Annotated in this window: 54 protein-coding genes and 1 pseudogene (1 of these 55 running past the window's edge); 45 read left to right on the forward strand and 10 right to left on the reverse strand. The window is 67.8% G+C overall.

From position 1 onward, the window contains the following. Positions 1-5: 5 nt before the first annotated feature. The 13 genes from ABE463_RS14780 (at position 6) to ABE463_RS14840 (ending at position 13,654) form a co-directional block, all read left to right on the forward strand. On the forward strand, positions 6-605 hold the full coding sequence (locus ABE463_RS14780; RefSeq protein ID WP_346468681.1) for a 4'-phosphopantetheinyl transferase superfamily protein: 600 nt from the start codon (positions 6-8) through the stop codon (positions 603-605). A gap of 50 nt (positions 606-655) precedes the next feature. Beyond that, positions 656-1,294, forward strand: coding sequence for a 16S rRNA (guanine(527)-N(7))-methyltransferase RsmG (gene rsmG, locus ABE463_RS14785; protein ID WP_346468682.1), 639 nt, complete (start codon positions 656-658; stop codon positions 1,292-1,294). A gap of 201 nt (positions 1,295-1,495) precedes the next feature. After that, complete coding sequence (locus ABE463_RS14790; RefSeq protein ID WP_019185613.1) at positions 1,496-2,293, forward strand: ParA family protein; 798 nt, start codon at positions 1,496-1,498, stop codon at positions 2,291-2,293. Further along, complete coding sequence (locus ABE463_RS14795; protein ID WP_259261933.1) at positions 2,293-3,216, forward strand: ParB/RepB/Spo0J family partition protein; 924 nt, start codon at positions 2,293-2,295, stop codon at positions 3,214-3,216. Before ABE463_RS14790 ends, ABE463_RS14795 begins: the two co-directional genes overlap by 1 nt. A 35-nt stretch (positions 3,217-3,251) precedes the next feature. Beyond that, entirely contained in the window at positions 3,252-3,560 is a 309-nt protein-coding gene (locus tag ABE463_RS14800; protein ID WP_019185615.1) for a helix-hairpin-helix domain-containing protein, read from the forward strand. A gap of 86 nt (positions 3,561-3,646) precedes the next feature. Beyond that, positions 3,647-4,612: an SDR family NAD(P)-dependent oxidoreductase gene (locus tag ABE463_RS14805; protein WP_259261935.1), complete on the forward strand. Its 966-nt coding sequence runs from the start codon at positions 3,647-3,649 to the stop codon at positions 4,610-4,612. A gap of 87 nt (positions 4,613-4,699) precedes the next feature. After that, positions 4,700-5,422: a glycosyltransferase family 2 protein gene (locus tag ABE463_RS14810; RefSeq protein WP_346468683.1), complete on the forward strand. Its 723-nt coding sequence runs from the start codon at positions 4,700-4,702 to the stop codon at positions 5,420-5,422. Next, positions 5,422-5,763 carry a lipid-A-disaccharide synthase N-terminal domain-containing protein gene (locus tag ABE463_RS14815; RefSeq protein WP_121040949.1) on the forward strand — a complete coding sequence of 114 codons (342 nt, stop codon included), beginning with the start codon at positions 5,422-5,424 and terminating at the stop codon, positions 5,761-5,763. The genes ABE463_RS14810 and ABE463_RS14815 overlap by 1 nt, the downstream gene beginning before the upstream one ends. An 84-nt stretch (positions 5,764-5,847) precedes the next feature. Continuing rightward, the gene (locus ABE463_RS14820; RefSeq protein ID WP_346468684.1) at positions 5,848-7,635 is read left to right on the forward strand and encodes a DUF885 family protein; all 1,788 of its coding nucleotides are present in this window, start codon (positions 5,848-5,850) and stop codon (positions 7,633-7,635) included. A 99-nt stretch (positions 7,636-7,734) separates the two neighbouring features. Continuing rightward, positions 7,735-8,115 carry a DUF2946 family protein gene (locus ABE463_RS14825; protein ID WP_346468685.1) on the forward strand — a complete coding sequence of 127 codons (381 nt, stop codon included), beginning with the start codon at positions 7,735-7,737 and terminating at the stop codon, positions 8,113-8,115. Positions 8,116-8,169: 54 nt separating this feature from the next. After that, the gene (locus ABE463_RS14830) at positions 8,170-9,450 is read left to right on the forward strand and encodes a TolC family protein (protein ID WP_346468686.1); all 1,281 of its coding nucleotides are present in this window, start codon (positions 8,170-8,172) and stop codon (positions 9,448-9,450) included. After that, entirely contained in the window at positions 9,447-10,436 is a 990-nt protein-coding gene (locus tag ABE463_RS14835) for an efflux RND transporter periplasmic adaptor subunit (RefSeq protein ID WP_346468687.1), read from the forward strand. The genes ABE463_RS14830 and ABE463_RS14835 overlap by 4 nt, the downstream gene beginning before the upstream one ends. Positions 10,437-10,471: 35 nt before the next feature. Then, positions 10,472-13,654 (forward strand): CusA/CzcA family heavy metal efflux RND transporter, encoded by a 3,183-nt coding sequence (locus ABE463_RS14840; RefSeq protein ID WP_346468688.1) that lies wholly within the window; start codon positions 10,472-10,474, stop codon positions 13,652-13,654. An 84-nt stretch (positions 13,655-13,738) separates the two neighbouring features. Here the strand turns inward: ABE463_RS14840 and ABE463_RS14845 are convergent, their stop codons facing one another. Beyond that, a complete protein-coding gene (locus ABE463_RS14845; protein ID WP_346468689.1) occupies positions 13,739-14,953 on the reverse strand; it encodes a glycosyltransferase in 1,215 nt (404 codons plus the stop codon). 280 nt (positions 14,954-15,233) lie between these two features. Between ABE463_RS14845 and ABE463_RS14850 the strand changes: the two genes are divergently transcribed. The 11 genes from ABE463_RS14850 to ABE463_RS14900 all read left to right on the forward strand — a co-directional run bounded on the left by ABE463_RS14850 (position 15,234) and on the right by ABE463_RS14900 (position 26,314). Continuing rightward, on the forward strand, positions 15,234-15,719 hold the full coding sequence (locus ABE463_RS14850) for a hypothetical protein (RefSeq protein ID WP_346468690.1): 486 nt from the start codon (positions 15,234-15,236) through the stop codon (positions 15,717-15,719). Then, a complete protein-coding gene (locus tag ABE463_RS14855; RefSeq protein ID WP_346468691.1) occupies positions 15,716-17,431 on the forward strand; it encodes a hypothetical protein in 1,716 nt (571 codons plus the stop codon). Before ABE463_RS14850 ends, ABE463_RS14855 begins: the two co-directional genes overlap by 4 nt. 9 nt (positions 17,432-17,440) lie before the next feature. Next, complete coding sequence (locus ABE463_RS14860) at positions 17,441-17,662, forward strand: hypothetical protein (protein ID WP_152152078.1); 222 nt, start codon at positions 17,441-17,443, stop codon at positions 17,660-17,662. Beyond that, complete coding sequence (locus ABE463_RS14865) at positions 17,659-18,207, forward strand: hypothetical protein (protein ID WP_259261945.1); 549 nt, start codon at positions 17,659-17,661, stop codon at positions 18,205-18,207. The genes ABE463_RS14860 and ABE463_RS14865 overlap by 4 nt, the downstream gene beginning before the upstream one ends. A gap of 4 nt (positions 18,208-18,211) precedes the next feature. After that, positions 18,212-19,768, forward strand: a complete 1,557-nt coding sequence (locus ABE463_RS14870; protein ID WP_346468692.1) for an AAA family ATPase — start codon at positions 18,212-18,214, stop codon at positions 19,766-19,768. 227 nt (positions 19,769-19,995) lie between these two features. After that, positions 19,996-20,232, forward strand: a complete 237-nt coding sequence (gene rpmB / locus ABE463_RS14875) for a 50S ribosomal protein L28 (RefSeq protein ID WP_019185625.1) — start codon at positions 19,996-19,998, stop codon at positions 20,230-20,232. A gap of 10 nt (positions 20,233-20,242) precedes the next feature. Next, positions 20,243-20,410, forward strand: a complete 168-nt coding sequence (rpmG, locus tag ABE463_RS14880; RefSeq protein ID WP_172407465.1) for a 50S ribosomal protein L33 — start codon at positions 20,243-20,245, stop codon at positions 20,408-20,410. A 153-nt stretch (positions 20,411-20,563) separates the two neighbouring features. Then, a complete protein-coding gene (cls, locus tag ABE463_RS14885; RefSeq protein WP_346468693.1) occupies positions 20,564-21,982 on the forward strand; it encodes a cardiolipin synthase in 1,419 nt (472 codons plus the stop codon). A gap of 36 nt (positions 21,983-22,018) precedes the next feature. Further along, positions 22,019-23,410: an FAD/NAD(P)-binding protein gene (locus tag ABE463_RS14890; RefSeq protein WP_346468716.1), complete on the forward strand. Its 1,392-nt coding sequence runs from the start codon at positions 22,019-22,021 to the stop codon at positions 23,408-23,410. Between the two features lie 63 nt (positions 23,411-23,473). Further along, a complete protein-coding gene (gene uvrD, locus ABE463_RS14895) occupies positions 23,474-25,663 on the forward strand; it encodes a DNA helicase II (protein ID WP_346468694.1) in 2,190 nt (729 codons plus the stop codon). Positions 25,664-25,759: 96 nt separating this feature from the next. Then, positions 25,760-26,314 (forward strand): hypothetical protein, encoded by a 555-nt coding sequence (locus ABE463_RS14900; protein ID WP_259261947.1) that lies wholly within the window; start codon positions 25,760-25,762, stop codon positions 26,312-26,314. Here ABE463_RS14900 and ABE463_RS14905 read toward each other — a convergent pair. Further along, a pseudogene (locus ABE463_RS14905) lies at positions 26,315-27,046 on the reverse strand (ThuA domain-containing protein). It lies immediately after the preceding gene. A gap of 223 nt (positions 27,047-27,269) precedes the next feature. On the opposite strand from ABE463_RS14905, the gene ABE463_RS14910 reads away from it, so the two are divergent. From ABE463_RS14910 to ABE463_RS14920, 3 genes are all read left to right on the forward strand, one after another. Further along, positions 27,270-27,527: a hypothetical protein gene (locus ABE463_RS14910; protein WP_259261949.1), complete on the forward strand. Its 258-nt coding sequence runs from the start codon at positions 27,270-27,272 to the stop codon at positions 27,525-27,527. 49 nt (positions 27,528-27,576) lie between these two features. Further along, the gene (locus tag ABE463_RS14915) at positions 27,577-28,146 is read left to right on the forward strand and encodes a sugar O-acetyltransferase (protein ID WP_346468695.1); all 570 of its coding nucleotides are present in this window, start codon (positions 27,577-27,579) and stop codon (positions 28,144-28,146) included. Between the two features lie 75 nt (positions 28,147-28,221). Then, positions 28,222-28,668 carry a universal stress protein gene (locus ABE463_RS14920; RefSeq protein WP_121040915.1) on the forward strand — a complete coding sequence of 149 codons (447 nt, stop codon included), beginning with the start codon at positions 28,222-28,224 and terminating at the stop codon, positions 28,666-28,668. Positions 28,669-28,709: 41 nt separating this feature from the next. On the opposite strand, the gene ABE463_RS14925 is transcribed toward ABE463_RS14920, so the two are convergent. Then, positions 28,710-28,949: a hypothetical protein gene (locus ABE463_RS14925; protein ID WP_259261951.1), complete on the reverse strand. Its 240-nt coding sequence runs from the start codon at positions 28,947-28,949 to the stop codon at positions 28,710-28,712. Between the two features lie 50 nt (positions 28,950-28,999). Further along, positions 29,000-29,281: a DUF2782 domain-containing protein gene (locus tag ABE463_RS14930; protein ID WP_123729819.1), complete on the reverse strand. Its 282-nt coding sequence runs from the start codon at positions 29,279-29,281 to the stop codon at positions 29,000-29,002. A 97-nt stretch (positions 29,282-29,378) separates the two neighbouring features. Here ABE463_RS14930 and polA point away from each other — a divergent pair, with 97 nt between their 5' ends. Both polA and ABE463_RS14940 read left to right on the forward strand, forming a co-directional pair. Next, positions 29,379-32,150, forward strand: a complete 2,772-nt coding sequence (gene polA, locus ABE463_RS14935; protein WP_346468696.1) for a DNA polymerase I — start codon at positions 29,379-29,381, stop codon at positions 32,148-32,150. A gap of 357 nt (positions 32,151-32,507) precedes the next feature. Continuing rightward, entirely contained in the window at positions 32,508-32,981 is a 474-nt protein-coding gene (locus ABE463_RS14940) for a YetF domain-containing protein (protein WP_123729821.1), read from the forward strand. A gap of 58 nt (positions 32,982-33,039) precedes the next feature. Here ABE463_RS14940 and hemF read toward each other — a convergent pair whose 3' ends face one another. The 5 genes from hemF to ABE463_RS14965 are packed head-to-tail and all read right to left on the reverse strand — an operon-like array spanning position 33,040 to position 39,119. Next, on the reverse strand, positions 33,040-33,936 hold the full coding sequence (hemF, locus tag ABE463_RS14945; RefSeq protein ID WP_259261953.1) for an oxygen-dependent coproporphyrinogen oxidase: 897 nt from the start codon (positions 33,934-33,936) through the stop codon (positions 33,040-33,042). A 52-nt stretch (positions 33,937-33,988) separates the two neighbouring features. After that, positions 33,989-35,623: a hypothetical protein gene (locus ABE463_RS14950; protein ID WP_259261954.1), complete on the reverse strand. Its 1,635-nt coding sequence runs from the start codon at positions 35,621-35,623 to the stop codon at positions 33,989-33,991. A 51-nt stretch (positions 35,624-35,674) separates the two neighbouring features. After that, positions 35,675-36,274, reverse strand: coding sequence for a hypothetical protein (locus ABE463_RS14955; protein ID WP_259261955.1), 600 nt, complete (start codon positions 36,272-36,274; stop codon positions 35,675-35,677). Between the two features lie 30 nt (positions 36,275-36,304). Next, entirely contained in the window at positions 36,305-36,745 is a 441-nt protein-coding gene (locus ABE463_RS14960; RefSeq protein ID WP_346468697.1) for an NUDIX domain-containing protein, read from the reverse strand. Between the two features lie 7 nt (positions 36,746-36,752). Then, the gene (locus ABE463_RS14965; RefSeq protein ID WP_346468698.1) at positions 36,753-39,119 is read right to left on the reverse strand and encodes a S9 family peptidase; all 2,367 of its coding nucleotides are present in this window, start codon (positions 39,117-39,119) and stop codon (positions 36,753-36,755) included. 295 nt (positions 39,120-39,414) lie between these two features. Here ABE463_RS14965 and ABE463_RS14970 point away from each other — a divergent pair, with 295 nt between their 5' ends. From ABE463_RS14970 to cydB, 3 genes are all read left to right on the forward strand, one after another. After that, positions 39,415-40,038: a hypothetical protein gene (locus ABE463_RS14970; protein WP_346468699.1), complete on the forward strand. Its 624-nt coding sequence runs from the start codon at positions 39,415-39,417 to the stop codon at positions 40,036-40,038. A 132-nt stretch (positions 40,039-40,170) separates the two neighbouring features. Then, positions 40,171-41,568 (forward strand): cytochrome ubiquinol oxidase subunit I, encoded by a 1,398-nt coding sequence (locus ABE463_RS14975; RefSeq protein WP_346468700.1) that lies wholly within the window; start codon positions 40,171-40,173, stop codon positions 41,566-41,568. A 1-nt stretch (position 41,569) separates the two neighbouring features. Beyond that, entirely contained in the window at positions 41,570-42,583 is a 1,014-nt protein-coding gene (gene cydB / locus ABE463_RS14980; protein ID WP_179459714.1) for a cytochrome d ubiquinol oxidase subunit II, read from the forward strand. Positions 42,584-43,011: 428 nt separating this feature from the next. Here cydB and ABE463_RS14985 read toward each other — a convergent pair whose 3' ends face one another. Beyond that, entirely contained in the window at positions 43,012-44,034 is a 1,023-nt protein-coding gene (locus ABE463_RS14985; protein ID WP_346468701.1) for a pteridine-dependent deoxygenase, read from the reverse strand. 180 nt (positions 44,035-44,214) lie between these two features. Here ABE463_RS14985 and ABE463_RS14990 point away from each other — a divergent pair, with 180 nt between their 5' ends. The 13 genes in view from ABE463_RS14990 to ABE463_RS15050 are tightly spaced (at most 42 nt apart) and all read left to right on the forward strand, a layout consistent with a single transcriptional unit that may run on beyond the window. Next, on the forward strand, positions 44,215-44,949 hold the full coding sequence (locus ABE463_RS14990) for a beta-ketoacyl synthase chain length factor (RefSeq protein WP_346468702.1): 735 nt from the start codon (positions 44,215-44,217) through the stop codon (positions 44,947-44,949). Next, positions 44,942-45,745: a lysophospholipid acyltransferase family protein gene (locus ABE463_RS14995; protein WP_259261963.1), complete on the forward strand. Its 804-nt coding sequence runs from the start codon at positions 44,942-44,944 to the stop codon at positions 45,743-45,745. Before ABE463_RS14990 ends, ABE463_RS14995 begins: the two co-directional genes overlap by 8 nt. Next, on the forward strand, positions 45,732-45,992 hold the full coding sequence (locus ABE463_RS15000; RefSeq protein WP_019185497.1) for a phosphopantetheine-binding protein: 261 nt from the start codon (positions 45,732-45,734) through the stop codon (positions 45,990-45,992). The genes ABE463_RS14995 and ABE463_RS15000 overlap by 14 nt, the downstream gene beginning before the upstream one ends. A gap of 20 nt (positions 45,993-46,012) precedes the next feature. Next, positions 46,013-46,270 (forward strand): acyl carrier protein, encoded by a 258-nt coding sequence (locus ABE463_RS15005; RefSeq protein ID WP_019185496.1) that lies wholly within the window; start codon positions 46,013-46,015, stop codon positions 46,268-46,270. A gap of 22 nt (positions 46,271-46,292) precedes the next feature. Then, positions 46,293-46,844 (forward strand): hypothetical protein, encoded by a 552-nt coding sequence (locus ABE463_RS15010; protein ID WP_088433443.1) that lies wholly within the window; start codon positions 46,293-46,295, stop codon positions 46,842-46,844. After that, a complete protein-coding gene (locus tag ABE463_RS15015) occupies positions 46,837-48,522 on the forward strand; it encodes an AMP-binding protein (RefSeq protein WP_346468703.1) in 1,686 nt (561 codons plus the stop codon). The genes ABE463_RS15010 and ABE463_RS15015 overlap by 8 nt, the downstream gene beginning before the upstream one ends. Beyond that, a complete protein-coding gene (locus ABE463_RS15020; RefSeq protein WP_346468704.1) occupies positions 48,515-49,300 on the forward strand; it encodes a glycosyltransferase family 2 protein in 786 nt (261 codons plus the stop codon). Before ABE463_RS15015 ends, ABE463_RS15020 begins: the two co-directional genes overlap by 8 nt. Beyond that, complete coding sequence (locus tag ABE463_RS15025; RefSeq protein WP_346468705.1) at positions 49,297-50,244, forward strand: acyltransferase; 948 nt, start codon at positions 49,297-49,299, stop codon at positions 50,242-50,244. Before ABE463_RS15020 ends, ABE463_RS15025 begins: the two co-directional genes overlap by 4 nt. Next, the gene (locus tag ABE463_RS15030; RefSeq protein WP_123729834.1) at positions 50,234-51,790 is read left to right on the forward strand and encodes an aromatic amino acid ammonia-lyase; all 1,557 of its coding nucleotides are present in this window, start codon (positions 50,234-50,236) and stop codon (positions 51,788-51,790) included. Before ABE463_RS15025 ends, ABE463_RS15030 begins: the two co-directional genes overlap by 11 nt. After that, positions 51,777-52,199, forward strand: a complete 423-nt coding sequence (locus ABE463_RS15035; RefSeq protein WP_282262260.1) for a thioesterase family protein — start codon at positions 51,777-51,779, stop codon at positions 52,197-52,199. Before ABE463_RS15030 ends, ABE463_RS15035 begins: the two co-directional genes overlap by 14 nt. After that, positions 52,196-52,816 carry an outer membrane lipoprotein carrier protein LolA gene (locus tag ABE463_RS15040; protein ID WP_346468706.1) on the forward strand — a complete coding sequence of 207 codons (621 nt, stop codon included), beginning with the start codon at positions 52,196-52,198 and terminating at the stop codon, positions 52,814-52,816. Before ABE463_RS15035 ends, ABE463_RS15040 begins: the two co-directional genes overlap by 4 nt. Beyond that, positions 52,809-55,154 carry an MMPL family transporter gene (locus tag ABE463_RS15045; protein WP_346468707.1) on the forward strand — a complete coding sequence of 782 codons (2,346 nt, stop codon included), beginning with the start codon at positions 52,809-52,811 and terminating at the stop codon, positions 55,152-55,154. Before ABE463_RS15040 ends, ABE463_RS15045 begins: the two co-directional genes overlap by 8 nt. 42 nt (positions 55,155-55,196) lie before the next feature. Beyond that, on the forward strand, positions 55,197-56,338 hold the 5' portion of the coding sequence (locus tag ABE463_RS15050; RefSeq protein WP_123729838.1) for an NAD(P)/FAD-dependent oxidoreductase. 100 nt of this gene lie beyond the right edge of the window; 1,142 of the gene's 1,242 nt are visible here — the first part of the coding sequence; it begins with the start codon at positions 55,197-55,199; the stop codon falls past the right edge of the window.

Below are 56,338 nucleotides of genomic sequence, written 5' to 3' on the forward strand. Positions count from 1 at the left end.
GTGGCATGACCCTGCCAGCGACGCTGGACGGCCCTTGGCGCTTCGGCCCGGTCACGGTCTGGCGCCTGCCGCATGTGCCGGGCACCCGGGGCGAGCCCCAGGCCCGGGTGCTGCTGGCCGAGCAGCTGGGCGGGGCGCCGGATGAGCTGCCGCTGCAGCGCGACCCGCGCGGCCGGCCAGAGCTGCATGGCCCGTTGGCGCATATCGGCACCGGCTGGAGCCACAGCCACGGGCAGCTGCTGGTCGCCCTCGGTGAAGGCGTCCGCCTCGGCGTGGACCTGGAGCCGCTGCGCCCGCGCCCACGGATGCTGGACATCGTGCAGCGCTTCTTCCACCCGGCCGAGATCGCCTGGCTGGAATCGCTGGACGAGAACGCCCGCAACCATTGGTTCTTCCGCGTGTGGTGTGCCAAGGAAGCGCTGTTGAAGGCGCAGGGGCAGGGCATCTCCTTCGGTCTGCACCGGCTGCAGCTCGCGCCCGGCATCGACGGTGGCCTGCACCTGGCCTGGTGCGACCCGGAGCTGGGACCGGCCGAGCGCTGGCACCTGCATGAGTGGCAGGCAGCCGACGAATTCCGGGCCGCGCTGGCCTGGCATGCCATGTGAGATGGGGCGCCGACCCGCGGTCGGCGCTACCGACCTGCGATAATGGTGCCATGACAGAACACACCCTCCCCGCTGGCGTGGCCGACGCGCTTGAGCGCGGCCTGGCCGCCATGCAGCTGGATGCCGCGCTGGCACCGCCGCTGCTGACCTACCTGACCCTGCTCGATCGCTGGAACCGTACGTACAACCTGACGGCCATCCGCGATCCGCTGGAGATGGTGACCCGCCACCTGCTCGATTCGCTGGCGATGCAGCCGTTCCTGGAGACCGGCACCCTGGCCGATCTGGGCACCGGCCCCGGGCTGCCGGGCATTCCGCTGGCGATCGCGCGCCCGCAGCTGCAGGTGACCCTGGTCGAGAGCAACGGCAAGAAAGCCCGCTTCATGCGCGAGGCCGTGCGCCAGCTGGGCCTGGGCAACGCCCGCGTAGCCGAGTCGCGTGCCGAGGCGCTGGCCGAACCGTCCGCCTACGACCATCTGACCGCCCGCGCGATGGATACCCTGGCCGGGATCATCCGGGTCGGTGGGCATCTGCTGCGCCCGGGCGGCCGCCTGCTGGCGATGAAAGGCGTGTACCCGCACGACGAGATCGCGCAGCTGCCGGCCGGGTGGGCGGTGGAGAAGGTGGTGCCGCTGAGCGTCCCCGGGTTGACCGGCGAGCGCCATCTGGTGGTGGTTACCGGCCCGTGAGCCGGTGACCTCGGCGAGCGCAGCGCCCGCCCCAGCAGCGTTCCGATCCCCTCCTGCGGTGGCCTCACGTGGCGCCGTCGGCGTGCCCGTGGGCGTCGCTGCGGCATTGCGGCGCGTGCCTGCCGCGCATCTCACAGTGCATGACACGCCCCATATACGCATAATGACCAGTCCCACTCCCTGCCGATGAGGCTCACCCGCATGGCCCGCATCATCGCCATCGCCAACCAGAAAGGTGGCGTCGGCAAGACCACGACCGCCGTCAATCTGGCCGCCTCCCTGGCTGCTGCACCCAAGCGCGTGCTTCTTGTCGACCTCGATTCCCAAGGCAATGCGACCATGGGCAGCGGCGTGGACAAGCGCGAAGTCGCCGCCTCCACCTGTGATCTGCTGCTGGGCGAAAGCACCGCGGCCGAGGTCCGGGTCAAGACCCCGGAAGGTTTCGACCTGCTCCCGGGCAACATCGACCTGACCGCCGCCGAGATCCAGCTGATGGACCAGAGCGAGCGCGAGCAGCGCCTCAAGCGCGCGCTGGCGCCGATCCGCGACGAATACGACTACATCCTGATCGACTGCCCGCCGGCGCTGTCGCTGCTGACGCTCAACGCGCTGGCCGCCGCCGATTCGGTGATCGTGCCGATGCAGTGCGAGTACTACGCGCTGGAAGGCCTGAGCGCGTTGGTGGAAACCATCGAAGCGCTGCGTGCCAACCTCAATCCCGCGCTGGAGATCGAGGGTGTGCTGCGGACCATGTTCGATGTGCGCAACAACCTGGCCAATGCCGTGTCGGCCGAGCTGACCGAGCACTTCGGCGAGCAGGTGTTCCGCACCATCGTGCCGCGCAACGTGCGCCTGGCCGAGGCGCCCAGCCATGGCCAGAGCATCGTCGGGTACGACCGTGCCTCGCGCGGTGGCGTTGCCTATCTCGGCCTGGCTGGCGAGATCATCCGTCGCAACAACCAACGCAAGAAGGCCGACAAGGCCATGGAGACCGCCTGATGAGCACCAAGCCTGCCCTCGGCAAGAAACGCGGCCTCGGCCGTGGCCTCGACGCGCTGTTGGGGCCCAAGGGGGCAGTGACACAGGTGCAGGCAGCCGCCGTGGTCGAACCGCAGCCGGGCGAACGCCTGCGCAAGCTGCCGGTCGGTCACCTGCAGCCGGGCAAGTACCAGCCGCGCCGCGACATGGACGAGACCAAGCTCGCCGAGCTGGCCGAGTCGATCAAGTCGCAGGGCGTGATCCAGCCGATCCTGGTCCGCCAGCTGGGCCCGGACAGCTTCGAGATCGTGGCCGGCGAACGCCGCTGGCGTGCCTCGCAGCTGGCCGGTCTGGATGAAGTGCCGGTGGTGGTGCGCGAGCTGGAAGACCGCACCGTCATCGCGATGGCGCTGATCGAGAACATCCAGCGCGAAGACCTCAACCCGCTCGAAGAAGCCGAAGCGCTGCAGCGGCTGATCAGCGAGTTCGCCCTGACCCATGCCGAAGCCGCGCAGGCCGTCGGCCGCTCGCGTGCGGCGGTGTCCAATCTGCTGCGTCTGCTGGAGCTGCCGATCGCCATCCGCCTGCTGCTGGAAACCCGGCGGCTGGAAATGGGTCATGCCCGCGCGCTGCTCACCTTGGCGCCGGAACTGGCCAGCAAGCTGGCCCAGGAAGCGGCCGATCAGGGCTGGTCGGTGCGCGAAGTGGAACACCGTGCGCAGCAGTTCGCGGCCGGCAAGGTGCCCGGCGCGCTGCGCAAGAAGCCCGCTGCCGCGGCGCCGCAGGCGGATATCGCCTCGCTGGAGACCGAACTGTCCGAGTCGCTGGGTACCCGCGTGGCGATCGCCCACGGCCGTGGCGGCAAGGGCAAGCTGATCATCCATTACACCGACCTGGACACGCTGGATGGCGTGCTCGACCGACTTCGCGCACAGAAGGGCTGAGTCCCCCGCAGGCGTCAGAGGATTTCCCCCAACCAATGAACCCCACCAAGGTCGACCGCAACCATCTGTTGCGTCTGACCGACCTGCCGAATGTCGGGCCGGCCTGTGAGAAAGATCTCCGTCTGATCGGCATCCGCGTGCCAGCGCATCTGCGCGGTCGCGATGCCTACGACATGTACGCGCAGCTGTGTCTGCGCACCGGGGTGATGCACGACCCCTGTGTGATCGATGTATTTCTGTCGGTGCTGCGTTTCATGCAGGGCGAGGCGCCGCGGCCGTGGTGGGATTTCAGCAAGGAACGCAAGGCCACCCTGGCCAAGGAAGCGCCGCTCAGCCTCTGGTGAGGCAGGCCACCGGGACGCGCGGATCGCCACGCGGGCGTCCCGGGCACGCACTGTATTGATACGTGGCTGCATGACGGACAGACCCCATGACGATTCTCGTGACCGGCGCGGCCGGTTTCATCGGCGCCAACACCTGCAAGGCCCTGCTTGAGCGCGGTGAGCGCGTCGTCGGCCTGGACAACTACAACGACTACTACGACCCGCAGATCAAGCGCGATCGCGTGGCCGCGCTGTGCCCGGACGCCGACATCCGCGTGCTCGATCTGACCGACCGCGACGGCCTGGCCGCACTGTTCGATGAGGTCCAACCGACCCGGGTCATCCACCTGGCCGCACAGGCCGGCGTGCGTTACTCGCTGGAGAACCCGCATGCCTACGTCGACAGCAACCTGACCGGCTTCGTCAACATGCTGGAGCTGTGCCGCCATCGCGGCGTGGCCCATCTGGTGTATGCCTCCAGCAGTTCGGTATACGGCGATTCGGCGACCCCGCCGTTCTCCGAAGACCAGCGTATCGACAAGCCGCGCTCGCTGTATGCCGCGACCAAGGCCGCCAACGAGCTGATGGCCTACACCTACGCACAGCTGTTCGGCCTGCACGCCACCGGCCTGCGTTTCTTCACCGTGTACGGCCCGTGGGGCCGCCCGGACATGGCACCGCTGCTGTTCTCGCGCGCGGTGCTGGCCGGCCGCCCCATCGACGTGTTCAACGACGGCAAGATGCAGCGCGACTTCACACATGTCTCCGACATCGTCGATGGCATCCTCGGGGCGCTGGCGCATCCGTCCCGCGAGACGGTCCCGCACCGGGTGTTCAACCTCGGCAACCACACGCCGATCGAGCTGGAACATTTCATCGGGGTCATCGAGGCGGCGGCCGGACGCCCGGCGCAGAAGGTCTACAAGCCGATGCAGCCCGGCGACATGGTCCGCACCATGGCCGATACCACCCGCGCGCATGACGCTTTCGGCTATGCGCCGGCGATGCCGATCGAGCGCGGTCTGCCGCCCGTGGTGGCCTGGTGCCGCGAGTATTTCGGCGATCACGCCTGACACACACACGCCGATTCATCTTCGGATAACCTCGGGCGCGGAGAATGCGCGCTCTTTTTCGATCCTGGCCATTCGCAGAGCCCGACCATGAGCCAACCCCAGTTGTCGGTCGTCGTCCCGGTCTTCAATGAACGCGACAACGTCACGCCCCTGATCAACGAGATCACCACCGCACTGCGTGGGCAGATCGATTTCGAAATCGTCTATATCGACGACCACTCGCGCGACGACACCCTGGCGGTGCTGCAGGCCCTGAAGGCCGTCACGCCGGAGCTGCGGGTGCTGCACCACGTGACCCAGAGCGGGCAGAGCACCGCGGTACGCAACGGCGTCAAGCACGCGCGTGCGCCGTGGATCGCCACCCTGGACGGCGACGGCCAGAACGACCCGGCCGACATCCCCAAGCTGCTCGCTGCACGGGCCGCCGCCGCCACCGAGGTCAAGCTGTTCGCCGGGTGGCGGGTGAATCGCCAGGATTCGGGCAGCAAGCGCTGGGCCAGCAAGTGGGCCAATGCGATCCGCGCCCGCATGCTGCGCGATGACACGCCCGATACCGGTTGCGGCATCAAGCTGTTCGAGCGCGCCGCGTTCCTGGATCTGCCGTACTTCGACCACATGCACCGCTACCTGCCGGCGCTGATGCAGCGGGCCGGCTGGCAGACCACCAGCGTGCCGGTCAATCACCGTCACCGCACCGCCGGGGTCTCCAAGTACAACAACCTCGGCCGCGCCCTGGTCGGCATCCGCGACCTGCGCGGGGTGGCCTGGTTGATCACGCGCAGCAAGCGCACCGCCGTGGAAGAACGCTGATGGAACTGCATTGGCTCGATCAGCCGCTCACCTGGTTGTACTGGACCGGCCTGCATGTGACCGGCTGGAAGCTCATCGGCTACACCGGCGCGCTGATGTTCGGCGGCCGCTGGCTGGTCCAGTTCGTGGCTTCGCGCCGCGCCGGCAAGCCGGTGATCCCGCGCCTGTTCTGGTACATGAGCGTGGTCGGCAGCCTGATGACGCTGAGCTACTTCCTGTTCTCGGCCAAGCAGGACTCGGTGGGCGTGCTGCAGAACCTGTTCCCGGCCTTCACCGCGTTGTACAGCCTGAAGCTGGATATCGCGCACCGTGGGTGGAAGCGGGACAAGGCGACGCACTAGGGTCGCGCAGGACTTTTGATCCATGCACCGCGCGCCAGCTTGGTGCCATGATCGGGGTTTGCCGTCCCTCGGGAACCCCTGACCGTGAAATCACCGCTCGTTGCTGCGTTGCTGCTCGCCCTGGCCCTTCCCGCCGGCGCCGCCCTGGCTGCGCCCCCGGCTGCCCCGGCCGCCGCCCCGGCCAGCCTGGCTGCCGAAAGCCCTGCCGATGCGCAGTTCCGCGCGATCTACGAGAAAGAATGGGCCTGGCGCGAAGCCGGGGGTGGTGAAGCCAGCGAAGACGGCGACGGCCCGGCCAACGCCACCCGCATGCCCGATGTCGGCGCGGCCGCGCAGCAGGGCCGGTTGAAGGTCTGGGACGACGTCCTGGCCCAGCTGGACAAGGTCGACCCCAAGGCACTCTCGGCCGAGAACCGCATCAACTACGCGATCTACCGCGACCAGGTGTTCAACCTGGCCGCCGAGGTACGCCTGCGCGCCTACGAAATGCCGTTCAACGCGGACTCCTCGTTCTGGTCGAACCTGTCCTTCATGGCCCGGCGCGAGATGAAGACCGTGCAGGACTACCGCAACTACATCGCGCGCCTGAACGATGTGCCGCGCTACTTCGACCAGCAGACCGAGAACATGCGTGCCGGCCTCAAGCGCGGCTTCAGCGTGCCGCGTGCGGTGCTCGATGGGCGCGAGGTCTCGATTGCCACCGTGTCCGAGCTGAAGGACCCGACCCAGTCGCCGCTGTACGCACCGTTCAAGAAGCTGCCGGCCAGCATCCCGGCCGCCGAGCAGGCACAGCTGCAGGAACAGGCCCGCCAAGCCATCGGCGGCAGCGTGGTGCCGGCGTTCGCCAAGCTGCGCACCTTCTTCGTCAGCGAGTACGTCCCGCAGGCGCGCACCACCCTGGCCGCTGAGGCGATGCCGGGCGGCAAGGCGTACTACAAGCAGCAGATCCACGAGTACACCACGCTGGACCTGACCCCGCAGCAGATCCACGAGATCGGCCTGAAGGAAGTCGCGCGCATCCAGGCCGAGATGAACGGCATCATCCAGCAGGTCGAGTTCAAGGGCAGCTTCGCCGAGTTCCTGACCTTCCTGCGTACCGATCCGCAGTTCTACGCCAAGACCCCGGACGAGCTGTTGCACCGGGCGGCATGGATCTCCAAGCGCGTGGATGGCGTGATCGGCAAGTACATGACGCTGCCGCGTGCGCGCTTCACCATCGTGCCGGTGCCGCCGGACATCGCCCCGTTCTGGACCGCCGGCCGCGGTGGCATGGGCACCTACTGGCTCAACACCTACAACCTGCCGGCGCGGCCGCTGTACAACCTGCCCGCGCTGACCCTGCACGAGTCCGATCCGGGCCATGCCCTGCAGGGCGCGCTGGCGGCAGAGCAGGGCGAGCAGCCCGCATTCCGTCGCAACAACTACATCTCCGCCTACGGCGAAGGCTGGGGTCTGTACTGCGAGAAGCTCGGCGTGGAGATGGGCATCTACGAAACCCCGTACGAGGATTTCGGCCGCCTCACCTACGAGATGTGGCGTGCCGCGCGCCTGGTGATCGATACCGGCGTGCACCACAAGGGCTGGACCCGCGAGCAGGCGCTGTCCTACCTGCGCGACCACACCGCGCTGAGCGAGCATGAAGTGACCACCGAAGTGGACCGCTACATCTCCTGGCCGGGCCAGGCGCTGAGCTACAAGCTCGGCGAGATCGCGATCGTGCGCCTGCGCGCGCAGGCCGAGCAGGAGCTGGGCGACCGTTTCGACGTCAAGGCCTTCCACGACGCCGTGCTCAGCCAAGGCTCGGTGCCGCTGCCGGTGCTGGAGGAACAGATCCAGGCCTTCATCGCCCAGCGCAAGGCCGCCGCCAGCTGAGGTGCGCCGGGCCGGCCATCGCGCCGGCCCCGGCCAACGTGAACCAAGCGGCTGGGCTGCGATTGTGTAACGGCTTCACGCCCGGCTACCCTGCGGGCCATGTTGCGCCGTGCCCGCCCGCGTCCGTCCCTGCTGCTCCGCCTGCTGATGCTGGTGGTGGTGGGTGTGGGCGTATTTGGCAGTTCGCTGGCCTCGGCCCTGGCCGACATCCACCTGACCGTGCACGCAGACAGCAGCGACGTGCATGGCAGCCTGGATGACGCCGCCGCCGATGTACCAGTTGACGACGACGGCAAGGAAGACTGGCTGCATGCCCTGGTGCATTGCGGTCACTGTCATGGCCACGGCGGCGTGCTGCCGATGGCCGCGATGGCCTGGAGCCTGCCGGCGGCCCCCAGCCACGGCGTGCCTGCCGGGTTGATCGCGCAGCTGCGCACGCAGCCGCCCGAGAACCTGCTGCGTCCTCCGATAGCGATCTGATGCCCTGCGGCCGCGCGCCGCCGTTTGCCATCTGATCGCTTTCTGGAGACTCCCATGTGGATGCGTCTGGCAGCTTTGGCTGCCATTGCGTTCGTGCCGTGCGTGTACGCACAGGGCACGACACCTGCTGCACCGTTGACCCTCGACGACGCCATCGCGCGCGTCGCCCAGTACCACCCCGACCTGCGCCTGGCGCAGGCCCAGCGCCAGGTGTGGGAAGCCCGCCGTGACGCGGCCGGCCTGTCGCCCCCTTTGACGGTGGGCGTGGAGCTGGAGAACGCACTCGGCAGCGGGGACGCTCGTGGCTTCGATGCCGCCGAAGTCACCGTTACCCTGGCCGGCGTGCTGGAACGCGGTGGCAAGCTGGATGCCCGCCGTGCCGTGGCCCAAGCGAACCTGGACAGCCTGGCCCCGCAGCGCGAAACCGCACGGCTGGATCTGATGGCCGAGGTCGCCCGCCGCTATCTGGCGGTGACCGACGCGCGTCAGCAGCTGCGCATCGCCGAGACCGATATCGAGCAGCGCAGGCGCGCCGTCGCCGCCGCACGGCTGCGTCTGCAGGCCGGTGCCTCACCGAAATCGGTGCTGCTGACCGCGCAGGCGATGCTGGCCCAGGCCGAACTGGACCGTGATCGCGCCCGGCAGATGGATCAGTCCGCACGTGCGGCGCTGTCGGCGTTGTGGCGCCAGCGCGAGCCGGGTTTCGACGTGGTCACCGGCGACCCGATGCAGCTGCCCGCGCTGCAGGACTTCGCCGTGCTCGCCGATGAGTTGCAGCGCACCCCGGAACTGGCGGTGCTGGCCGGTGAGCGCCGTATCCGCGAAGCGCAGGTGCAGCTGGCCCGCACCCAGGCACGGCCCGATATCAGCTGGCAGGTGGGCGTGCGCAACAGCCGCGATACCCGCGACACCTCCCTGGTCGCCGGTTTCAGCCTGCCGTTGGGCAGTGTGCGCCGTGCCGACCCGGAGATCCGCGCCGCCGAGGCCGAACTGGCGCTCAACAGTGTGGAACGCGACGCGCGCGCGCTGCAGCTGTACGCCACGCTCGCCGAAGCGCATGGCCGCTACCTGACCTCGCGGCTGGAAGTCACCCGCATGGCGCGCGACGTACTGCCGCAGCTGCAGCGTGCCGAGAACGCCGCCGAGAAGGCATGGCGCGCCGGCGCGATCAGTTACATGGAATGGGCGCAGCTGCAGGCGATGCGGATCGACGCACGCCAGCGCCAGCTGGACGCGGCCATCGCCGCACAGACCGCCCTGATCGAAATCCAGCGCTTGACCGGCCAGAGCATGGTCGCCGCTACCGACACCGTGTCCACGGAGGACCGCCGATGACCCTTTTCCAGACCCGTACCGCGCTGGCCGGCAGCCTGTTGATCGCGCTGATGGCGCTCACCGGCTGTGGCAGCAGTGCACCCGCTGCAGCGCCGGACAAGGCCGCCGGCACGGATGCCGGCCATGGCGAGGCCGGGCATGACGATGATCATGACGACCACGACGCCCCGGAAAGCACCACCATCGCCGCGGCCATGGCCGAACAGGCCGGCATCCGCGTCGCACCGGTCGTGGCCGGCACCATCGCCGACGAACACGACGTGCAGGGCTTGCTGACCCCGGTCGATGGCCGCGTCGCCCAGGTGATGGCGCGCTTTCCCGGACCGATCCGTTCGCTGCGCGCCAACGTGGGCGACCGCGTGCGTGCCGGCCAGGTGCTGGCCAGCATCGAGAGCAACCTCAGCCTCACCACCTACACCGTGACCGCACCGATCAGCGGCGTGGTGCTTGCGCGCCAGGCGCAGGTGGGCGGGGTGGCGGGCGAGGGCACGTCATTGTTCGAGATCGGTGATCTGTCCACGCTGTGGGTGGATCTGCATATCTTCGGCAACGATACCCAGCACATCACTGCCGGCGTGCCGGTCACGGTGTCACGCATGACCGACGGCGTCAGCCAGACCACCACGCTGGAGCGCGTGCTGCCCGGCACCGCCACCGCCAGCCAGAGCACGGTCGCGCGCGCCACGCTGCGCAACGAGGACGGCCAATGGCGGCCCGGTGCCGCGGTCAAGGCGCGCATCGTGGTGGCCACCACGCCGGCCGCGCAGGTGGTGCCGCTGAGCGCGTTGCAGACGATGGACGGCAGGGACGTGGTGTTCGTGCGCGAAGGCGACACCTACACCGCGCGTGCGGTGACCCTGGGTGCGCGCGATGCGGGCAAGGTGGAAGTACTCAGTGGCCTGACCGTCGGCGAAGACGTCGTGGTCGAGCAGAGCTACGTGGTCAAGGCCGACATCGGCAAGGCAGGGGCATCGCATGAACATTGATGCGTTGCCGCGCCCCGCACACGGAGGGCGCCACCATGCTTGAGCGCATCCTCCGCGCCGCCATTGCCCATCGCTGGTTGATGATGGCCCTGACGTTGGTGCTGATCGTCATCGGCAGCTGGAGCTTCACCCGGCTGCCGATCGACGCCACGCCGGACATCACCAATGTCCAGGTGCAGATCAATACCGCGGCCCCCGGCTACTCGCCGCTGGAGACCGAACAGCGCATCACCTATCCGGTGGAAACAGTGATGGCCGGCCTGCCGGCGATGGAGCAGGCACGCTCGCTGTCGCGCTACGGGCTCTCGCAGGTGACCGTGGTCTTCAAGGACGGCACCGACATCTACTTCGCCCGCCAGCAGGTCGCCGAACGCCTGCAGCAGGTCAAATCGCAGATCCCCGACGGGCTGGATCCGCAGCTGGGACCGATCTCGACCGGCCTCGGCGAGATCTTCATGTACACCATCGATGCCGATCCCAAGGCGCGCAAGGCCGATGGCACGGCGTACACCGCCACCGACCTGCGCACCCTGCAGGACTGGGTGATCCGGCCGCAGCTGCGCAACGTGCCCGGCGTGACCGAGGTCAACACCATCGGTGGCTTCCAGCGCCAGGTGCACATCACGCCGGATCCGGCACGGCTGCGCGCGCTGGGCTTTACCTTGGAGGACGTGGCGCAGGCGGTGGAGGCCAACAACCAGAACGTCGGCGCCGGCTACATCGAACGCAACGGCCAGCAGTTCCTGGTCCGCATTCCCGGTCAGGTCGCCAACCTGGAGGAGATCGGCAACATTGTGCTGGCCCGCCGTGAAGGCGTGCCGATCCACGTGCATGACGTCGCCCAGGTGCAGGACGGACCGGAACTGCGCAGTGGTGCGGCCACCCAGAACGGCCATGAAGTGGTGATGGGTACGGTGGTCATGCTGATCGGGGCCAACAGCCGAGACGTGGCCCAGGCTGCGGCGGCGCGTCTGCAGCAGGCGCAGGCCAGTCTGCCGGAGGGCGTCACCGTCACCGCCAGCTACGACCGCACCGCGCTGGTCGACCGCACCATCGCAACGGTCGCCAAGAACCTGATCGAAGGCGCCCTGCTGGTGATCGTGGTGCTGTTCCTGCTGCTCGGCAACTTCCGCGCGGCGTTGATCACCGCGGCGGTGATTCCGCTGGCGATGCTGTTCACGCTGACCGGCATGGCCCGTGGCGGCGTGTCGGCGAACCTGATGAGCCTGGGCGCGCTGGACTTCGGCCTGATCGTCGACGGGGCGGTGATCATCATCGAGAACTGCCTGCGCCGCTTCGGCGAACGTCAGCATGCGCTCGGCCGCGACATGACCCGCGAAGAACGCTTCGCCGAAACCGCCAGCGCCACCGCCGAGGTGATCCGCCCGAGCCTGTTCGGGCTGGGCATCATCACCGCGGTGTACCTGCCGATCTTCGCGCTCACTGGCGTGGAAGGAAAAATGTTCCACCCGATGGCGATCACCGTGGTGCTGGCCCTGACCGGTGCGATGGTGCTGGCGTTGACCTTCGTGCCCGCCGCGATCGCGCTGTTCCTCGGTGGCCGTGTGCAGGAGAAGGAGAACCGCCTGATGGCCTGGGTGCGTCGGCGCTACGAGCCGATGCTGGGCTTCGCGCTGCGTCGCGGCCGCTGGATGGTCGGTGGTGCGCTGGTGCTGGTGATCGGCTGCGGCCTGCTGGCCGCGCGGTTGGGCAGCGAGTTCGTGCCGAACCTGGACGAAGGCGATGTCGCCATGCACGCCATGCGCATCCCCGGGACCAGCCTGACCCAGTCCATCGAGATGCAGAAGCAGATCGAGAACCGGCTGGTGCAGTTCGCCGAGGTGGACAAGGTGTTCTCCAAGATCGGCACGCCGGAAGTCGCGTCCGATCCGATGCCGCCGTCGGTCGCCGATACCTTCATCATGATGAAACCGCGCAAGGCCTGGCCGGATCCACGCAAGTCGCGCGCGGCACTGCTGGCCGAGCTGGAGGAGGCGGTCGAGCAGCTGCCCGGCAACAACTACGAGTTCACCCAGCCGATCCAGATGCGCACCAACGAGCTGATCTCCGGCGTCCGTGCCGACGTGGCGGTGATGCTGTTCGGCGATGACCTGGAGACGCTGCTGTCGGTCGGCAAGCGCATCGCGGCGGTGGTCGGCACGGTGCCGGGCGCGGCGGATGTGCGGGTGGAGGAGACCAGTGGCCTGCCGTTGCTGACCGTTACCCCCAACCGCACCGCGTTGGCCGGGTATGGCTTGAATCCCGGCCAGGTGCAGTCGACCGTAGCCACTGCGGTCGGCGGGCAGGTGGCAGGGCAGTTGTTCGAGGGTGACCGCCGCTTCGACATCGTGGTACGCCTGCCTGAAGCACTGCGCCAGGACCCGGCCGCACTGGCGGATCTGCCGGTGTCGCTGGAGACGGCGCTGGCCGATGACGCCGACGAGTCCAGCCGCACCGGCAGCTGGACCAGCGGCAGTGCACGCACCGTGCCGCTGCGTGAGCTGGCGACGCTGAGCAACAGCGAAGGGCCGAACCAGATCAACCGCGAAAACGGCAAGCGCCGGATCGTGGTCACCGCCAACGTGCGTGACCGCGACCTCGGCGGGTTTGTCGGCGAGCTGCAGCAGGCGATCGGGCGCGATGTGCAGGTGCCCAACGGCTACTGGATCGAGTACGGCGGCAGCTTCGAGCAGCTGATCTCGGCCAGCCAGCGCCTGTCGATCGTGGTGCCGGTGACGCTGGCGATCATCTTCGCGCTGCTGTTCTGGGCATTCGGCTCGGTCAAGGATGCGGCCATCGTGTTCAGTGGCGTGCCGCTGGCGCTCACTGGCGGCGTGCTTGCGTTGGCCCTGCGCGGCATTCCGTTGTCGATCTCGGCCGGCGTCGGCTTCATCGCGCTGTCCGGCGTGGCGGTGCTCAACGGCCTGGTGATGATCAGCTTCGTGCGCAGCCTGCGCGAGCACGGCATGCCGTTGCCGCAGGCGGTACGCGACGGTGCCTTGGGCCGTCTGCGCCCGGTGCTGATGACCGCGCTGGTGGCCTCGCTCGGCTTCGTGCCGATGGCGTTCAATGTTGGTGCGGGCTCGGAGGTGCAGCGTCCGCTGGCGACCGTGGTGATCGGTGGTATCGTCTCGTCCACGCTGCTGACGTTGTTGGTGTTGCCGGTGCTGTATCGGTGGCTGCATCGCAAGGACGCCGCCGTACCGGTTACGGGGTAGCACCGGGTTGTGGGGTAACACCCGACCGTTGGTCGGGTAAACCCGCAGGCGGCACGGCAACCGCCGTGCCCACCATGGCCGCGGTCATCGAGGTGACAGATACGCCTCGATCGCCGCGACGCCAACGGCCACGCCATCTTCGACCGTCATCGCCCGGCCAAGCGCGACGGCACGCGAGCGCGTGTCGGCCCGCTCGGCAACGGCAATGGCACTGGCCAGCCGGACGGCATCCAACCGCTTCGGCGACAGCGCCGCCGGTGCCACGCCCAGCCGGTGCAGCCGATCCGCCCAGAAGAACTGGTCGGCGGCGAACGGCATCACCAGCGAGGGCACCCCGGCCCGGCACGCCGAATGCGTGGTGCCGCTGCCACCGTGATGGATGATCAGCGCGCAACGCGGGAACAAGGCCTCATGCGGGGTCGGCCCGATCACGAACACATTGGGCGGCAGGGGAGCGCTGGGCAACCCGGCCCAGCCGGGGAACAGCAGCACCCGCCGCGGCGCCAAGGCCGCCAGCAGCGCGGGTAGCACCTGCTCGCGATCAAAGCCGGTCATGCTGCCGAAGCCGAGGTAGACCGGGGCGGGGCCGGCCTCCAGGAAGGCCTGCAGATCCGGCGGCGGCTGCCAGCCCCGCTCGGGCGCGCGCCACTGGCCGCAGATCTGGTGGTTGTCCGGCCAGTCCGGCGGCGGTGGCAGCAGACGGGGCGAGATGCCGTACAGCATCGGCAGATCCCGCCAGGGGGAGGCGCGCCTCGGCATTCCCAGTGCCTGGCGCGCCGCGTTGATCGGGCGGCGGAAGGTGCGCCATACCGCCTGGTTGACCAGGGTGTAGCTGAGCCGGTTGAGCCCCCCCGGCAGGCGCAGGCGTGGCAGGAACGGGGAGGGGAAGCTGGTGGTCGGCGTCAGCGGGATCATCCCGGTGCCGATCACCGGCAGCCCGTGGTGCTCGGCCACGGTCAGTCCCACGAAAGCGGCCAGCCCGCCGGTCAGCACGGCATCGCACCCGGCGGCAGCGGCATCGGCCTGGCGCATCCAGCCGGGCACGTGCCGTTGCGCCATCCGCGCCAGACCCCGTGAAGCGGCGAGCCGGGCGTTGCCGCGCGAGACCAATGCCACCACCTCGTCATGGATGTCGCCTTCCAGCGCGGCATGCGGGACGCCCAGTTCGCGCGCGGTCTCCAGCGTGCCGCGCTCGGCCAGCAGCCGCACCTCATGGCCTGCGGCGATCAATCCATGGCAGAGCATCACCAGCGGGCGGGTGTCGCCTTCGGTGCCGTAGGTCAGGGCGAGCAGCTTCATGAAAGGCGCTTCGGGAAGACGGCACGACAGGTCATTGCGAGGATCTTCATGCGGGGCTGTCCTTCTCAGGTGTCCAGCCTAGCGCAGGCGCCGGTGACGGCCGCATCGCGGACATTGCCTGGCCCACGCGTGCGATGTGGCCCGCCACGAAGTGCCGAAAGCGACAGGTCGCCTGGCGATGGCCGGATCGCTCGCCTCTGCATCGCATTGGAACGGCACGGCATCTCTGCTACTTTCCGCCTCGGAACGACCGCGCTCGCGGTGTCGCAGGAAGCAGGGAATGGCTCGCAATCTGTTGTTCGGCAAGGAGGCCGCTACCGCGGGCCTGTCTGTCGCCACGCGCTCTCAGGCACGCACCACCACGCTGGGCGCGGCCTCGCTCGACAGCCGGCTCCGGCAGAAACGATCGCCCGCGTACGTGCAGGCCATGACCCGGGTCGATGTTGGCGGCCACGTGCACGGTCGCGACGCATTGGCGGCGCTGAAGCAGCTGGTCGCCGCGGAGCTCGGCGAGATAGCCCTCGAGGATCGCCTGCTCGGCATCGTCAGCCGTTGCATGCTCGGTCACCCCTATGAGGTCCATACGCTGGACATGACCGGGCAGATCATCGAGCACTTCAAGATCGGCCACACCCTGCCGCTAACGCTCGAACGGGCACGCACGCTGGCCCTGCATCCGTCCTACGCCTTCATCGAGGTGTACGCGAACCGGATGGTCACCGTCAGCGACTCCGGCCAGACCGCCGTCATCGAAGGAACGACATGAGCACACAACGCATCATCCATATGGCGGATCTGTCCGCCATCAACAGCAGCCTGCGCTCGCTAGGGCGGGACCTGGACGCACTGCACACCCAAGCCCACGCGATCCAGAGCGATGTAGGTGCCACCCGCAGCGAACTGGCGCGCCTGGAAAAGGCATTCATGGATTTCGTGGCAGCGGACCTGAAAGCCAAGGAACTGTCGCTGGCCGAAACCCGTCAGGTCAAGATCCGCCAGGAGCTGGAGAACCGGTTCGGCCACTACGCCGAGGTACGTCGGCAGACCACCGGCATCCTGCAGGCGGCCGACATCAGTCTGGTCCGGCAGGACACCATCCGTGCCGCCAGCGAGAATCTCATGCTGGCGGCGCCCGGTTACTGGCTGGCCCCGGCACTGGTGGCGCTGGCCGCGTGGCTCAACGACCAGCAGGATCTGGCGCAGCGTGCGCTGGCCGAGGCCATCCGTCGTGATGACGAGAAAACCAGCCTGCTGTTCTCTCTTGTCAGCCGCCGCGCGGGTCGTCTGTCGGCCGCCCAGCAATGGATGGACCGTTATCTGGGCATGCAGAACCCGGTGGAACTGGACCGCCAGACGGTGGTGCTGATCGACGCGATCGCGGGGGGTGTGTTCGGCGTGGATACCGCCCGCATCTGTGTGGCCCGCACCAATGAATGGATCGAAGAGCTGGCCCAGCGGGCCGGCTTCGTGGAGGCCCAGCGCAGCCAGTGGATCGATGCACTGCGCTCCAAGACCCCCAATGGTGACGATAGCGCCCGCTACCCGCACCTGCAGCGGTTCAGTCCAACCTGGCCGTCCCTGCAGGACTCGCTCAATGCCACGGCGACCCACGCGGCTGTCACCCGGCATTTCCAGAGTGTGTTCAGCGGCGATGTACGTGCGACGGCCGGTCTGGCCGCCGATGTCGACGCCCTGCTGACCAAGCTGGTCTCGCACTTCGATGCCGAAGAGCTGCCGCTGCGGCGCGATGAAGCCCTGTGCAAGCTGATCATCGATGAAAACGGTGACCGCCCCGCGGCCGACCGTCGCTTCCAGCTGCAGGACCCGGCACTGGAGCACCGCATCAGCTTCACCCAGTTGCTCACCAACGCCGCGATGCATCCGGAAACCTCGCAGGCCTCGCGCGCCACCCAGCGCTTTGCGACCGCCCAGTCGCGCAGCTGGATTCTGGAGGCTCACCACGATCTCACTGCCAGCATCCGCCAGGCGATTCCGACCGACGTGGAGGTCACCCTGGATGCATGGCAGGGCAGCACCCGCGATGGCAGCAACCAGGTTGAATTGGAGACCTCGCTCAATGCGCACGTTGACACCGGGCTGGCCCAGGCGCTGGCGGGCGTGAAGCTGCGCTTCCAGCATTGGGCTGTCCTGGTGCTGGGTGTCCTGCTGCTGGTGATGACCATTGGCAACGTCATCGGCATGGTGATCGCCGCGCTGATGCTGCTGTGGGTGGGCATGGCCTACAAGAATCTGGAAAAGACCCGCGAAACGGTCCGCGCCGACTTCACGCGGCAGCGCGAGCAACTGCAGAACGCGCTCAAGGCCTGCATGGCCGAAGTCGTGGAGGTGCGGCGTGACCTCGCCGCACGCGATGCCCAGTCTGCCGAGTTGACCGCGCTGCTGGAGTCGATCACGCCCGAGCAGTTCACCTTTGGCGGTCATGACAATACCCGCCGCATCCTTGCTGCCACCGCCTGAGGCCCGACCATGACCCGTTCCCTGCTCGATGCTTCCGCCGTGCCGCCTCCGTTGCCGGCCCAGGACGCCCTCCCGCCGCCGCTGAACGATGTCGCGGCGGCTACCCCGGTTGTTTCCGCCGCGCCGCTGGTCAATATTGCGGCCCCGGATGCGCTCGCCGGCGCCCTGCCTGGCTGGGACCTGCTGCCGAAGACCGGTTTCGTACGCCGCAAACGCGCCTCGCACGGATGACACTGCCGGTTCCGCGGACCTATGCCGAATGGAGCCAGGTCCTGGATGCCTTCAGCGAAGGAGGCCGCGAAGCCGAGGCGCTCGCGGCCATGGCGGCTGGGCGCCTGGACTGGACCCCCGGCGTGGCGCAGTTGTTCACCGACCGGGTGACCACGCTGCTTGACCTGCGGCTGAAGCACTGCAGCGCTCGCCTGCAGCGCGATCTGGGTGATCGCGCCGATGAAGTGACCCTGGTGCGCGCGCTGCTGGATGCGCGTCGGCACTTCAGTGTGCTGCATCAGCTGGCCTCGCTGGCAACGCTGCCTGAATCGCTGCGTGCGTTCCTGCGCGACGAACTGGTCCGCATCACTGCCAGGATGCAGGCCGACCTGGAAGCCAACGCACGCACGCTGCGCTGCGACCGCACCCTGCGTGCGGTGCGCTACAACAGCCTGTGCCACTACCGGCCGGCCGCGCTGGATGCCGCCGCGCCGCCGCCACTCCCGTCTGCTTCACCTGCCGACGTCCCCGCCGTAGCGGGTCGCCGGCGAACCTTGATGATCTGAATCCATGAGCGATACCCGCGAGTTCCATGCCACGCTGACCCGCTACCTGAAAGCGCGCGTGCCCTTCATCTCCATCCGCAGCACCGAGCGCGCGCGGGTGCTGGATATCCTGCGTGACGTGGCCGGTGCGCTGAGTGCGCCGTTCTACGTGCACACCCTCTCGCAGGGAACGCGCGAGCTGGCCACCGGGCGGATCGTCAACGAAGACCGCTCGGTCATCGGCGCGGTCGACTTCGCCAGCCAGCAGATGGCGCAACGGCAGAACCTCAGTTTCGTGTTGACTGAAGTGTCCGACCTGGAGGACGACACGCCCTCGGCGCGGCAGTTGATCGATGTGGCGATGCTGGCGGCCGACCACGGTGGTTCGCTGGTGGTGGTCACCAGCAAGCCAGTATTCGGCCAGCTGCAGCGGCTGGGCATGTCGCTGGTGTTGTCGCCGCCCACCGAAGACGAGATGGCGGCGATCATCCACGAACAGATCGATCCGTACCGCAGCCAGTTCCAGATCGAGTGGGACGACGCCGACATCCGCCAGGCGGCGGCCATCCTGGCCGGCATCTCGCGGCTGGAGGCGGAGAACATCATCGCCACGCTGCTGGTCAACGGGCGTATCGACAAGAATGATCTGGTCGAACTGATGCATGCCAAGGACCGGATCTTCGCCGACATTTCCGGCATCGAGCGTGTGCCGGTGCGCGGGGGCGATCTGAGTGTGGGTGGCCTTGGTGGCCTCAAGAGCTGGCTGGCACGCGAACGGCCGCTGCTGACCGCCGATCTGCGCGAGCGCGGCATCCGCCCGCCGCGAGGCGTGCTGCTGGTCGGCGTACCGGGCTGCGGCAAATCGCTGTCGGCCAAGGCCATTGCCCAGGACTGGCAGTTGCCGCTGTACCGCCTGGACCTCTCCACCATCCACGGCCAGTACCTTGGCCAGAGCGAAGGCCGCCTCAAGGAAGCGCTTGCCACGGCGGATCACGTGGCGCCCTGCGTGCTGTGGATCGACGAGATCGAAAAGGGCCTGGCCGGCGCCACCGGGGGCGGCGACGGCGGCACCTCGACCCGTCTGGTCGGCCAGTTCCTGTACTGGCTGCAGGAAGCACGTACCCGCGTGTTCGTGGTGGCAACTGCAAATGATGTGTCCAAGCTGCCGCCGGAGCTGCTGCGCCGGGGCCGGTTCGACGAACTCTTCTTCGTCGACCTGCCGACCGCGCCGGAACGCCGCGACATCATCGGCATCTACGCCCGGCGGGGCCTGCAGCAGCGCGAACTGGCGCCGGCGCTGCTCGACGAGCTGGTCGAGCTGTCCGAGGGCTTTGCCGGTTCGGACCTGGAATCGGCGGTGCGTGAGGTGGTGAAAGAGGCGTACCTGAAGGGCGATGCCGTGGTCACCGATGAGCTGTTCCGGCGGAGTTTCCAGAACGTGGTGCCGTTGTCGCGGACCGCACCGGAGCAGATCGAGAACATCCGCGCGTGGGGCCGTGAACGGGCCGTGCCGGCCTCGGGTGAGCCGATTGCGGCCAGCACCCCGGCCGCCGGGCGGCCGCGCCGCGCAGTCCTGGCATGAACGACCCGGCCGGCAGGCCCTGCCGACCTCGGTTGCGCCAGCAGGGCCAAGCGGGCATAATGCGCGGCTCGCTGTGTCCAAAAACCTTTGGATCGGTGGCCGGGAACACGTCATCCGGTCCGCCCTCGACAGCGTAACCCTTTGATTCTCATGACGTGTGGCGGGAAACCGCCGAGGCCGCCGTCGCCCGGGCTATGGGCTGACAACTACTTTTATCGAGGTGCGCAATGTCCCGCGTATGCCAAGTTTCCGGCAAGCGAGTGCAGACGGGTAACAACGTCTCGCACGCCAACAACAAGACCCGTCGTCGTTTCCTGCCCAACCTGCACGAGCGCCGCTTCTGGGTTGCCAGCGAAAACCGCTGGGTCAAGCTTCGTGTTTCCGCGCATGCCCTGCGCACCATCGACAAGAACGGTATCGACTCCGTTCTGGCTGAGCTGCGTTCGCGCGGCGAAAAGGTCTGAGGAGTAAACGATCATGGCAGGCAAGCGCGATAAGATCCGTCTGATTTCGACGGCCAACACTGGCCACTTCTACACGACGGACAAGAACAAGAAGAACACCCCCGGGAAGATGGAATTCCTGAAGTACGATCCGGTCGTGCGCAAGCACGTCCTGTACAAGGAAGGCAAGATCAAGTAATCCGCAAGGATCCTTGAGCTTCCCGACGAAAAACCCGCCCTCGTGGCGGGTTTTTTGTTGGCCGGCGATACGGGGCACCGGCCAGCGGCCGGCACTACCGGTTGCTGCAGCGGCCCATGGCAGAATGCGGTTCCCCTCCCGACGGGCGACGCGATGCTGTTCGAGTGGCTGCTGGGTTCGTGGTTGTTGATGCTGGATTGGCTGATCCGGCTGGCCGCGCTGTTGTGGATTCCCAGCCGCACCACGCCCGGTGCCGCACGCAGCTGGTTGCTGCTGGTCGGCTTCGTGCCGTTGCTCGGGCTGCCGCTGTATCTGCTGTTCGGCCATCCGTGGCTGTCGCGCCAGCGCGTGCAGCGCCAGGCCGAGGCCTCCCAGGTGATCCGCGAGGAGCAGGCCCTGCAGCCGCCGCTGCGCTGGACGCCGCCGCCGGAGACGGCCACCGCCGAGATCGTGCCGCTGATCGAGCGCCAGGGCGATTTCATGCCCATCCACGGCAACGCGGTGGATCTGCTCAATGACTACGATGCCTCGCTGCAGGCCCTGATCGAAGACATCGACCAGGCCCGTGAGCGCGTGCACCTGTTGTACTACCTGATGTTCGACGATGCCGTCGGCGAGGCCATCGTCGAGGCGCTGCAGCGGGCGGCCGCGCGCGGCGTGCACTGCCGCGTGCTGCTCGATGCGGTGGGTGCCAAACGTGGGCTGCGCCACTATCGCCATCGCCTGCAGGCGCTCGGCGTGGACGTGCGCGCAATGTTGCCCGGTGGGCTGCGCTGGCGCCGCAGTGGCCGCATGGACCTGCGCAACCACCGCAAGATCGCGGTAATCGACAACCGCGTCGGTTACATCGGCTCACAGAACCTGGCGCGCGCGCAGTTCGTCGCCGGGTTCCCGAACAAGGAGCTGGTGGCGCGCGTGCGCGGGCCGGTGGTGGCGCATCTGGAAGCGGTGTTCGCCAGCGACTGGTACATGGAAACCGGGCAGCGCCTGGATGTGCTCACCGCTGTGCCGGTGTGCTCGGCCGATGTACCGACCCAGCTGCTCCCCAGTGGCCCGGCGTACCCCTTCAGCAACGCGCGCGATGCGGTGAACGCGCTGATCCATCTGGCGCGTCGGCGCATCGTGCTGGTCACGCCGTATTTCGTGCCCGATGAGGCGACCTTGAGTGCGCTGCGCATCGCCGCCTTGTCCGGCGTGCAGGTGCAGCTGATCCTCTCGGCCAGCACCAACCAGCGGCTGACCTCGTGGGCGCAGGAGGCCTACTACGATGAGCTGCTGCGCAGTGGTGTGCGCATCGCGTTGTACGAACCGCATTTCCTGCATGCCAAGCATCTGACCGTCGATGAAGACATCGCCCTGGTCGGCTCGATCAATCTGGATATCCGTTCGTTCGCGCTCAATGCCGAGATCGGCATGCTCTGTTATGACCGGGGCATGGTGCGACAGTTGGCGCAGATCGAAGCCGACTATCTCGAACAGTCCCGTCAGCTCGCGCTGGCGACGTGGCGGCAACGGCCGGCGTGGAAGCGCAGCCGCGAAGGCATCGCACGGCTGGCCGATGCCTTGATGTAGCCCGGTGTGACGCACGTGGACGGCCGGTCCACGCGCATCGCCTACAATCGAGGCATGACTGCGTCCGATACCCACCGCCAGTGTGATCTGGCCATCGTCGGCGGCGGCGCTGCCGGCGTCCTCGTCGCGCTGCAGGCCCTGCGCCATGCAACGCGGCCGTCACGCATCGTGCTGTTCGAGCCGGCCTCGGTCCTCGCGGAAGGCATCGCCTACGCCACACCGTGGCCCGAGCATCTGCTCAACGTGCCGGCCGGCAAGATGAGCGGGCTGCCCGATCAGCCTGCGGATTTCCTCGACTACCTGATCGACAGCCAGGCGATTCCCGATGTACCGCGCGACGTGCTGGCCGAGCAGTTCGTGCCGCGGCGCCATTACGCCGCGTACCTGCGCGAGCGGCTGGAGCAGGCATGCGAGCGCAGCGCTGCGGCACTGGAGGTGGTTGAACAGCCGGTGTTCGCGCTGGTGCCCACCCCATACGGCATGCAGCTGCGGCTCGACGACGACGTGACGTGGCGCGCGCAGCGCGTGGTGCTGGCCTGCGGCAACAGCATGCGCCCGCTGCCGGTGCCCGGTGCCGATGCACTGCCGCCCGACCAGGCGGTGGAGGCGTGGGACTACGACGCCGTGCGTGTCCTGGCCGGCGACGACGATCTGGCCATCATCGGCTCGGGCCTGAGCATGGCCGACAGTGTGGTTGCCCTCGCGGCCGCCGGTCATCGTGGCCGCATCTACGTGCTGTCGCGCCACGCGTTGCTGCCCTTGCCGCAGGCGCATGGCGCCGCGGTCACCTTCGATCCACAGCCGTTGCTGGCGATGTCGCTGCGCCAGCGCGTGCGCGAGTTGCGCGCCCAGGCCGATGCCGCCGTGGCGCAAGGCATCCCCTGGCAGAGCGTGATGGACCGCATCCGGCCGATGGGCCAGGCGCTGTGGCTGAGCCTGAGCGAGGCCGATCAACGCCGCTTCCTGCGCCATGTGGTGCGCCATTGGGACGTGCATCGCCATCGCATCGCCGAATCGGTGCATGCCCAGGTCGCCGAACTGGAGCGCAGCGGCCAGCTGCAGCGCCACCGCGCGCGGTTGGACACGCTGCTGGTGCAGGAACGTGGGCTGCAGCTGCACGGCCGCAGCCCGGACGGCGGCCTGCCGCCGCTGACCGTGGGCGCGGTGATCAACGCCACCGGGGTGGAGACCCGCGCACTGTCGATGCGCAATCCGCTGGTCCAGCAGCTGCTCGCCGAGGGGCATGCCCGCCCGGGGCCGCACGGTCTGGGGCTGGATACCACCGTGGACGACGGTGCCCTGATCGATGGTCATGGCCAGCCGCACCCTGCGATCCGGGTGGTCGGCAGCCTGCGCATCGGCACCTTGTGGGAGAGCCTGGCGATCCCGGAGCTGCGCGTGCAGGCCGAACAGGCCGCGCGCGGCTGAACCCGTTCGGTCCGGGCGCCGCGTAACGACCCGGAACGACCCGCCCAAGGGTAAAATGGGGACATGGATGTTTCCCACTTGCTCGACGGGTTGAACCCCGCCCAGCGCGAAGCTGTGTCCGCCCCGCCCGGCCACCATCTGGTGCTTGCCGGTGCCGGTTCCGGCAAGACCCGCGTGCTTATCCACCGCATCGCCTGGCTCAACGAAGTCTGCGGCGTGCCGACCCATGGCATTTTTGCGGTGACCTTCACCAACAAGGCTGCCGGCGAGATGCGTCACCGCATCGACCTGCAGCTGTCGCAGGGCAGCCGCGGCGCCTGGATCGGCACCTTCCACGGGCTGGCCCATCGCCTGCTGCGCCTGCATTTCCAGGACGCCAAGCTGCCCGACAGCTTCCAGGTGATGGATTCGGACGACCAGCTGCGGCTGGTCAAGCGCGTGGTCCAGCAGCTGGAGATCGACGACGGCAAGTTCCCGCCGAAGCAGATCGCCTGGTGGATCAACGAGCAGAAGGACGAGGGCCGCCGCCCGCAGCACATCCAGCCGGAGCCGCATGACGCGTGGCTGGAAACCATGCGCCAGGCCTACATCGCCTACCAGGAGCGCTGCGACCGCGCCGGTCTGGTCGATTTCGCCGAGCTGCTGCTGCGCGCACATGAACTGCTGCGCGACAACCCGGCGCTGCTGGCGCACTACCGCTCGCGCTTCCGCGAAATCCTGGTGGACGAGTTCCAGGACACCAATGCCATCCAGTACGCCTTCGTGCGTGTGCTGGCCGGCGAGACCGGCCACGTGTTCGTGGTCGGCGATGACGACCAGGCCATCTATGGCTGGCGCGGCGCCAAGGTCGAGAACGTCCAGCGCTTCCTGAAGGATTTCCCGGGTGCTCAGACCGTGCGCCTGGAGCAGAACTACCGCTCCACCGCCAACATCCTCGGTGCGGCCAATGCGGTGATCGCGCACAACCCGGACCGTATCGGCAAGGAGTTGTGGACCGACAGCGGCGATGGCGATCCCATCGATCTGTACGCGGCCTACAACGAAATGGACGAGGCGCGTTACGTGGTCGAGCGCGCGCGCCAGTGGGTGCGCGATGGTGGCAGCTACGGCGACGTCGCCGTGCTCTACCGCAGCAATGCACAGTCGCGTGCCTTCGAAGAATCGCTGCTCTCCGAGCAGGTGCCGTACCGCGTGTACGGCGGCATGCGCTTCTTCGAGCGCGCCGAAATCAAGGACGCGCTGGCGTACCTGCGGTTGATGACCAACCGCAACGATGACGCTGCCTTCGAGCGCGCGGTCAACACGCCGACGCGTGGCATCGGCGACCGCACCCTGGATGAAGTGCGCCGTTTGGCCCGTACCCACGCGATCTCGCTGTGGGAGGCCACCATGCTGACCACGCAGGGCAATGAGCTCGCTGCACGTGCACGCAACGCGCTGGCCGGCTTCCTGGTGCTGGTCAACCAGCTCCAGGCCGAAGCGGACACGATGACCCTGGCTGAACGCATCGACCACGTGCTGATGCGCTCGGGCCTGCGCGAGCACTGGTCCAAGGAAAGCCGCAACGCGCTGGATTCGGAATCGCGCGCGGACAACCTGGACGAACTGGTCTCGGTGGCCTCGCGCTTCGTGCGCCGCGAGGACGATGTCGAAGAAACCCAGGACATGAGCGAGCTGGTCGCCTTCCTCGCCTATGCCTCGCTGGAGGCCGGCGAAGGCCAGGCCCAGGCCGGCGAAGAGGGCGTGCAGTTGATGACGCTGCACGCCGCCAAAGGCCTGGAGTTCCCGCTGGTGTTCCTGGCCGGCATGGAAGACGGCCTGTTCCCGAGCGCGCGCTCGCTGGAAGAAAGCGGCCGGCTGGAAGAAGAACGTCGCCTGGCGTATGTGGGTATCACCCGCGCGCGCCAGAAGCTGGTGCTCTGCTACGCCGAATCACGTCGCATCCATGGCCAGGACAACTACAACGTGCCCTCGCGCTTCCTGCGCGAGATCCCGCGGGAGCTGGTCAACGAAGTGCGCCCCAAGGTGCAGGTCTCGCGCGGCACCTCGCTCGGTGCCAACCGGGTGATGGGCCACGCGGCGCTGGAAGCACCGCCGCTCAAGCTGGGCGCGATGGTCAACCATCCCAAGTTCGGCGAAGGCATGGTCACCGACTACGAAGGCAACGGCCAGCACGCCCGCGTGCAGGTCGAATTCATCGAGGCCGGCAGCAAGTGGCTGGTGATGGCGTATGCCAATCTGACGGTGCTCTGAGCGACGGCCGGCACTACAATCGGCGGCATTCCTTGTCGGGAGCCGGCCAGCGGCCCGCACTACAATGGCGCCATCCTTTTCGAACAGGCCCCCGCCATGACCGATTCGCCGCTGCACCTCACCGTCAAATTGAATGCCAGGCTCCAGCCCGAGCATCGCCATGAGCTGTTCGAAGATCCGCTCGATGCGCTGCTGGGCAGTGCCGAGCTGGGCGAGATCACGGGCGGCGGCACCGCGCTGACCGAAGACGGTGAAGTGGACTACGGCGATATCGAGGTCGCGTTGAACGATCCGGCCTCGTTGCCTGGCGTGATCGAGCTGCTGGAGCAGCTGGGAGCGCCGAAGGGCTCGCTGATCCAGCGCGAAGGCGCCCCCGATCAGCCGTTCGGCGTCACCGAAGGCTTGGCGTTGTATCTCAACGGCACCGATCTGCCCGATGAGGTCTACGAACAGTGTGATTCGAACTATGTGTTCGAACAGATCGTCGAGCGCATCGAAGGCCACGGCGAGATCTGCAGCTGGTGGCAGGGCCCGACCGAGACGGCGCTGTATCTGTATGGCGCCTCGTTCGACACCCTGCACGCGTGCATCGCCGATCTGCTGGCGAGCTACCCGCTGTGCCAGGGCGCACGCGTGGTGCGTACCGCCTGATCAGCAGTCCGGCGCGTGGCCTGCTGCATAGCGCAGGCCACGGCGCAGCTGCGCCCGCACATCCGGATTGGCGTACACCGAAGCATCATGGCCCAGCCCGGTGTACCAGCTGCGGCCGCCATCGAAGGACCGGCACCAGGCGATGGGATGATCGGCGCCCATGGTGCCGCCGTCGTAGCGCGCTTCGTCCACCGTCGCGATGACCTGCACCATCCCACGCGGATTGCGCCGGTAGTTGTAGAGCTCATCGCGGATCGGCCACGCCGGGCCTGACGGTTTGCCGTCACGCTCGGGCTGCACCCGCGTGTCCTGCAGACCCTCCGGGTGCTTGTGGAACCACGCGCCGACCAGTTCGCCGTACCACGGTCAGTCGTATTCGGTGTCGGCCGCGGCGTGCACGCCCATGAAACCGCCACCGTTGCGGATGAACTGCTCCATCGCCGCCTGTTGCGTGTCGTCGAGTACATCGCCGGTGGTATTGGCGAAGACCACGGCGCGGTAGCGGGCGAGGTTGTCGGGGCGGAAATCCCGGGGATCGTCGCTCGGGTCCGCCGTCATGCCGGCCTCGGCACTCAGCTCGCGCAGCGCCGCCACGGCCACAGGAATCGAGTCATGGTGGAACTTGGCGGTGCGGCTGAAGATCAGGACGCGGTCCGGACCCGGCGCGGCGGCAAGGCCGGGTAGCGGCAGCAGGGCCAGCGAGCACAGCAGGGCGATGAGCAGAGGGCGCATGCGTGAAGTCTGTCATGGGCGCTGCCGGTCTCCGTCCTGCGCTGCAGCACAGGCATCCCAGGCAGCGCATGCCTGCGCTATCCGCGTTGTGGTGGGCCAGAGCGCCTCGCTTCATCCCCGATCGCCCCCGGCTCATCCCGGATTTCACACAGTTCGTCGCGTGGCGCTTGTCGCACCCCGGGCCTGCGCCCAGAGTCTGCCCCTGTCCGCTGGGAGCGCACTCGTGAACAAGGGAATTCCGTATCTGCTTGCTGCACTGGTTCTGCTGACATGGTCGGCAGGCTGGGCCGAGCCGGTGCTGGCCCTGTTCCAGCACGCGCAGACCTGCCTGGCCGACGGTGGCGACTTCGATCTGCTGCGCCTGCGCTGCCAGCCGCAGCCCAGTGGGGTGTGCATCGGCCAGGCAACACTGTGGTTCTGGCTGAGCGGCATCGTCTTCGCGGTGGTCGCGCTGCTGGGCACGCGTCGCCGCACGCGCTGACAGTCGAACACGCAACCGGCATCATCGGCCTCTGTCTGATGGAGGCCATATGAGTCCGAGTGAAAAGGAAAAGATGCTGTCCGGGCTGCCCTACCGCCCCGGGGATCCCGAGTTGCAGGCCGACATGGCCGCGGCCAAGGTCTGGATGGTCCGCTACAACGCCGCCCTGGCCGAAACCCCGGCCGTGCGCCGCGCGCTGTTGCGCGAGCAGCTTGGTGCGGTCGGCGAGGGTGCGGTGATCCGGCCGCCATTCCACTGCGATTACGGCTACAACATCCGCCTGGGGCAGGGCGTGTTCCTCAACTACAACTGCGTGATCCTGGACGTGGCCGAGGTCAGCATCGGCGATGGCACCCAGATCGGTCCGGCAGTGCAGCTCTATGCCGCCGATCATCCGCGTGATCCGCAGGCACGGGCTGAAGGCCTGGAGTCGGCCAAGCCGGTCCGGATCGGGCGCAATGTGTGGATCGGTGGCGGCGCGATCGTGCTGCCCGGCGTCACCATCGGCGATGACGCGGTGGTGGGTGCGGGCAGTGTGGTCACCCGCGATGTGCCGGCGGGCGCGACCGTGGTGGGCAATCCGGCACGGAGGGTGCCTGCGCGCGCCCACGGCGATTGATCCAACTCAAGGCACCGCGTCCACATCGGGTGTGCAATGGTGATGTTTCCATTGCCCACCCCAAGGAGCTCTGCCATGTACAAGCGCATCCTGATTGCCACCGATGGTTCGGAGCTGGCCGAGAAAGGCCTGGCCAAGGGCCTGGAGCTGGCCAAAGACCTCGATGCCGAGGTCGATATCGTGACCGTCTCCGAGCCATGGGCCGTCGGTATGTACGACGCGATGGGCTGGAGCGTGGGCTACATGAACACGCCCGAATACAAAGCCGACCGCGAAGAGACCGCGCAGAAGGTGCTGCAGCCGGCCAAGGCCGCCGCGGAAGCGCAGGGCCTGCGTACGGCGACCGTGCACGTGTTGGACCGCTATGCCGCTGACGGCATCATCGATACCGCCACCGAACGCGGCAGCGACCTGATCGTGATGACCTCGCACGGCCGCCGTGGCGTCACCCGCGTGCTGCTCGGCAGCCAGACCGCCGAAGTGCTGGCCCGCAGCACGGTGCCGGTGCTGGTCATACGATAACGGAGAAACGTGTAGTGCCCGCCAGCGGCCGGCAGTGCCCCTCAGTCGCGCAGTTTCAGCGTCTGCGATTCATCCAGCGTGCCATCCGGCTGCAGCACGACATAACGCTCGCCGCTGCGGTCGAACAGTACCGGGATCGGATCACGGAACAGCGGGCGGCGCACGAAGCGCAGCTGCCAGCCGAAATGCTCCAGCGTCTCCACCGCCTGGCGCTGCTCTGCAGTGAGGCCGGCGCGCAGTTGGGCCGGATTCGGATCGTGGCGGCGTTCGGGTGTCGTCATCGAGCGTGGGAAAGCAGGGATGGAGGTCAGCGCCTGGCCGACCCCCGGAATCACCAGCTGTAGAGCTTCCAGTACACCGGCGAGACGCCGTCCTTGTCCCCGTCCATGCGGCCATCGCCGTTCTGGTCGTACATGTAGAACGGGGCACCGCGCGACGGGGTCACCTTGACCATCCGCAACTGGCCGCCGACCCGGTATTCCTCGATGGTGTCGCCGTTGTCCTGCACCGTCTTGACCACATCGGCACCGGTGACATCGACCGGGGGCCTGCCGCCACCACCGGTGGCACAGCCAGCCAGCGCGAGAACGCCTGCGAGCAACAGAATCTTCATGGGCCGGGAGTCCTTGGGCGAAGAGGGCCTGATTATGCCCGATGGATCGTGAGGCCGGTGCCGACGACGGTCAGGGCCGGGCGCGTAGAATCGTCCCATGAGCCGATTAGTCCTGATTGACGGGTCCAGTTACCTGTATCGCGCGTTCCACGCGCTTCCGCCGCTGACCAACGCACACGGTGAACCCACCGGCGCGCTGTTCGGTGTGGTCAACATGCTGCGCGCCACCTTGAAGGAGCGCCCCGCGTACGTCGCCTTCGTGGTCGATGCGCCCGGCAAGACCTTCCGTGACGACCTGTATGCCGACTACAAGGCCAACCGCCCGCCGATGCCCGACGACCTGCGCCCGCAGATCGAGCCGATGTGCCGCATCGTCGAGGCGCTGGGCCTGAGCATCCTGCGCATCCCCGGCGTGGAAGCCGATGATGTGATCGGTACGCTGGCCCTGCAGGGCCACCGCGATGGCCTGCAGGTGACCATTTCCACCGGCGACAAGGACTTCGCCCAGCTGGTCCGCCCGGGCATCGAACTGGTCAACACCATGACCGGCAGCCGCATGGATTCGGACGCGGCGGTGATGGAGAAGTTCGGCGTGCGCGCTGACCAGATCGTCGACCTGCTGGCACTGATGGGCGACGCCGTGGACAACGTGCCCGGCGTGGAGAAGTGCGGCCCCAAGACCGCCGCCAAGTGGCTGGCCGAGTACCAGCACCTGGAGGGGGTGATGGCGGCGGCGCCGACCATGAAGGGCAAGATCGGCGAGAACCTGCGCGCGGCGCTGGAGCGCCTGCCGCTCAACCGCGAGCTGGTCACGATCCGTACCGATGTGCCGCTGGAGGTGTCGGCGCAGACGCTGCCGCTGCGCGAGCCGGACGTGCCGTCGCTGAGCGAGCTGTACCTGCGCTACGGTTTCACCCAGGCGCTCAAGGAGCTGGGCGGCCCCGTGCCGGCCCCGGCCGCTGCCAGCGATGCCCCGGTCAGCCTGCGTGGCACCGCGGCCGGCTACGCGCGTGCCACGCCGGATGAGGCGGTGGTGCCGGTCGACCCGGCGCTGTCCGCCCCGGGCGAGTACGAGATGGTGCTGACCACCGAGCAGCTCGATGCCTGGGTGCAGCGCCTGGCCGATGCCGAGCTGATCTCCTTCGATACCGAGACCGACGCGCTGGACGCCATGCGCGCCAACCTGGTCGGCATCAGCCTGGCGGTCGAGCCGGGCCGGGCGGCCTATATCCCGGTCGGTCACGATTACCCCGGCGCGCCGGCCCAGCTGCCGCGTGAGCAGGTACTGGCGGCATTGCGCCCGGCGCTGGAAGACCCCGCCAAGAAGAAGCTTGGCCAGCACGGCAAGTACGACCTGCACGTGCTGCGCCGCCACGGCGTGAACGTGCAGGGGTACCACGACGACACCATGCTGGAGAGCTTCGTGCTCAATTCCACCGCCACGCGCCATGACATGGACTCGCTGGCGATGCGTTACCTGGGCTACACCACCATCAAGTTCGAAGAGGTGGCCGGCAAGGGTGCCAAGCAGATCTCGTTCTCGCAGGTGGGCCTGGACGAAGCCTGCCGCTACGCCGCCGAAGATGCCGACGTGACCCTGCGCCTGCACCACGCGCTGCAGCCACAGCTGCGGGCCACGCCCTCGCTGGACAGCGTCTACCGCGACATCGAGATGCCGCTGGTGCCAGTGCTGACCCGCATCGAAGCCAATGGCGTGCACATCGACATGGCCGAACTGCGCCGGCAGAGCCAGGACCTGGGCTCGCGCATGCTGGCCGCCCAGCAGAAGGCCACCGAGCTGGCCGGGCGCACCTTCAACCTGGATTCGCCCAAGCAGCTGCAGGCCGTGCTGTTCGACGAACTCCAGCTGCCGGCGCTGGTGAAGACCCCCAAGGGCCAGCCCAGCACCAATGAAGAGGCGCTGGAGGCGATCGCCGAGCAGCACGAGCTGCCGCGGGTGATCTTGGAGTACCGCGGGCTGGCCAAGCTGCGCAGCACCTATACGGACAAGCTGCCGGAGATGATCAACCAGGACACCGGCCGGGTGCACACCAGCTACCACCAGTCCGGCGCCGCCACCGGCCGGCTGTCGTCCTCGGACCCGAACCTGCAGAACATCCCGATCCGCACCGAGGACGGCCGCCGCATCCGCCGCGCCTTCGTGGCCCCGCCGGGCCGCAAGATCCTGGCCTGCGATTACTCGCAGATCGAGCTGCGGATCATGGCCCACCTCTCCGAGGACCCCGGCCTGGTGAGGGCCTTCGAGCAGGGCGTGGACGTGCACCGGGCGACCGCGGCGGAAGTCTTCAGCCGCAGCCTGGAGGAGGTCACCTCGAACGAGCGCCGGGCCGCCAAGGCGATCAACTTCGGCCTGATGTACGGCATGAGCGCGTTCGGGTTGGCCCGCAACCTCGGGATCGACCGCGGCCAGGCCCAGGACTACGTGGCGCTGTATTTCAGCCGCTACCCGGGCGTGCGCGACTTCATGGAGCGGATGCGTCAGCAGGCCCGTGACCAGGGCTATGTGGAAACCCTGTTCGGCCGTCGTCTGTACCTGAACGATATCAACGCCCGCAACCAGGGCCTGCGCGCCGGTGCTGAACGGGCGGCGATCAATGCCCCGATGCAGGGCACCGCGGCGGACATCATCAAGCGCGCCATGGTGAAGGTGGACGACTGGCTGCAGGAGCACAGCGACCAGGCCAAGATGATTCTGCAGGTACACGATGAACTGGTGTTTGAAACCGAAAGCAGTTTCCTCGACACCTTGCGTTTGAAAGTGGTTGAACTGATGTCGTCAGCGGCCGAACTGCGCGTGCCGTTGGTGGTGGACGCTGGCGTCGGCGACAACTGGGATGAGGCACATTGAGGCCTGAATCACAGTCAAAAGGCTGAATTGGTTCATTGCTTCCCGATAATCTGACTGCTGGATGAATGTTCCCGGGAGGAGCCCAGTATTAATTGGGCCCCTTCACGAACTATCAATGTTCGGAGTGCTTTTATAGACCTCGACAGGCGCAATGCCTGTTGTGGATCTCTCCCATCCCCTGGAGCAGATCTCGGAACGGGGGCTCCTCCCCAAGCGCCCGTTCCCCGGCCCCGCTAACCTCCCCCTGGTTGGCGGGGCTTTTTATTTGTGGCGGCCGAAAGCGCCTGCCCGCGACGCCCAACCATTGCCTCTGACCGGGTGCCGGCCCATGCTGGCCGGACCAGTCGGGGAGAGGCGATGAGCGACCTGTTTGCATTGGCCATGCCGTGGTGGGAATTCATCCTCCGCGCGGTGGTGGTGTACGTGGTGGTGCTGGGCATGGTGCGGCTCTCGGGCAAACGCGCGCTGGGCCAGATCACCCCCTTCGACGTATTGCTGATCGTGCTGCTGGGCAACGCGGTGCAGAACGCACTGCTGGGCCAGGACACGTCCTTGGGCGGCGGCCTGCTGCTCGCGGCGACGCTGATCTCGATCAACTACGGCGTCGGCTGGCTGACCACGCGCAGCCGCCGGATCGAATCGCTGGTCGAAGGCGAGCCGGTGCTGATCGCACGCGATGGCAAAGTGCTCGACTCGGTACTCAAGCGTGAGCTGGTCACCCCGTCCGACCTGGACGCCGCGCTGCGTCAGCAGGGCTGCCTGACCATCGACGACGTCGCGTTGGCGGTGCTGGAGATCAACGGGCACATCACGATCGTGCCGAAGAAATAACGGGGACGGAGGTAGTTAAGCGCATGCGCTTAACTACCTCCGTCCCCGTTAGAGCCCGTTAGAGCCAGTCGCGCGGGACGAGGTAATCGGCCAAACGCGCCTCATCACTGCCGGCCTCCGGCTGGAAGCCATACTCCCAGCGCACGCGCGGCGGCAGGCTCATCAGGATGCTTTCGCTGCGCCCGCCACTCTGCAGCCCGAACAGGGTGCCGCGGTCGTAGACCAGATTGAACTCGACATAGCGGCCGCGCCGGTACAGCTGGAATTCGCGCTCGCGCTCGCCATAGGGCGTGTCCTTGCGGCGCTCCACCAGCGGCAGATAGGCGTCCAGGAAACCATCGCCGACCGCACGCAGATACGCGAAATCGCGCTCGAAATCGCCGTGCAGATCGTCAAAGAACAATCCGCCCACGCCGCGCGTCTCGTTGCGGTGGCGCAGGAAGAAATACTCATCGCACCAGCGCTTGTGCGCCGCATAGCGCTCTTCGCCGAAGGGCGCGCACAGATCGTGCGCGACCTGATGCCAGTGCCGCACGTCTTCGTCGATCGGATAGAACGGGGTGAGGTCGAAGCCACCCCCGAACCACGAGGCCACCGCCACGCCATCGCGCTCGGCGCGGAAGTAGCGCACGTTGGCGTGCGTGGTCGGCAGGTAGGGATTGGCGGGATGGAACACCAGCGAGACGCCGGTGGCGCGCCAGGAAGCCCCGGCCAGCTCCGGACGGTTCGCCGAGGCCGACGGCGGCAGGCGCGTGCCGGCCACATCGGAGAACCCGATCCCGGCCTGCTCGAACACCGCGCCATCGCGCAGGATGCGGGTCCGGCCACCGCCGCCCTCCGCACGCTGCCAGAGATCTTCGGCAAAGCGGGCCTGGCCGTCGGCGGTTTCGATCGCCGCACAGATGCGGTCCTGCAGGTCGGTCAGATACGCGCGGACGCGGTCGAAGTCGTTCATGGGCGCTACTTTACCGCAGGCCGGTGCACGGCCTGCGTGTGCTCACCTGCGCTCAGTGGCCGCCTTTGCGGTTGCTGCTCTTGCTGTTCTTCGTCGTGGCGGGCGCCTCGGCCGGTGCATCGTCGTCGTCCGCCTCGGCATCGGGCTCGGTCGCCATACGCTCGGCAATCTGTTCCAGCCCGGCGCTGACCCGCATCAGGCCCCAGTTGCGGGTCGCGTGCACATCGCAGGCCACATGGGTGCCTTTGCCATCCTTCGCGCACAGGGCGGCCATCTGTTCGGGCAGCGCCTCGTCACCGGTGTGCTCGTAGACGCTGGCCAGGTTCTCGCAGCCTTCGCGTACGCCAGCGGTGCACAGCTTCATATAGAAGGGCGCCGCCTCGGCCCAGCGGTTGCGCAGCGCCAGCTGGTGGCCGGCGGCATTGCAGCCCTGCAGCTTGCCTGCCGCGCAGCAGGCCTGCGCACCGCCCTCGCGGCCGAGCGTCGGGCAATCCTGCGGCAGGGGGGTCTCGACGAAGACCACCGGCGTGCTGCACTGCTGCGCCTCGCCGGTGTGCTCGTAGTAGCTGAAGCGGTTCCAGCTGTCCATGCCGATCAGATTGCCGTTGGCCAGGCGCTTGAACACGAAGTCATCGCCCTGGTCATGGCGCACATGGATGTCGCCATCGACCAGCCGCGCGCGCAGCTTGCCGCCGAAGCCGCTGTCGATCATGCCGCCATCGCCGAACGGCAGATGGTCCATCAGGCCCTGGCTGGCCACGTAGCTGCCGCAGGGCAGGGCAGTGACCGCCACCGAGGTCAGTGCCTTGGCATCCAGCGTGGCCAGCGGGGCGGCCCGCTGGCAGGCGCGCGGGTCCTTGCCGTGGGTGCAGGCCCGTTGCAGCGCATCGCGGGCGGGAACCAGGCGGCCGGCGTCCCACAGCGCTTCGGCGGCCTTGGCGCAGAAGGTGCCGCCGGTCTGCGCCTGGCAGAGCGTGGTGATCTCATCCAGTTGCGCGGCGGGCAGTGGCGAGGGATTGGCGGCGGTGAGCCCGCCGAGCAGGGCCTTGGCAAAGGCTTGGCTCACGGCCTCGCGCGCGGCCTCCAGGCAGGCGTCCTCGTCATACTGAGCGGATTCGGGCTTGCAGACGTCCGGTTCGGGCGGCTCTGCGGCAATGTTCTGTCTCGCGACCACCCTGTCGGCCTCGCGCGCTTCGGTCTGGAAGTTGGCCAGCAGACGCTTGCAGGCGGCCGGGACATCCTCGCGGCACCACTGCCGCAGGCGGTCGTTGCTGGCAAAGAGCGTGTCGTTCAGGCAGGTGCCGATCTCGGCCCGGCACGACGCCGCCGGAAACACCGTCGCACGACGGCAGGTGGCCGCCTTCTGCAAGCGGTATTCGTTGAAGCGGTCACTGAGCAGGCGACCGCCCTCCTGCACGTTCAGCGATCCGACGCCGCCGTTGTCGAGGTCGGCCAACTTCAGTTCGTCACCGATGCGGCTGAGGATGTAAGGCTCGGGCGCCTGGCCGGGAATCTGCCGAACGCCCTCGTTGGCGCTGTGCAGGGTCAACGTGGTGCCGCTGTCCTTGGCCACGAACGTGCCACAGACCATGGCCTGGGCCGCCGCCGGCAGGCTGACCGCCGTGAGCAGGGTGAACAGGGTCGCGCGCCAGCCGTGGCGGCGCAGAAGGGGGAGGGAAACAGTCACACGATCATCCTTGCAGGTCGTGCAGCGCACCGTGGCGCTGCGGGAAACATGTCAGCGGCGGAACAGCGCACGTACATCGGCCGCGCACAGGCGCACGATCAGCCAGCCATGCAGCACGGCGAACGCGGCAGCGGTCAGCCCGGTCAAGCCCGTCCAGATCACGCGCAGCACCCGCAGGTCTCTGCGCAGCTGCAGTATCTCCAGCGAATAGGTCTCCGCCGGAAGCTGCGCCAGCAGGTGGCGGAAGGCATCGTCGACGCCCCAGACCACCACCCCATTGAGCACGGCGGTGATCGCGAGCAGCGCCACGAACGATCCCCACGCCCAGCGCCAGCGCCGCAGCATGCCCCAGCACGCGGCAACGCCCAGCAGGCTGGACACGCACAGCAGTACGTTTGCCAGCACCGGGTGGGTGAGCAGCCAGCGCAGCGAGCCGGGCAGCCAGTGGAAATCCTCATCGGCCAACAGCGCCTGCAGCGTCTCCGAGGCTGACAAAGGAATGGCAATCAGTGCCAGCACCGCCCACAGCGCGGCCGAGGCCACACAGACCAGCAGCACGGACTTGAGCAGCGGAGCGAGGAAGGCAGGCGCGCCATCCCCGCTGGGGCGTGGCGTGCAGGAGGGCAATTGCGGGGGAAGCGAGGCTGACATCCGGTGTCCTGATTGGGCAGGCCGAGACGTCTAGGTCGCAGCCACCGCGTTCGCGGCCGCGGGCAGGATATGGTCTGCGCTCAACGGTGCCAAGCGCAGGCCATGCGGCGGGCGCAGCGGCACCCACGCAAGTTCGGCGATTTCCGCCTGTGCGCGGGGCATGCCGATGACCCTCACCAGATAGGCATGCGCCCGTACGCGGTGCCCGGCTTCGTGCACCGCCCATGCCTCGAACCGGCCCAGCGGCACGGCACTGGCAGGGTCCAGGGCGACCCCGAGTTCTTCCTGCAGCTCACGCGCCAGGGCAACCAACGGTGCTTCACCGGGCTCGGGCTTGCCGCCGGGCTGGATGAAGGTGTCCGAGCCGTGTTTGCGCACCACCAGTACGCGGCCGTCGGGATCGAAAACGACCGCGGCGACGATATCGATCGTCGCCGCGGCGTGCTGCCCGTCAGTAGAAACCGACGTCATCGCTGGATTACTTCAGGTTTTCTTCGAACAGCTTGAGGATGCGCTTGTACTGGTCCAGCCAGGAATCGGCACGCACATAGCCGTGGCGTTCCAGCGGGTACGGCGCGATCGACCAGTTGTCCTTGTGCAGCTCGATCAGCTTCTGGGTGAGGTTGACCGAGTCCTGGAAGAACACGTTGTCATCCATCATCCCGTGCGCGATCAGCAGGTGATCCTGCAGGCCTTCGGCGTACTCGATCGGCGAGGACTTGCGGTACGCCTCCGGATCGATGTCCGGGGTGTTGAGGATGTTGGCGGTGTAGCCGTGGTTGTACTGGTGCCAATCAACCACCGGGCGCAGCGCGGCGCCGGCCTTGAACGTGCCCGGCGAGCGGAACAGCGCCATGAAGGTCATGAAGCCGCCGTAGGAACCGCCGTAGATGCCGGCGTGGTCACGGTCGCCCTGCTTGGTGGCGACCAGCCAGTCCAGGCCGTCCTTGTAGTCTTCCAGTTCCGGGTGGCCCATGTTGCGGTAGATCGCCGTGCGCCAGTCGCGGCCGTAGCCGGCGCTGCCGCGGTAATCCATGTCCAGCACCACGTAGCCCTTCTGCACCAGCAGGTTGTGGAACATCTGCTCGCGGAAATAAGCCGGGTACTGTTGGTGCACGTTCTGCAGGTAACCGGCGCCGTGCACGAACATGGCGATCGGGTACTGCTTGCCCGGCTCGAAGGTCTCCGGGCCGTAGTACTTGGCCCAGACCACGCCGGCGCCGTGCTTGGACGGTACCTGCACCAGCTTGGGCTGGATCCACTCGCGCGCCTTGAACTCGGCGGTGCGGGTGTCGGTCAGCACCTTGGCCTGGCCACCGGCAGCGGGCACCACGGCCAGCTGGGTCGGCAGGTAGGCGCCGGAGTAACGCACCAGCAGCTGCTGGCCATCCGGGGAGAGCGAGAAGTCTTCCACGCCGTTGAGCGCGGTCAGCTCACGCACCTGCTTGCTGGCGGTGTCGACCGCGCACACTTCGTAGTCGCCCGGCGACTGCTGGTTGCACAGGAAGTAGAAGCCGCGGCCGTCCGCGCTGGGCACCGGCATCGAGGTTTCCCACTTGCCACCGGTCAGCGCCTGCGGCCTGGCCGTGCCCTGCTGGGTGTACAGGTGCGAATAGCCGGATTCTTCGGACAGCAGCCACAGCGTGCGGTTGTCGTTGGACCAGCCGAAATCGTTGAAGCTCCAGTTGATCCAGGCGCTGTCGGTCAAGCGATGACGCGTCTCCAGCTTGGCGCTGGTCGGGGTCACGCTGGCGATCCAGCGATCCTTGTTGTCGTTGGCGCGCAGCATGATCGCGGCCTGCTGACCATCGGGGCTCCAGCGGATGCCGGGCGCGCCGGGGCCACCAAGCACTTCCACCGGGCGGTTGCCCTTGAGGGCGTCCTTGCCAGCGGCCTTGCGCAGCGCGGCCAGCGGGTCGGTGCCGATGCCCGGCAGGCCGTCCAACGACAGCGGCTTGACCGTGCCGGCAACGGCATCGACCAGCCACAGCGCGTTCGGCTCCGGATCGTTGCGGCCCACGCGGGTGCGGGTGTCTTCGAACTCTTCGTAGCCCGACTCGGTCACGTACTTGGGCATCTTGCCGCCACGGCCCTCATCGAAGCTCTTCGGCTTGGTGACCACGATCAGGGTGCGCGCATCCGGCGAGAGCACGCTGTCGACGATCTCCACATCCGCGCCCAGATACACCGGGCCCGGTGCGCGCGTGCCATCGGCGCGGCGCCAGCTGGCTTCCTGGGCCTTGAGCGCGTCGCGCTGGGCGCGGTCGTTGCGCAGCGTGGCCAGGGTGCGCAGCTGCTGCTCGCGCAGGGTATCGGCCTTGGGCGCGTCGTCCGGATTCTTCTCGGCCTTCAGGCTGGCGACCTGCTGCACGCCGGCCGCGGCGGTCCAATGGAACCAGTTCTGGCCGGTGCGCCAGATCACACCGCCGTCGCGGGCGAAATTGACCGCGCTGGACTTCTCGGTGCTGCGGGTCAGCTGGGTCAGCGCGCCGCTGCGCAGGTCGCGCACGAACACATCGCCGTTGCGCACGAAGGCCGAGCGCTGGCGCGCGCTGTCGTAGACCGGGCTGTCCACATCCAGGGTGCCGCGCTGGTCATCGCCAACCTGTGCGGCCACGCCACCGGCAATCGGCTGGCGGAAGGTATCGCGCACCGGGCTGCCGTTGCGCTTGAGCTGGTACTCCACCTGCTGGCTGTTCCAGGACCACCACGCGCTCTCGACCGGCGGACCGATCCAGTCCGGGTCGGCCATGGCCTGCTCGATGGTGATCGGCGTCGGCGCCGCATGGGCAGCACCGCCGAGGGCGGCGAGCAGCAACAGGGACAAAGGCAGCGTTCTGGGCATTGCGGGCGGCACCAATGAGGAAAACCCGGCAAGCGTAGCAGCCACAAGGGCCGGGGGAGGGGGCCACAGGTCATGGCGCGGCCCCATCGACAGTATCGACAACGTGGTGACCTTGAGGCGCTGTCCATGCGCGGGGTGAGGGTGATCCCGACACGCGCCGGCCGAGCGCAGGCCTTGTCCTGTCTTGCCTGGCACGTCGCAACCGCTGGGCGCGTCGACAGCCCGGAACCGGCTCTTTACGGTGGGCGTGACCCCCGGGGATTCAAGGGGGACATCCATTTCAAGGAGCGATTCGATGTTCAAGACGATCACCCGCGTGACCGTGCTGGCCGGCGCCGTGTTGGCGCTGGGGGCGTGCAGCAATCCCCGCGAGGCAAGCAAAGCCAACTTCACCCGTGCCATCCAGGCCTACCTGGATGGGCAGAGCGGGCTCTGTGTCCCGCTGCCGGCCAACGAGGTGCCCTTCACCCTGCCCGACCAGGACCTGTTCCCGCAGAACAAGACCCGCGCCGATGCTCTGGTCCAGGCGGGCCTGCTGTCGTCACACCCGACCGAGGTGAAGCAGCCCTTCGGCAGCAGTACCCGCCGCGCCACCGAATACCGCGCGACGGCGGCCGGCCAGAGTGCCCTGGTCGCCCAGGCGCCGAATACCCTGGTCCAGCGCTCCGCCTTCTGCAGCGGGGCTTACAAGGTGCAGGACGTGACCAACTTCACCGAGCCGGGCGAGCTGATGGGGGTCAAGCTCTCCCACGTCGAGTACACCTATACGGTCAAGGGCAGCGCCGATTGGGCGCGTTCTGACGCGCTGCGCAGCGCCTACCCCGAGCTGGACAAGCACGCGCAGGACAGCGTGACCTCCAAGGCCACCCTGATCCTGACCCACGACGGCTGGGTGCACGAGAGTCTGGTCACACGCTGATCCGCCGGTGCGCGGCGGTCCGGGGGCCGCCGCCTGCGACAAAGTGAAGCAGCGCGTCACCGGGTCGCATGTGCCTTTCACGGATACAGGCCCAGACTGGTGCGGATTTCAGAAGCCAGTCGGAGGCGTCTCTTGGACGCGTTGTTGTTGTCCCGGATCCAGTTCGGGTTCGTCATCAGTTTCCACGTGCTGTTCCCGGCCTTCACGATCGGTACCGCCAGCTGGCTGGCCTTTGTCGAATCGCGCTGGCTGCGCACCGGCAATCCGGTCTGGCGCGAGCTGTATTTCTTCTGGCAGAAGATCTTCGCGGTCTCCTTCGGCATGGGCGTGGTCAGCGGGATCGTCATGGCCTTCCAGTTCGGGACCAACTGGCCACGGCTGAGTGAGGTGGCCGGCACGGTGATCGGCCCGCTGCTGACCTATGAAGTGCTCACCGCGTTCTTCCTGGAAGCCAGTTTCTTGGGCGTGATGATGTTCGGCTGGGGCAAGGTCTCGCCGCGCCTGCATTTCTTCTCCACCTGCATGGTGGCGCTGGGCACGCTGGTCTCCACGTTCTGGATCCTGTCGTCCAACAGCTGGCTGCAGACGCCGGCCGGTTACACGATGGTCGATGGCATCGTGCACCCGGACAGCTGGTGGCAGATCGTCTTCAACCCGTCCTTCCCGTACCGCCTGGCGCACATGGCGCTGGGCTCGTTCATCACCACCTGCTTCGTGATCGGTGGCGTGGGCGCGTGGTACCTGCGCAAGGACGTACACCGCGAAGCCGGCCGCAAGATGCTGCTGGCGGCGGTGGGCTTTGCTGCGCTGACGGTGCCGGTGCAGATCTTCGTCGGCGACATGCATGGCCTGAATACCCTCAAGCATCAGCCGATGAAGATCGCGGCGATGGAAGCGCACTGGCATTCCGAAGGCGAGGGCAAGGGCGTGCCGCTGGTGGTGTTCGCGGTGCCCAATGAAAAGGCCGAGCGCAACGACTACGAAATCGCGATCCCGCGCCTGGGCAGCCTGATCCTTACCCATTCACTGGACGGCACCTTCGATCCGCTCACCTCGGTGCCCGCCAGCGAGCGGCCGCCGGTGGTGCCGGTGTTCTTCGCGTTCCGGGTGATGGTCGGGCTGGGCACGCTGATGCTGCTGCTGGCCTGGGTCTCGGCGTTCCAGTGGTGGCGCGGCAAGTTGCTGCAGTCACGCTGGTTGATCCGCGGCTGGAACTGGATGCTGCCCAGCGGCTTCATCGCGCTGATCTCCGGGTGGTTCGTGACCGAGATGGGCCGGCAACCGTGGGTGGTCTATGGCGTGCTGCGCACGGCCGATGCCGTCGGCCCACAGAGTGCGTGGATGACGGCGTTGTCGCTGGGGGTGTACATCGTCGGCTATGCCTTCGTGTTCGGTTGGGGCGTCTGGTACCTGGTGAAGATCATCCGCACTGGTCCCAAGCCGCATGAGCCGGCACCGGCGCTGGATGCCGGCAGCCACACCCCGGCGCGGCCGCTGTCCGGTGCCGATGAACCGCTGGAGGAGCGCTGAGATGGAGATGACAACCTGGCTGCCCGTGGCATGGTTCGCGGTGATCGGCTTTGGGGTGTTGATGTACGTGGTGCTGGATGGCTTCGTGCTCGGCATCGGGATCCTCGCGCCGATGGCCGAGGATGAAGAACAGCTGGACATCATGATGAATACCGCCGCGCCCATCTGGGACGGCAACGAAACCTGGCTGGTGCTGGGCGGGGCCGGGCTGATGGCCGCCTTCCCGAAGGCCTACGCCGCGCTGCTGTCGGCGCTGTACCTGCCGGTCCTGTTGCTGGTGGTCGCGCTGGTGTTCCGCGGCGTGGCCTTCGAGTTCCGCTTCAAGGCGCACCGCTCGCGCAGGCTGTGGAGCGTGGCGTTCGGCCTGGGCTCGCTGCTGGCCGCCTTCGCGCAGGGCGTGATCCTTGGCGCACTGGTGCAGGGCCTGCAGGTGGTGGATGGCCGCTATGTGGGCGGCGCGTTCAGCTGGTTCAGCCCGTTCTCGATGCTGACCGGTGCAGCGGTGGTGTTCGGCTACGCACTGCTGGGTAGCACGTGGCTGATCCTCAAGACCGAAGGCCGCGAGCAGACCTTCGCGCGCACCTTGACCCGTCCGCTGGTGGTGGCGGTGATCGTGTTCATGGGCCTGGTGAGCGCGTGGTTGCCGTTCCTGGATTCGCGCTTGATGGCGCGCTGGTTCAGCGATGGCAACTTCTGGTGGCTCTCGCCGGTGCCGTTGCTGACGTTGGCGGTCGCCACCGCGCTGTGGCGCAGCGCGATGCACCCCAAGCGCGATCTGCCGCCGTTCCTGTTGACGCTGGCGCTGTTCGTCCTTGGCTTCATCGGCCTGGTGCTGGGCATGTGGCCGTACCTGCTGCCGCCGAGCATGACGTTGTGGCAGGCCGCCGCGCCGGCCTCGTCGCTGAGTTTCAGCCTGGTCGGGCTGGTGATCCTGCTGCCGGTGATCCTGGGCTATACGGCATGGTCGTACCGGGTGTTCCGCGGCAAGGTGCGGGCGGATGTGGGGTATCACTGAGGAAAGCACGGTGGCTATTCCCGGTTCCGTGTGTGCGAGGGCGGTCAGACCCTGCCGGGACGCGCCGTAAACCCATCCCTGGGGGCTCGTGAGCGGCATCCATGCCGCTCCAACGGTCCCTGCAGGGTCTGACCGCCCTCGCCCTGAAAGGTCTGCGTCGTCGGTGGGAAGAGTCAACCGCATAAAAACGGGTCAAGAGCAGCCGACATGGGTCCGCTCTACCAGAGCGTCACCTCGCCTGAATCGTCGAGAAGAAGCAGCAAGGCGCCGATCGGGTGCCGTCTGTTTTTGATGTTTCCCATGCGCACCAGCCAACTGTCGAAGGGGCGGTGTGGGTGGGGTGGCGGGACCATGTGTTGCCATGGATGGCACACCGACCCAGGCCAGGCGCGCCCAGCAAACCAACGCTGTTGGCTTCCGGCGAAAACTCAGCCGTGCAGCCCCTCGATCTCCACCAGCAACTCCGCACGACACACCTCCGCATGCAACACCACGAACGGCGGTGCCGTCGGCAGTGCCGCCATCTGCGCCGCTACCGCCGCCATATCCTCCGCGCGCCGCACATACACCTTCAGCACCGACGTCGCCCCCAGCACCGGTGACAGCGACGGCCGCTGACCGCGCGCCGCATCCACCAGACTCTGCAGATTCCTCAGCGTCTCCCGCAACTGCTCATCCACCGCCCCCGTGTGCTGCGACACATGCCCCACGATCGCCGCCGTCCCCGACTGCAGCAACGGCAGACCCGTCGCCAACGGCGGCAGCAGCGCCCGCGAAAAACTCGGCGACTGCGGCCCGTACTGGCGTGGATAACGGAACGCGCTCACCTGGCGCGGATTCTCCAGCGGCAGGCCCGGCTCGCGCGCGGCCAGCCAATACACCTGCAGCCGGCGCACACCGTCAAAACGACCAATGCAGGTTGCCGCCGGCAACGCGGCCTCATCCAGCTCCCGCAGGCCCCGCACGCGGCCCACGCAGAAACGTCGATAGCGTTCATCATCGCCATCGCCTTCGGTCACCGCGTCGAGATAGTTCCAGGTCCGCAGCAGGTGCGGATAACCGCAGCGCGAGAGGAACCCGCTCATCCGCGCGTAGGCCTCGGTCGCGGCCGACTCGATGTCGCTGTCGATCTCGTCGATCTCCAGCACCCCGAACAGCACGCTGTCGGTGTGCGACCAGCGCACGCCCTCGGTAATCCCGTGCTCGACCGGGGTGCCACCGCGCCAGACCTCGATCTGCGCCGGGCCGTGTTCGGCCAACGGTACGTGCAGCCAGCGCGGGTCCTCCAGCGCCGCGTGGCGCAGACCAAAGCCGAAGACGGCCAGCGTGCACGGGTCGGCCAGGGCGGTCTCGCGGTCCGCGGCCGGGGCATACGCAACACGGAACGACGCGGGTCCGGAGGACGGGGAAGCGACTGCCGGGGCCGTTGCGGTGTTGATCGTGTTGCTCATTTCAGAATGTGAATGCTGCCAGTGCCGAGAGTGTCATGATAGCGTGCGCACCTTTCTCGGCACCGCGTCCGGTGCCGGACGCTGTCGACGACAGGCGCGGGCCGGCTGGCATGGGGGAGCCGCTCCGCGTTGCCTCATGGCGCGTGCCCGTCCTGGTACCCATCCATCATGTTGGCGTGAATGATCGAGTTTTCAGTATTGGATTGGTCGGCCTGGGCGCCGGGCATCACCACCCGGGAGCAGTGGCAGGCGTGGGCGATCGCCCCTTGGCTGCCGACCGGTGAGGACACCCCGGCACTGTCCGAAGTGCCAGCCATGCAGCGCCGCCGGATCGAGCGGCTGGGGCGCATGGCGATCCAGACCGCCTGCTGGTGTGAGCAGCCCGACGACGGTGGCCAGGTGCCACTGGTGTTCGCCTCGCGACATGGCGACGTGGCCCGCTCGATGGAGCTGCTCAATACCCTGAGCGCGGACCAGCCGATGTCGCCCACGGCCTTCGGCCTGTCGGTGCACAACGCGATTGCCGCGCTGTATTCGATCGCCCGCGGGCATCGCGGCAATTATCTGGCGCTTGCCGCCGGCCGGGCCACGGTCGAGACCGCCTGCATCGAGGCCTTCGGGCTGCTGGCCGATGGCGCGCCCGAGGTGCGTCTGGTGGTCTATGAATCGGCCTTGCCGCCGGTCTACGCGGGTTTCGCTGACGAGCCCGACCCCTTCTTCGCGTGGTGCTGGCGGCTGGGGCCGGCCGACGGTCCGGGCACCCGGCTGTCGCTGGGCTGGGGCGCCGGTGGCGAAGACCGCCCGTCCGAAGGGCTGCCGCATGGCCTGGAAGCCCTGCGCTTCCTGCTGGCCGGCGCGCCCTCGCTGGCGCTGGACGCCGATGGCCAACGCTGGACCTGGCAACGCCATGGCTGAGCGCTGGCCGGCCCGGATCAACCATGCCTGGCGGGTGCTGGGCACGGGGCTGAGCTTTGCCGCCTTCGGGATCGGGGGGCTGGTGCTGGGCGGCCTGTTGTTCCTGTCGTTGCTGCTGATCCGCGATCCGGTGCGCCGGCGCGTGTTGGCGCGGCGCCTGGTCCAAGGCAGCTTCGCCACCCACGTCGGCCTGATGCGCCGGCTCGGGCTGATGACCTATGAGATCCGCGGGGGCGAGCGCCTGCAGCGCAACGGCCTGCTCATCCTGGCCAACCACCCGACCCTGATCGACGTGGTGCTGCTGATCGCCCAGTTGCCCAATGCCGATTGCGTGGTCAAGCAGGCCGTGGCGCGCAACCCGTTCATGCGCGGCCCGGTCCGCGCGGCCGGCTATGTCTCCAACGACGACGGGGCGGGGCTGGTGGATGACTGCATCGCCGCGGTCCAGGCCGGCGGCAACCTGGTGATTTTCCCGGAGGGTACCCGCACCGTGCCGGGCCAGCCGCTGCGCCTGCAGCGCGGGGCCGCCAACATCGCGGTGCGGGGCCGGCTGGACATCACGCCGGTGCGGATCACCTGCACCCCGCTGACCCTGACCAAGGGCCAGAAATGGTATCGTGTGCCATCACGGCGATTTCACGTTCAGCTGGAAGTCGGGGAGGATCTCCCGATTGCCCCGTTTCTGAACGAGACCGGCGATGCGCCCAGGGGGGATGCCTTGGCCGCCCGGCGTGTGACCGATCATCTTGCCCATTACTTCGACTTCGCTGGAGACCCGACCCGTGCAAGCACTTGAGCACGAGATCAAGGAATTGATCATTTCATCGCTTTCACTGGAAGACATCACTCCCGAAGACATCGATTCTGCCGCGCCCCTGTTCGTTGAAGGGCTGGGCCTGGATTCGATCGACGCGCTGGAACTTGGATTGGCCCTGCAGAAAAAGTACGGTGTCAGCCTGTCAGCCGATTCGGAAGAGACCCGTCGCCATTTCTCCAGCGTGCGTGCCCTGAGCGAGTTTGTCGCCGCACGCCAGCCGTCCTAACGGCGCGTCAGGATTTACCCATGACCAAGAACGAACTTTTCGAGCGCATCGTCAAGATCCTCAAGGACAGCTTTGAGATCGAGCCGAGCCGTATCACGCCCGCCGCGCGGCTGTATGACGACCTGGACATCGACAGCATCGACGCGGTCGACCTGATCGTGCAGCTCAAGCCGCTGCTCGGCCGCAATCTGCAGCCGGAAGCGTTCAAACAGGTGCGCACCGTGCAGGACATCGTGGATGTGGTGCACGGGCTGTTGCCCGGTCAAGCGGCCGCCTGACGGCCATCGCTGAAGACTGACCATGGTCCGGGTACGCGTCGCGGCGTTTGCGTTGCTGTCGCTGGCATACCCGCTGGTGGTCTACCTGTCGCTGGGCCGGTTCGAGCCGCGCTGGTTGTCGCTGCTGCTGTTCACCCTGGCCGCGCTGCGCGCGCTGACCACCCGCCAGGCGGTGTGGTGGGTGGCCGCACTCGGCACCGGTGTACTCGCCCTGGTGGCCACGGCCTTCAACGAGGCGCTGCCGCTGAAGCTGTACCCCGCGCTGGTGAACGCGGTGATGCTGGTCATCTTCGCCACCAGCCTGCGCTTCGGGCCGAGTGCCGTGGAGCGCCTGGCGCGGCTGAGCGAGCCGGACCTGCCGCCGTTTGCCGTGATCTATACCCGCCGCGTCACGTGGATCTGGTGCGGATTCTTTGTTCTCAACGGAAGTCTGGCCCTGGCCACGGCGCTGTGGGCGTCCAACCAGGTCTGGGCGTTCTACAACGGATTGTTGGCGTACGTGATGATGGGTGCTCTGTTTGGCGGGGAATGGCTGGTCCGGCGACGGGTCAAGGCGGCGCATGCCCATGGCTGAGTGGATCGCACTGGACCGGCTGGCGCTGGCCCCGCACCCGGGCCGCATCGTGGGCATCGCCGGCGACACCGTGGTGGAGCACCCGCAGTTCCGCGCGCAGGTGCTGGGCTGGCAGCAGGCGTTCGCGCGTGCCCCCGGCACCGACTGGGCCCTGTATTTCGATGACACGCTCACCTTCGCCGCCGCCCTGCTGGGTGCCTGGCATGCGGGCAAGCGGGTGTTCCTGGGCGGCGACAACCTGCCGGCCACGCTGGAAGCGCTGAGCCCGCGCGTGGCCGGGTTCGCCGGCGACGTGCCGGCCCGGTATGCGCCGCTGCAGCCCGATGCGGCAGCCGATCCGGAGCAGGTGCTGCAGCCGTTGGACGAAGCGGTGCTGGAGCTGGTGGTGTTCACCTCCGGCAGCACCGGCGCGCCGAGCGCCATCGTCAAACGCATGCGCCAGCTGACCCGTGAGGTGGATGCGCTGCAGGCCGCCTTCGGCGAGCAGCTCGACGGTGCGCAGGTGCAGGGCACGGTCTCCCACCAGCACATCTACGGGCTGCTGTTCCGGGTGCTGTGGCCGCTGGTGGCCGGGCGCGCGATCCAGCCGCGCCGGTTCTTCCACGAAGACCTGCTCAGCGCGCTGGGCGGCCAGCCGTCAGTGCTGGTGGCCACCCCGGCCCATCTCAAACGTCTGCCCGAGCAGCTGGACTGGTCCTCGCTGGACGGCCAGCTGCGCGCGGTGTTCTCCTCTGGCGGTCCGTTGCCGACCGACGCGGCGCTGCAGGTGCGCGCCGTGATGGGCGTGGCCCCGACCGAAGTCTTCGGCAGCAGCGAGACCGGTGGCGTGGCGTGGCGGCGCTGGAGTGCAGCGCGGCCGCAGTGGCATCCGTTGCCCGGCGTCGCCTGGCGGATCGACGAGGGCTGCCTGGCGGTCCGCTCGCCGCACCTGGCGAGCGAGGACTGGTGGCTGACCCAGGACCGTGCCGTCGCCGACGACGGCCACAGCTTCCGCCTGCTCGGCAGGGCCGACCGCATCGTCAAGATCGAAGAGCGCCGCGTCTCGCTGGATGCCCTGGAGCAGCAGCTGCGCGCGCACCCGGCCGTACAGGAGGTGCGCGTACTGGTGTTGCCGGGCGCGCGCGAACAGCTGGCCGCCGTGGTGGTGCCGCAGGCGACGGGCGCCGCACAGTGGGATGACGCCGAGCGCCGCCGCCAGGCGCAGCAGCTCAGCGCGCACCTGGCCCGCAGCCATGACGCCGTGACCCGGCCGCGCCGCTGGCGCTTCATCGACGAACTGCCCGTCAACGCACAGGGCAAGGTCACTGCCGCGGCACTGGCGGCGCTGTTCCGCCCGTTGATGCCGACGGCCGAGTGGCAACAGCGCGATGACACCACCGCGTCGCTGCAGTTTGTTCTGGACGCTGACCTGGTGGCGTTCGACGGGCATTTCCCGCAGGCGAAGATCCTGCCCGGTGTGGTTCAGCTGGACTGGGCGATCCACTACGGCCGCAGCGCCTTCACGATGCCGCCGCGGTTCGTACGGATGGATGCGGTGAAGTTCCAGCATGTGGCGCGGCCCGGCGACTGCCTGCAGCTGAGCCTGGGCTGGGATGCGGCCAAATCGGCAATGAGCTTCCGCTATGTCTCCGACCATGGCGTGCATGCCAGCGGCCGGGTGGTGTTCGGCGATGCGTGATGACACGGGCAGTGGCATGAGCAGGCCGGCCTTCACCCCGTTGGTGGTGATCCCGGTCTACGACCACGCGCATGCGATCGGCGCGGTGGTGCAGGGCGTGCTCGCCAGTGGCCTGCCGTGCCTGCTGGTGGACGATGGTTCGCATCTGGACTGCGCGCAGGTGCTCGATGCCCTGGCGCGCGCGCGCGCACCGCAGGTGACGCTGCTGCGGCTGGCGGTCAACCAGGGCAAGGGCGGCGCGATGCTGGCCGGGTTCGCCGAGGCCGCGCGTCTGGACTACAGCCATGTGCTGCAGATCGATGCCGATGGCCAGCACGACACCGGCGATATCCCGCGCTTTGTCGCGCTGTCGCAGGCGCAGCCGGACGCGGTGATCTGCGGCACGCCCGCCTACGATGCCAGTGTGCCCAAGGCGCGCCTGTACGGCCGCTATGCCACGCATATCTGGGTCTGGATCAACACGCTGTCGCTGCAGATCCGCGACTCGATGTGCGGCTTCCGCCTGTATCCGCTGGCACCGGTGACGCGCCTGGTCGGCGAGGAAACCATCGGCCGGCGCATGGATTTCGACAGTGAAATCCTGGTGCGGTTGTTCTGGCGCGGCGTCAACGTGATCAATGTGCCGACCGCCGTCACCTATCCCAGTGATGGCGTCTCGCACTTCGATGTGTGGCGCGACAACGTGCGCATCAGCCGCATGCACGCGCGCCTGTTCTTCGGGATGCTGTGGCGCGCACCGCGGCTGCTGTGGCAGCGCATCGCAGGTCCTCGCGCATGACCACGCCTGCACCTGAGAGCGCGCCGCACTGGGCCGACATCGGCGAGTCGACCTCGGCCGCCGGCGTGCTGTTCCTGTGCTGGGTGCACCGCTGGTTCGGGCGCTGGCCGTTCCGCCTGTGCGTCTACCCGGTGGTGCTGTGCCATTGGCTGACCAACCGGGTCGCGCGCCAATCCTCGCTGCAGTATCTGCAGCGTCTGCAGGCGCACACCGGCGTGTTTTCCGCACCGCCGGGCCGCTGGCAGAGCCTGAAGCACTTCGCGCTGTTTGCCGACACCATGCTCGACAAGCTGCTGGGCCTGGGCGGCCGCTATCCGCCCGAGCGCATCTATCTGCAGCGCGACCTGGTGCTGGACAAGATCGCGCGCCGTGAAGGCGGCCTGATCCTCACCGCGCACATCGGGTGCCTGGAGTTGTGCCAGGTGCTGGCCGAGCAGGTACCCGGCTTCCACATCACCGTGCTGGTGCACACCGCGCACGCGCAGCGTTTCAACCGGCTGATGCAGCGGCTCGATCCGCTGGCCTCGGTGGAGCTGCTGCAGGTGACGGATATGGGGCCGGCCACCGCGGTCGAGCTGCAGCGCCGGGTCGAGGCGGGTGGCTTCGTGGCCATCGTCGGCGATCGCGTGCCGCTGCGCGGCGGTCGCACGGTACCGGCCTCGTTCCTCGGCCACACCGCGCAGTTCCCGATCGGCGCCTATGTGCTGGCTGCGGCGCTGGCGTGCCCGGTCTACACCATGGCCTGCCTGCACCACGGCGCGGGCTACCGCGTGCGCTTTGAGCATTTCACCGACCGCATCGTACTGCCGCGCGGTTCGCGTGACGCCGCGCTGACTGCGCAGGCTGAAGATTTCGCCCGGTGGCTGGAAGTTCAGGTCACCCAGGCACCCTTGGACTGGTTCAATTTCTTCCCCTTCTGGGATCAGGCATCTCATGGCAAGTAAGGCCGATCAGGCACCCTCCGTCCGCTTCGGCGATGCGCCGCTGACCATCGAAGACGTGGTCGCGCTCTCGCAGCGGCAGGCACAGGCCGTCGTCACCGACGATGCGGCATTCACCGCGCACATCCAGCGCGGCGCGGATTTCCTTGATCGCCTGCTGCGCGAAGATGGCGTCATCTACGGGGTGACCACCGGCTACGGTGATTCGTGCACGGTGAACATCCCGCCGGCGCTGGTGGCCGAGCTGCCGCATCACCTGTTCACCTACCACGGCTGTGGCCTGGGCCGTTTCCTGGATCCGCAGGAGACCCGCGCGGTGATCGCTGCACGCCTGGCCTCGCTGGTGCGTGGCATGTCCGGCGTCAGTCATCCGCTGCTGCAGGGCCTGGCCACGCTGCTGCGTCACGACGTGCTGCCGCTGATTCCGGCCGAGGGTTCGGTCGGTGCCAGTGGCGATCTGACCCCGCTGTCCTACGTGGCCGCGGTGCTGTGTGGCGAGCGCGAGGTGATGTACCAGGGGGCGCGCCGCCCGGCCGCCGAAGTGCTGGCCGAGATCGGCATGACCCCGCTGCGGCTGCGGCCCAAGGAAGGCCTGGCGATCATGAACGGCACCGCCGTGATGACGGCGCTGGCCTGCCTGGCCTATGACCGCGCCGATTACCTGACCAAGCTGGCCACGCGCCTGACCGCGTTCAACGTGCTGGCCAGCGACGGCAATGCGCACCATTTCGATGAGATGCTGTTTGCCGCCAAGCCGCACCCGGGGCAGATGCAGATCGCCGCGCGCCTGCGCCAGGACCTGCACAGCGACCGCCCGCCGCGCAATGAACAGCGCCTGCAGGACCGCTACTCGCTGCGCTGCGCGCCGCACGTGATCGGCGTGGTGCAGGACGCGTTGCCGTTCTTCCGCCAGCTGATCGAAACCGAACTCAACAGCGCCAACGACAACCCGCTGATCGACGTCGAGGGCGAGCGCATCCTGCATGGCGGGCACTTCTATGGCGGCCACATCGCTTTTGCGATGGATGCGCTGAAGAACACCATCGCCAACCTGGCCGATCTGCTCGACCGGCAGATGGCGCTGGTGGTGGACGCGCGCTTCAACCACGGTCTGCCGGCCAATCTGTCGGCGGCCACCGGTGAGCGTGCAGCGATCAACCATGGCCTGAAGGCGCTGCAGATCAGCGTGTCGGCCTGGACCGCCGAAGCCCTCAAGCAGACCATGCCGGCCTCGGTGTTCTCGCGCTCCACCGAATGCCACAACCAGGACAAGGTCAGCATGGGCACCATCGCCGCGCGCGATTGCCTGCGCGTGATCGAACTGACCGAACAGGTCGTCGCCGCGCTGCTGATCACTGCCCGCCAGGGTGTCGCCCTGCGCGAGCGCGTCGGCATGAAGGCGACGTTGCACGGCGATCTGGCTGCGATGTACCAGGACCTGTCCGAGCGCATCGCCCTGATCGAGGAAGACCGCGCGCTGGATGGCGAGCTGCGCGCCCTGCTGGATGACATCCGCGCACAGCGCTGGGAGTTGTATGTCGACGCCTGATCTGAGCTGCGAGGTAACGCTGTCGCCGGCCTTCCATGACTGCGACGCCATGGAAGTGGTCTGGCACGGCAATTACTTCAAGTATTTCGAGATCGCGCGCTGCGCACTGCTGCAGCGCCACGATTATGACTATCCGCAGATGCGTGATTCCGGCTACCTGTGGCCGGTGGTCGATGCGCGGGTGAAGTACATCCGGCCGCTGCTGTACGGCCAGGCGCTGCGCGTGCGCGCCACGATCACCGAGTGGGAAAACCGCCTGAAGATCGCCTACGACATCCTGGATGCGGACAGCGGTACCACGCTGACCCGCGCCCACACCATCCAGGTCGCGGTCGACGCGGCCACCAATGAAATGCTCTACCTGTGCCCGCCGGTGCTGTGGGAGCGTCTGGGAGTGCAACCGCAATGAACCGTTTCCTGCGCACGCTGTGCGTGCTGGTGATGCTGGCCATGGTCGCCCCGGCGCTGGCCGCCACCGATGTGGAGGCCGTCAAACAACGCGTGGCCAAGGTCGACGTGCTGCGTGGCGAGTTCACCCAGGAGAAGCAGGTCGCCGGCTTCAAGAACCCGCTGCGCTCGCAGGGCCGCTTTGTGCTGGCCCAGGATCACGGCGTGATCTGGACCACGCTCAAGCCGTTCCCGTCCGAGGTGGTGGTCACCCGGGACCGCATCCTCAGCCGGCAAAGCGATGGCAGCAGCCGGGTCGAACTGGATGGCCGTCAGCAACCGGCGATGCGCTCGGTCAACGCGATCATGTTCGCGCTGATGAGTGGCGATGCGCAGGCGCTGTCGGCGCAGTTCACGGTCAAGGTCGAGGTGCTGCCCGGCAACGCCTGGAAAATGCAGCTGACCCCGCGCTCGGCGATGCTCGGCAAGGTGTTCGCGCAGCTCACCCTGAGCGGCGACCGTTACGTGCGCGAGGTCCAGATCAACGAGGCCAACCAGGATGTCACCCGCATCCAGTTTGCCGGCATGAGCGATACGCCGACCACGCTGAGCACCGACGAGGGTCGCAGGTTTGAATGACGTGCTGACCTCGAACGGCCGCCTGCAGCGCATCTGGCGCTGGCTGGCCATCGCCTGGCTGCTGGTGCTGGTGGGCCTGGGCGTGCAGCAGTGGCAGCTGTGGAAGAGCGAATCGCGGATCGATACCGACATTCTCGCGCTGCTGCCGCAGGACGCGCATGACCGCCTGTTGTCCGATGTGACGCGGCGCATCGCCGATGCCAATGCGCGCCAGATCGTGGTGCTGCTTGGCAGCACCGATGCGGCGCAGACCAAGGCAGCCGAGGCGGCCTTCCGCGCCACCCTGCGCGACAGCGCCGACGGCAAGGCCCTGCTCCAGGAGAGCGGCTCGATCGAGGGCTGGTTCGATCAGGCCCGCGCGTTCTACGCACCGTATCGCGACCGCCTGCTGACCAGCGCACAGCGCGAGCGGCTGCAGAACGAACCCACTCAGGGCCTGGCCGAGTCCGCGCTGGCGGCGCTGTACGGCCCGATGGGCGCACCGCGGCTGACCGAGTGGCGCCAGGATCCGCTGTCGCTGTGGCCGCAGTGGTGGCAGGAACGCGCGCTGGGCTCGGGCCTGCAGATGGGCGACGACGGCCTGCTGGAGGCCGATGGCAAACACTGGTCGATCGTGCAGTACGACACGGTCGGCTCGGCGTTCCAGCTCGATGGCGAGCGCCATATCGATCTGCTGCTGGACACCGCCGCCGAGGCGGCCGCCAGGCAGGCGCCGGGACTGGAGGTGCTGCGTGCCGGTGTGCCGCTGCATGCCGAGGCCGCTGCGGTGCAGGCCAACTGGGAAATCAACACGATTGGTTGGGGCTCGCTGGCCGCGGTGCTGCTGCTGGTGTGGCTGGCATTCCGCTCACTCCGCCCGATCCTGCTGGTCGCCGCTTCGCTGCTGATCGGCTGCGGTGTCGCGCTGGCGGTGACGGTGCTGGTGTTCGGCAAGGTGCACGTGCTCACGCTGGTGTTTGGTGCGTCACTGGTCGGTGTTGCCGAGGACTACGGCATCCACTGGTTCGCCTCGCGCCAGGCCGAGCCGGCCGACCGTCGCTGGAAGCTGCTGCGGCATCTGCTGCCGAGCCTGTGGCTGGCGTTGCTGACCAGCGCGCTGGCGTATCTCGCGCTGGGCCTGGCCCCGTTCCCGGGGCTGCGCCAGATGGCGCTGTTCTCGGTGGTGGGCCTGGCCGCCGCATTCCTGACCGTGATCTTCTGGTTCCCGTGGCTGGATGGCGGCGAAATCCGTCGCACCGGCTTCGCGCGCTGGCTCGGCGCCACGCTGGAGCGCTGGCCGCGCCTGCATGGTCGCAAGGCGGCGATGTTCCTGGGCGTGGTGACGCTGCTGTCGGCGATCGGCATCGCGCGCCTGCAGACCAATGACGACCTGCGCAGCCTGCAGTCGTCGCCACCGGAGCTGATCGCCCAGCAGATCCGCATCAGCCAGATGCTGGGCATGCCCAGCCCGGCGCAGTTCTATCTGGTGCAGGGTGACACCGCCGAGCAGGTGCTCGAGCGCGAAGAAGCGCTGATCGACCGCCTGCGCGTGCTGGAAGCAGACAAGCAGATCGGTGGCTACCGCGCGATCAGCGATTGGCTGCCTTCGCAGAAGCGCCAGCAGGCCGATGCCGCGCTGACGGCCAAGGTCGAGCCGCAGGTGCTGGCCCAGGTCGGTGAGGCCGTGGGTGAGCCGCTGCTGCGCCCCGCCTATGCCGCGCAGGATCTGCAGGCCGAAGCCTTCCTCGCATCGCCGGCGGCGATGCCGTTCCGCCACCTGTGGCTGGGCACGGTCGGGCAGGGCGTGGCGTCGGTGGTGATGGTCGATGACCTTTCCCGCGCCGATGCACTGGCCCTGCTGGAAGCACAGGCCAAGGGCATCGATGGCGTGCGCTGGGTCGACCGTACCGCCGATTTCTCGCAGCTGCTCAAGCACTACCGCAAGCTGATGAGCGGGCTGCTGCTGATCGGTATCGCGCTGGTGTTCGCGGTGCTGTACTGGCGCTACCGCGGGCAGGCCTGGCGCGTGCTCGCCCCGACCCTGGTTGCCGGTGCGCTGACGCTGGCCCTGCTGGGGCTGTTCGGGCAACCGCTGCAGCTGTTCAACGTGCTCGCGCTCATGCTGCTGCTTGGCATGGGCATCGACTACGGCATCTTCCTGATCGAGCACCGCGGCGATGCCAGTGCCTGGTTGGCCGTGTGCGTTGGCGCGGCCAGTACCTGGTTGTCATTCGGGCTGCTCGGGCTGTCGGCCACGCCGGCGTTGCGCGCGTTCGGCTTGACCCTGCTGTTCGGCATCGGCCTGGTCTGGCTGATTTCGCCGCTGTTCCGCCCCCCGCCGCACGACGCCCCGCACTGAGCGACCGCGTTTTCCTCACCTGATCTGATCAAGGATGTACCGATGAACCCGCACGTGGAACGTACTGAAATCCTGGTCATCGGCGCCGGTCCGGCCGGTTCCGTGGCCGCTGCGATGCTGCGCCAGCAGGGCCGCCAGGTGCTGATCCTGGAGCGCCAGCAGTTCCCGCGCTTCTCGATCGGCGAGAGCCTGCTGCCGCAGAGCATGGAGTACATCGAGGCCGCCGGGCTGCTGCAGGACGTGGTGCAGGCCGGGTTCCAGTACAAGAACGGTGCCGCGTTCGTGCGCGGCGAAGCGACCACCGAGTTCGATTTCCGCGACAAGTTCTCGCCGGGCTGGGGCACCACCTACCAGGTGCAGCGCGCCGACTTCGATGATGTGCTGGCGCGCGGTGCCGAGCGCATGGGCGCCACGCTGCGCTTCGGCGATGAAGTGCTCTCGGTGCAGCCCGGCCGCCCGGCACAGGTGCAGGTGCGCCGCCCGGATGGCAGCGAGTACACCATCGAGGCCGGTTTCATCCTCGACGCCAGCGGTTTCGCCCGGCTGCTGCCGCGTCTGCTGAAGCTGGAGTCGCCGTCGAACTTCCCGGTGCGCGGCGCGATCTTCTGCCACGTGCGCGACCACATTCCGGCCGGCGCGGGGTTTGACCGCAACAAGATCCTGATCACCACCCATCCCGAGCACGTGGACGTGTGGTACTGGACGATTCCGTTCTCCAATGGCTGCTGCTCGCTGGGCGTGGTCGCCGAGCCGAGCTTCTTCGAGCGCTACGCCGGTACCGATCTGGAGAAGCTGCAGGCCATCGTCGGCGAAGACCCGAACCTGACCCGCCTGCTCAGGAACGCCGAATGGGCGGTGCTGCCGGTGCGCACCATCACCGGGTATTCGGCCAACGTCTCCTCATTGTGGGGCGAGGGCTATGCGCTGCTGGGCAATGCCGGCGAGTTCCTGGACCCGGTCTTTTCGTCGGGCGTGACGATTGCCTTCAAGTCGGCGCAGCTGGCCAGCGAGTGCCTGGCGCGCGAGCATGCCGGTGAGACAGTGGATTGGGAGCAGGCGTTCTCGGTGCCGCTGCGTGCGGGGGTGAAGACCTTCCGTCGTTTTGTCGAAGCCTGGTACGCCGGTGGCTTCCAGAAGATCATCTACCATCCCGATCCGCAGCCGGAGGTGCGCCGCATGATCTC

Origin of the sequence: Stenotrophomonas sp. TWI819 (assembly GCF_039673075.1) — a bacterium.
Classification (GTDB): Bacteria; Pseudomonadota; Gammaproteobacteria; order Xanthomonadales; family Xanthomonadaceae; genus Stenotrophomonas; species Stenotrophomonas rhizophila_B.

Excerpts from the sequence above, each read along its gene's own strand:
- ABE463_RS14835 (WP_346468687.1), top strand. The coding sequence starts at position 9,447 with ATGACCCTTTTCCAGACCCGTACCGCGCTGGCCGGCAGCCTGTTGATC.
- ABE463_RS15035 (WP_282262260.1), top strand. The coding sequence starts at position 51,777 with ATGTCGACGCCTGATCTGAGCTGCGAGGTAACGCTGTCGCCGGCCTTC.
- hemF (WP_259261953.1), bottom strand. The coding sequence starts at position 33,936 with ATGAACGACTTCGACCGCGTCCGCGCGTATCTGACCGACCTGCAGGAC.
- rsmG (WP_346468682.1), top strand. The coding sequence starts at position 656 with ATGACAGAACACACCCTCCCCGCTGGCGTGGCCGACGCGCTTGAGCGC.
- ABE463_RS14985 (WP_346468701.1), bottom strand. The coding sequence starts at position 44,034 with ATGAGCAACACGATCAACACCGCAACGGCCCCGGCAGTCGCTTCCCCG.
- ABE463_RS14930 (WP_123729819.1), bottom strand. The coding sequence starts at position 29,281 with ATGAAGATTCTGTTGCTCGCAGGCGTTCTCGCGCTGGCTGGCTGTGCC.
- ABE463_RS14825 (WP_346468685.1), top strand. The coding sequence starts at position 7,735 with ATGTTGCGCCGTGCCCGCCCGCGTCCGTCCCTGCTGCTCCGCCTGCTG.
- ABE463_RS15005 (WP_019185496.1), top strand. The coding sequence starts at position 46,013 with ATGACCAAGAACGAACTTTTCGAGCGCATCGTCAAGATCCTCAAGGAC.
- ABE463_RS14850 (WP_346468690.1), top strand. The coding sequence starts at position 15,234 with ATGGCTCGCAATCTGTTGTTCGGCAAGGAGGCCGCTACCGCGGGCCTG.
- uvrD (WP_346468694.1), top strand. The coding sequence starts at position 23,474 with ATGGATGTTTCCCACTTGCTCGACGGGTTGAACCCCGCCCAGCGCGAA.
- ABE463_RS14845 (WP_346468689.1), bottom strand. The coding sequence starts at position 14,953 with ATGAAGCTGCTCGCCCTGACCTACGGCACCGAAGGCGACACCCGCCCG.
- ABE463_RS15015 (WP_346468703.1), top strand. The coding sequence starts at position 46,837 with ATGGCTGAGTGGATCGCACTGGACCGGCTGGCGCTGGCCCCGCACCCG.
- ABE463_RS15040 (WP_346468706.1), top strand. The coding sequence starts at position 52,196 with ATGAACCGTTTCCTGCGCACGCTGTGCGTGCTGGTGATGCTGGCCATG.
- ABE463_RS14965 (WP_346468698.1), bottom strand. The coding sequence starts at position 39,119 with ATGCCCAGAACGCTGCCTTTGTCCCTGTTGCTGCTCGCCGCCCTCGGC.
- ABE463_RS14870 (WP_346468692.1), top strand. The coding sequence starts at position 18,212 with ATGAGCGATACCCGCGAGTTCCATGCCACGCTGACCCGCTACCTGAAA.
- ABE463_RS14915 (WP_346468695.1), top strand. The coding sequence starts at position 27,577 with ATGAGTCCGAGTGAAAAGGAAAAGATGCTGTCCGGGCTGCCCTACCGC.
- ABE463_RS14970 (WP_346468699.1), top strand. The coding sequence starts at position 39,415 with ATGTTCAAGACGATCACCCGCGTGACCGTGCTGGCCGGCGCCGTGTTG.
- ABE463_RS14990 (WP_346468702.1), top strand. The coding sequence starts at position 44,215 with ATGATCGAGTTTTCAGTATTGGATTGGTCGGCCTGGGCGCCGGGCATC.
- ABE463_RS14810 (WP_346468683.1), top strand. The coding sequence starts at position 4,700 with ATGAGCCAACCCCAGTTGTCGGTCGTCGTCCCGGTCTTCAATGAACGC.
- ABE463_RS14920 (WP_121040915.1), top strand. The coding sequence starts at position 28,222 with ATGTACAAGCGCATCCTGATTGCCACCGATGGTTCGGAGCTGGCCGAG.
- ABE463_RS14960 (WP_346468697.1), bottom strand. The coding sequence starts at position 36,745 with ATGACGTCGGTTTCTACTGACGGGCAGCACGCCGCGGCGACGATCGAT.
- polA (WP_346468696.1), top strand. The coding sequence starts at position 29,379 with ATGAGCCGATTAGTCCTGATTGACGGGTCCAGTTACCTGTATCGCGCG.
- ABE463_RS15025 (WP_346468705.1), top strand. The coding sequence starts at position 49,297 with ATGACCACGCCTGCACCTGAGAGCGCGCCGCACTGGGCCGACATCGGC.
- ABE463_RS14860 (WP_152152078.1), top strand. The coding sequence starts at position 17,441 with ATGACCCGTTCCCTGCTCGATGCTTCCGCCGTGCCGCCTCCGTTGCCG.
- ABE463_RS15030 (WP_123729834.1), top strand. The coding sequence starts at position 50,234 with ATGGCAAGTAAGGCCGATCAGGCACCCTCCGTCCGCTTCGGCGATGCG.
- ABE463_RS14830 (WP_346468686.1), top strand. The coding sequence starts at position 8,170 with ATGTGGATGCGTCTGGCAGCTTTGGCTGCCATTGCGTTCGTGCCGTGC.
- ABE463_RS14840 (WP_346468688.1), top strand. The coding sequence starts at position 10,472 with ATGCTTGAGCGCATCCTCCGCGCCGCCATTGCCCATCGCTGGTTGATG.
- ABE463_RS14815 (WP_121040949.1), top strand. The coding sequence starts at position 5,422 with ATGGAACTGCATTGGCTCGATCAGCCGCTCACCTGGTTGTACTGGACC.
- ABE463_RS14805 (WP_259261935.1), top strand. The coding sequence starts at position 3,647 with ATGACGATTCTCGTGACCGGCGCGGCCGGTTTCATCGGCGCCAACACC.
- ABE463_RS15020 (WP_346468704.1), top strand. The coding sequence starts at position 48,515 with ATGCGTGATGACACGGGCAGTGGCATGAGCAGGCCGGCCTTCACCCCG.
- ABE463_RS14780 (WP_346468681.1), top strand. The coding sequence starts at position 6 with ATGACCCTGCCAGCGACGCTGGACGGCCCTTGGCGCTTCGGCCCGGTC.
- ABE463_RS15010 (WP_088433443.1), top strand. The coding sequence starts at position 46,293 with ATGGTCCGGGTACGCGTCGCGGCGTTTGCGTTGCTGTCGCTGGCATAC.
- ABE463_RS14995 (WP_259261963.1), top strand. The coding sequence starts at position 44,942 with ATGGCTGAGCGCTGGCCGGCCCGGATCAACCATGCCTGGCGGGTGCTG.
- rpmB (WP_019185625.1), top strand. The coding sequence starts at position 19,996 with ATGTCCCGCGTATGCCAAGTTTCCGGCAAGCGAGTGCAGACGGGTAAC.
- ABE463_RS14925 (WP_259261951.1), bottom strand. The coding sequence starts at position 28,949 with ATGACGACACCCGAACGCCGCCACGATCCGAATCCGGCCCAACTGCGC.
- ABE463_RS14940 (WP_123729821.1), top strand. The coding sequence starts at position 32,508 with ATGAGCGACCTGTTTGCATTGGCCATGCCGTGGTGGGAATTCATCCTC.
- ABE463_RS14855 (WP_346468691.1), top strand. The coding sequence starts at position 15,716 with ATGAGCACACAACGCATCATCCATATGGCGGATCTGTCCGCCATCAAC.
- ABE463_RS14865 (WP_259261945.1), top strand. The coding sequence starts at position 17,659 with ATGACACTGCCGGTTCCGCGGACCTATGCCGAATGGAGCCAGGTCCTG.
- cydB (WP_179459714.1), top strand. The coding sequence starts at position 41,570 with ATGGAGATGACAACCTGGCTGCCCGTGGCATGGTTCGCGGTGATCGGC.
- cls (WP_346468693.1), top strand. The coding sequence starts at position 20,564 with ATGCTGTTCGAGTGGCTGCTGGGTTCGTGGTTGTTGATGCTGGATTGG.
- ABE463_RS14800 (WP_019185615.1), top strand. The coding sequence starts at position 3,252 with ATGAACCCCACCAAGGTCGACCGCAACCATCTGTTGCGTCTGACCGAC.
- ABE463_RS14795 (WP_259261933.1), top strand. The coding sequence starts at position 2,293 with ATGAGCACCAAGCCTGCCCTCGGCAAGAAACGCGGCCTCGGCCGTGGC.
- ABE463_RS14790 (WP_019185613.1), top strand. The coding sequence starts at position 1,496 with ATGGCCCGCATCATCGCCATCGCCAACCAGAAAGGTGGCGTCGGCAAG.
- ABE463_RS14955 (WP_259261955.1), bottom strand. The coding sequence starts at position 36,274 with ATGTCAGCCTCGCTTCCCCCGCAATTGCCCTCCTGCACGCCACGCCCC.
- ABE463_RS14900 (WP_259261947.1), top strand. The coding sequence starts at position 25,760 with ATGACCGATTCGCCGCTGCACCTCACCGTCAAATTGAATGCCAGGCTC.